General features: G+C 70.1%; 40 protein-coding genes and 5 pseudogenes (2 of these 45 cut by a window edge). 17 read left to right on the forward strand and 28 right to left on the reverse strand.

What is annotated here, in order from left to right:
- Positions 1-184 (forward strand): annotated as a pseudogene (locus ABT078_RS18870) (SpoIIE family protein phosphatase) (its annotated part extends 602 nt beyond the left edge of the window); the annotation flags it as partial.
- Positions 185-585: 401 nt separating this feature from the next.
- On the opposite strand, the gene ABT078_RS18875 reads toward ABT078_RS18870, so the two are convergent.
- From ABT078_RS18875 to ABT078_RS18900, 4 genes and pseudogenes are all read right to left on the reverse strand, one after another.
- The gene (locus tag ABT078_RS18875) at positions 586-855 is read right to left on the reverse strand and encodes a hypothetical protein (protein ID WP_351229047.1); all 270 of its coding nucleotides are present in this window, start codon (positions 853-855) and stop codon (positions 586-588) included.
- 1,351 nt (positions 856-2,206) lie between these two features.
- Positions 2,207-3,904 (reverse strand): annotated as a pseudogene (gene tap, locus ABT078_RS18890) (telomere-associated protein Tap); the annotation flags it as partial.
- Between the two features lie 185 nt (positions 3,905-4,089).
- A complete protein-coding gene (locus tag ABT078_RS18895; protein ID WP_351229049.1) occupies positions 4,090-5,715 on the reverse strand; it encodes an IS4 family transposase in 1,626 nt (541 codons plus the stop codon).
- 129 nt (positions 5,716-5,844) lie between these two features.
- A pseudogene (locus ABT078_RS18900) lies at positions 5,845-6,330 on the reverse strand (transposase); the annotation flags it as partial.
- Positions 6,331-6,578: 248 nt separating this feature from the next.
- Between ABT078_RS18900 and ABT078_RS18905 the strand changes: the two are divergent.
- The 6 genes from ABT078_RS18905 (at position 6,579) to ABT078_RS18930 (ending at position 13,307) form a co-directional block, all read left to right on the forward strand.
- Positions 6,579-8,066 (forward strand): ABC transporter substrate-binding protein, encoded by a 1,488-nt coding sequence (locus ABT078_RS18905; protein ID WP_351229051.1) that lies wholly within the window; start codon positions 6,579-6,581, stop codon positions 8,064-8,066.
- Entirely contained in the window at positions 8,063-9,808 is a 1,746-nt protein-coding gene (locus ABT078_RS18910) for an ABC transporter permease subunit (RefSeq protein ID WP_351229053.1), read from the forward strand. The genes ABT078_RS18905 and ABT078_RS18910 overlap by 4 nt, the downstream gene beginning before the upstream one ends.
- The gene (locus tag ABT078_RS18915; RefSeq protein WP_351229055.1) at positions 9,798-10,757 is read left to right on the forward strand and encodes an ABC transporter ATP-binding protein; all 960 of its coding nucleotides are present in this window, start codon (positions 9,798-9,800) and stop codon (positions 10,755-10,757) included. The genes ABT078_RS18910 and ABT078_RS18915 overlap by 11 nt, the downstream gene beginning before the upstream one ends.
- Positions 10,754-11,434, forward strand: coding sequence for an ATP-binding cassette domain-containing protein (locus ABT078_RS18920; protein ID WP_351229057.1), 681 nt, complete (start codon positions 10,754-10,756; stop codon positions 11,432-11,434). The genes ABT078_RS18915 and ABT078_RS18920 overlap by 4 nt, the downstream gene beginning before the upstream one ends.
- A gap of 520 nt (positions 11,435-11,954) precedes the next feature.
- The gene (gene rpmF / locus ABT078_RS18925; RefSeq protein WP_033300568.1) at positions 11,955-12,125 is read left to right on the forward strand and encodes a 50S ribosomal protein L32; all 171 of its coding nucleotides are present in this window, start codon (positions 11,955-11,957) and stop codon (positions 12,123-12,125) included.
- A 6-nt stretch (positions 12,126-12,131) separates the two neighbouring features.
- Positions 12,132-13,307, forward strand: coding sequence for a GTP-binding protein (locus ABT078_RS18930; RefSeq protein WP_351229060.1), 1,176 nt, complete (start codon positions 12,132-12,134; stop codon positions 13,305-13,307).
- Between the two features lie 128 nt (positions 13,308-13,435).
- On the opposite strand, the gene ABT078_RS18935 is transcribed toward ABT078_RS18930, so the two are convergent.
- Complete coding sequence (locus tag ABT078_RS18935) at positions 13,436-14,077, reverse strand: hypothetical protein (protein ID WP_351229137.1); 642 nt, start codon at positions 14,075-14,077, stop codon at positions 13,436-13,438.
- A 177-nt stretch (positions 14,078-14,254) separates the two neighbouring features.
- Positions 14,255-16,249 (reverse strand): heavy metal translocating P-type ATPase, encoded by a 1,995-nt coding sequence (locus ABT078_RS18945; protein WP_351229062.1) that lies wholly within the window; start codon positions 16,247-16,249, stop codon positions 14,255-14,257.
- A 94-nt stretch (positions 16,250-16,343) separates the two neighbouring features.
- Here ABT078_RS18945 and ABT078_RS18950 point away from each other — a divergent pair, with 94 nt between their 5' ends.
- The 7 genes and pseudogenes from ABT078_RS18950 to ABT078_RS18980 form a co-directional block, all read left to right on the forward strand.
- A complete protein-coding gene (locus tag ABT078_RS18950; RefSeq protein WP_351229064.1) occupies positions 16,344-16,733 on the forward strand; it encodes an ArsR/SmtB family transcription factor in 390 nt (129 codons plus the stop codon).
- A gap of 720 nt (positions 16,734-17,453) precedes the next feature.
- Positions 17,454-17,549 (forward strand): annotated as a pseudogene (locus ABT078_RS18955) (hypothetical protein); the annotation flags it as partial.
- Positions 17,550-17,596: 47 nt separating this feature from the next.
- Positions 17,597-18,229, forward strand: coding sequence for a beta-galactosidase trimerization domain-containing protein (locus tag ABT078_RS18960; RefSeq protein ID WP_351229066.1), 633 nt, complete (start codon positions 17,597-17,599; stop codon positions 18,227-18,229).
- 13 nt (positions 18,230-18,242) lie between these two features.
- Positions 18,243-20,378 (forward strand): alpha-galactosidase, encoded by a 2,136-nt coding sequence (locus tag ABT078_RS18965; protein ID WP_351229068.1) that lies wholly within the window; start codon positions 18,243-18,245, stop codon positions 20,376-20,378.
- A 41-nt stretch (positions 20,379-20,419) separates the two neighbouring features.
- Complete coding sequence (locus tag ABT078_RS18970; protein ID WP_351229070.1) at positions 20,420-21,937, forward strand: glycoside hydrolase family 43 protein; 1,518 nt, start codon at positions 20,420-20,422, stop codon at positions 21,935-21,937.
- 834 nt (positions 21,938-22,771) lie between these two features.
- Positions 22,772-23,788, forward strand: a complete 1,017-nt coding sequence (locus ABT078_RS18975; RefSeq protein WP_351229072.1) for a LacI family DNA-binding transcriptional regulator — start codon at positions 22,772-22,774, stop codon at positions 23,786-23,788.
- A 14-nt stretch (positions 23,789-23,802) separates the two neighbouring features.
- Positions 23,803-24,003 (forward strand): annotated as a pseudogene (locus tag ABT078_RS18980) (glycoside hydrolase family 31 family protein); the annotation flags it as partial.
- Positions 24,004-24,241: 238 nt separating this feature from the next.
- Here the strand turns inward: ABT078_RS18980 and ABT078_RS18985 are convergent.
- The 7 genes from ABT078_RS18985 to ABT078_RS19015 form a co-directional block, all read right to left on the reverse strand.
- Complete coding sequence (locus ABT078_RS18985; RefSeq protein WP_351229074.1) at positions 24,242-24,955, reverse strand: glycoside hydrolase family 12 protein; 714 nt, start codon at positions 24,953-24,955, stop codon at positions 24,242-24,244.
- Positions 24,956-24,990: 35 nt separating this feature from the next.
- Positions 24,991-27,174: a glycosyl hydrolase family 95 catalytic domain-containing protein gene (locus tag ABT078_RS18990; RefSeq protein WP_351229075.1), complete on the reverse strand. Its 2,184-nt coding sequence runs from the start codon at positions 27,172-27,174 to the stop codon at positions 24,991-24,993.
- Positions 27,171-29,165 (reverse strand): beta-galactosidase, encoded by a 1,995-nt coding sequence (locus tag ABT078_RS18995; RefSeq protein WP_351229077.1) that lies wholly within the window; start codon positions 29,163-29,165, stop codon positions 27,171-27,173. Before ABT078_RS18995 ends, ABT078_RS18990 begins: the two co-directional genes overlap by 4 nt.
- On the reverse strand, positions 29,165-31,393 hold the full coding sequence (locus ABT078_RS19000) for a 1,4-beta-glucanase (RefSeq protein WP_351229079.1): 2,229 nt from the start codon (positions 31,391-31,393) through the stop codon (positions 29,165-29,167). Before ABT078_RS19000 ends, ABT078_RS18995 begins: the two co-directional genes overlap by 1 nt.
- Positions 31,394-31,530: 137 nt before the next feature.
- Positions 31,531-32,457: a carbohydrate ABC transporter permease gene (locus tag ABT078_RS19005; protein ID WP_351229081.1), complete on the reverse strand. Its 927-nt coding sequence runs from the start codon at positions 32,455-32,457 to the stop codon at positions 31,531-31,533.
- Positions 32,454-33,533, reverse strand: a complete 1,080-nt coding sequence (locus ABT078_RS19010) for an ABC transporter permease (protein WP_351229083.1) — start codon at positions 33,531-33,533, stop codon at positions 32,454-32,456. The genes ABT078_RS19005 and ABT078_RS19010 overlap by 4 nt, the downstream gene beginning before the upstream one ends.
- A complete protein-coding gene (locus ABT078_RS19015; protein ID WP_351229085.1) occupies positions 33,533-35,212 on the reverse strand; it encodes an extracellular solute-binding protein in 1,680 nt (559 codons plus the stop codon). Before ABT078_RS19015 ends, ABT078_RS19010 begins: the two co-directional genes overlap by 1 nt.
- A gap of 436 nt (positions 35,213-35,648) precedes the next feature.
- On the opposite strand from ABT078_RS19015, the gene ABT078_RS19020 reads away from it, so the two are divergent.
- Positions 35,649-38,492, forward strand: coding sequence for a glycoside hydrolase family 3 C-terminal domain-containing protein (locus ABT078_RS19020; RefSeq protein WP_351229087.1), 2,844 nt, complete (start codon positions 35,649-35,651; stop codon positions 38,490-38,492).
- Between the two features lie 91 nt (positions 38,493-38,583).
- Here the strand turns inward: ABT078_RS19020 and ABT078_RS19025 are convergent, their stop codons facing one another.
- Positions 38,584-39,015: a hypothetical protein gene (locus ABT078_RS19025; protein WP_351229089.1), complete on the reverse strand. Its 432-nt coding sequence runs from the start codon at positions 39,013-39,015 to the stop codon at positions 38,584-38,586.
- Between the two features lie 299 nt (positions 39,016-39,314).
- On the opposite strand from ABT078_RS19025, the gene ABT078_RS19030 reads away from it, so the two are divergent.
- On the forward strand, positions 39,315-40,022 hold the full coding sequence (locus tag ABT078_RS19030; RefSeq protein ID WP_351229091.1) for a hypothetical protein: 708 nt from the start codon (positions 39,315-39,317) through the stop codon (positions 40,020-40,022).
- 277 nt (positions 40,023-40,299) lie between these two features.
- Here the strand turns inward: ABT078_RS19030 and ABT078_RS19035 are convergent, their stop codons facing one another.
- From ABT078_RS19035 to ABT078_RS19070, 8 genes are all read right to left on the reverse strand, one after another.
- Positions 40,300-41,220, reverse strand: a complete 921-nt coding sequence (locus tag ABT078_RS19035) for a VOC family protein (RefSeq protein ID WP_351229093.1) — start codon at positions 41,218-41,220, stop codon at positions 40,300-40,302.
- Positions 41,221-41,282: 62 nt separating this feature from the next.
- Entirely contained in the window at positions 41,283-42,158 is an 876-nt protein-coding gene (locus tag ABT078_RS19040) for a fumarylacetoacetate hydrolase family protein (protein ID WP_351229095.1), read from the reverse strand.
- Between the two features lie 454 nt (positions 42,159-42,612).
- Positions 42,613-43,224 carry a histidine kinase gene (locus ABT078_RS19045; RefSeq protein ID WP_351229097.1) on the reverse strand — a complete coding sequence of 204 codons (612 nt, stop codon included), beginning with the start codon at positions 43,222-43,224 and terminating at the stop codon, positions 42,613-42,615.
- Positions 43,225-43,568: 344 nt separating this feature from the next.
- On the reverse strand, positions 43,569-44,276 hold the full coding sequence (locus ABT078_RS19050; RefSeq protein ID WP_351229099.1) for a hypothetical protein: 708 nt from the start codon (positions 44,274-44,276) through the stop codon (positions 43,569-43,571).
- A 575-nt stretch (positions 44,277-44,851) separates the two neighbouring features.
- Entirely contained in the window at positions 44,852-46,162 is a 1,311-nt protein-coding gene (locus ABT078_RS19055; protein ID WP_351229101.1) for an MDR family MFS transporter, read from the reverse strand.
- Entirely contained in the window at positions 46,159-48,060 is a 1,902-nt protein-coding gene (locus tag ABT078_RS19060) for an ABC transporter permease subunit (protein WP_351229103.1), read from the reverse strand. The genes ABT078_RS19055 and ABT078_RS19060 overlap by 4 nt, the downstream gene beginning before the upstream one ends.
- Before the next feature lie 5 nt (positions 48,061-48,065).
- Positions 48,066-49,571: an ABC transporter substrate-binding protein gene (locus ABT078_RS19065; RefSeq protein ID WP_351229105.1), complete on the reverse strand. Its 1,506-nt coding sequence runs from the start codon at positions 49,569-49,571 to the stop codon at positions 48,066-48,068.
- An 86-nt stretch (positions 49,572-49,657) separates the two neighbouring features.
- Complete coding sequence (locus tag ABT078_RS19070; protein ID WP_351229107.1) at positions 49,658-50,194, reverse strand: GNAT family N-acetyltransferase; 537 nt, start codon at positions 50,192-50,194, stop codon at positions 49,658-49,660.
- A 712-nt stretch (positions 50,195-50,906) separates the two neighbouring features.
- Between ABT078_RS19070 and ABT078_RS19075 the strand changes: the two genes are divergently transcribed.
- On the forward strand, positions 50,907-51,449 hold the full coding sequence (locus ABT078_RS19075) for a hypothetical protein (RefSeq protein ID WP_351229109.1): 543 nt from the start codon (positions 50,907-50,909) through the stop codon (positions 51,447-51,449).
- A gap of 64 nt (positions 51,450-51,513) precedes the next feature.
- On the opposite strand, the gene ABT078_RS19080 is transcribed toward ABT078_RS19075, so the two are convergent.
- From ABT078_RS19080 to ABT078_RS19105, 6 genes are all read right to left on the reverse strand, one after another.
- Positions 51,514-52,191: a GTP cyclohydrolase II gene (locus ABT078_RS19080; RefSeq protein WP_351229111.1), complete on the reverse strand. Its 678-nt coding sequence runs from the start codon at positions 52,189-52,191 to the stop codon at positions 51,514-51,516.
- Between the two features lie 92 nt (positions 52,192-52,283).
- Complete coding sequence (locus tag ABT078_RS19085) at positions 52,284-53,330, reverse strand: zinc-binding dehydrogenase (RefSeq protein ID WP_351229113.1); 1,047 nt, start codon at positions 53,328-53,330, stop codon at positions 52,284-52,286.
- A 230-nt stretch (positions 53,331-53,560) separates the two neighbouring features.
- Positions 53,561-54,634, reverse strand: a complete 1,074-nt coding sequence (locus ABT078_RS19090) for a tetratricopeptide repeat protein (protein WP_351229114.1) — start codon at positions 54,632-54,634, stop codon at positions 53,561-53,563.
- Entirely contained in the window at positions 54,631-55,800 is a 1,170-nt protein-coding gene (locus ABT078_RS19095) for a DUF4331 family protein (RefSeq protein WP_351229116.1), read from the reverse strand. Before ABT078_RS19095 ends, ABT078_RS19090 begins: the two co-directional genes overlap by 4 nt.
- Before the next feature lie 35 nt (positions 55,801-55,835).
- Positions 55,836-57,164, reverse strand: a complete 1,329-nt coding sequence (locus ABT078_RS19100; protein WP_351229118.1) for a Dyp-type peroxidase — start codon at positions 57,162-57,164, stop codon at positions 55,836-55,838.
- Between the two features lie 90 nt (positions 57,165-57,254).
- On the reverse strand, positions 57,255-57,671 hold the 3' portion of the coding sequence (locus ABT078_RS19105) for a hypothetical protein (protein ID WP_351229120.1). 213 nt of this gene lie beyond the right edge of the window; the window shows 417 of its 630 coding nt (coding positions 214-630); its start codon lies off the right edge, out of view; the stop codon is at positions 57,255-57,257.

Below are 57,671 nucleotides of genomic sequence, written 5' to 3' on the forward strand. Positions count from 1 at the left end.
CCGTGCCCGTGTCTTCGACGAGGGCGGGCGCGGCCTGCTCCTGGCCGCCCAGCTCGCCGAGCACTGGGGAACGCGCCACGCCCGCCACGGCAAGACGGTCCGGGCCGAGCTGAACGAGAGGGAGTGTAATGAATCAGAGGTCACGCAGATAGGCGGCAGCAAGTACGCCAGCGCGGTTTCGTGATCTATCCGCTGGCTTCGTCGGCGGCCGTCGGTAGACCAGGATTCGCCCCTGTCCTACCTCCTGGTCGGCCAGCCCGCCCTCCGCCGCACGATGAAACTCGCGGTTCTGGCCGCCGCCCTCGAACAGCGAACGGGCCCTGCACTACACGATGCCGGGCATGACCGACCGAGACCGCCAGCTACATCAAGCACCACCTCGGCCTGGCTGGCCGAAGCCATCAACTGTTCACCGATGACGCGGTCACATTGATCCACACCACTTCGCGCGGCTTCCCTCGCGCGGTCAACACCTCTGTCTGCCATCCCTCGTCGCCACGTTCGCGACCGGCAAGTCACTCGTCGACGAGAAGGCCGCCCAGTCCGCCGTCAGGAGCCCTCGACTGACAGAGTTTCGGCATTTACTCACTCGGAAGAGGATCTCTCTTGCCTCGCCACATACACCCCCCGCAGCGCGCCGAGAAACCCGAATACAGCGCCGATCCAGGCGAGCCATAGCCATGCACCCCCAAAAACAGGGTCCTCCGTCACCAACAGGTAGCTGGCCGCCACCCAAAAGACGCAGCCGCCGATGTTCGCCCAAAACCGCACACGTGGACTGAAATTCACTTTCCGGCCCCCCACAGACACGACGGCGCTGCCGATGATGACCAGCACAGTAGACGAATCGATCACAGTGCTGCCTCCTCGGGGACGACAACAGCCGCAGAAACTCACTGAGACACCTCGCCCACGGTCGCCCCGCTGGGACCACACCAGCGGGGCGATTTCACTTCCGCTCATCGGCCCCTTGAATGCCGCACCCGTCGGCATTTGTAGCGTCGCCCAACACGCCACACCGATCGGCGTCGGACGACGGGCCCTGTCGGTTAGCACGTGGCTGCCATCGGGGAGCGCCAGCCGTTGGGCAAGCCATCCAGAGGCTCTGGGGCCGCCGTTCACGGCACCACCCTCTGTGACCGTGCGGACGTGAGCGAAGCCGTGCTGAAGGTAGTACTGCTGGAGCGGTTCGTACGTCGTCCATGCATCGAGTCGGAGCCAGGCGGCTCCAGAGCTATAGGCCCGGTCTCCCGCCCCGCTGAACAGTTGCCCTCCAAGTTCCCTACCGGCGTGGGATACGTTGGGCTTGTTTACGGACATCGAAGGTTCGGCGAACTGGAGCCCGCTCGCTCCTTCGTGGCCAGAAAGATCAGCGAGAACATGCCCAACGATCCGCGCGCCGAGCCCGCAAACGTCAACTCGCCAACCTGATCATCCGGCAGATATGGGGGACGCTGAGCGTCGTCCCGCTCAACTGCCCGCATACCGCTCCAGGGCTGCTTCCAGTTCGGGCTGGTTGAACCCGTTCAGGGTAGGCCAGCCGGTGTAGCTGGTGTCCGTCTAGTCGAATCGCAGTCGTGTCTGGCCCATGCCGTTGCGCCACTCGTACTCCACAGCGGGTTCACTGATGGCCGCCAGGTTCAGACCCAGGGACGCCAGGATGCGGCCGACCTCATGGTCGAAGACAACTCCGCGCGGCAGCGGGTAGGGCTGCGGCCGACGGTCGACGACGCGGGTGTGTCAACTTAACGGCTGATCTTGGTTGTTGAAGTGTCAGTTATTGCTCGGGGTCAGGCGGCCCTCGAAGGCGATCTGGAAGGCGTTGAGTGGGGCCTTCGTGCGCCGTGAGGCGCTGGTGATTCGAGTGGGGGTGAGAGACCAACCACCGTCGGGCCGTCGCAGCGGTTCGGCAGGAGCTGAGGACAGCCTGTCCCGGGAGGCGCCGGGTCGGGTGGGAGCGGTCCTGACAAAGCCGGGGTGCGGCAGAACTGCCAGATGCCGTAGGTCCGGTGAGCGGGTCGGAGAGGAGTACGCGAGGAACCGATGCCATAACGCCCCTCAACACTCGTACTGGCTCAAATCTGGTAGATATGGGCCAGGAACGGCGCGTACCCGCCCAATGAGGACGGGGAACTCCCGGGAATCGTGAAGCCGGTGACCGGGAGGCTGCGGGGAAGATCTGCGGCGTACTCGCAGCGAGGCCGTTGGGGCGAGCTTCAGCGCCGCCTGGACCACCCGGTCGGCGATTGTGGGAATGCCCAGCTTGCGGACCCTCCCGGAACCGCCGGGCTTCGGGATCACGCGCTCGCGCACCGGCAGCGGACGGAATGTCCCCGCCTTCAACGCGGTTCGCAGATCCTCCAGGAACCCGGGCACCCCGATACTCTCCTCGACCCAGGCGGCCGCCGTTGTCGGGGCGAATGTACGCCTCGATGGGTGACACGGTGTGGCCGAGCTCCACCGCGTAGGCCACGGTCGGGGTGGCGCACCACGCCGGGCCCCTCGGCCGCTCGCCCGTGGGTGTGAACGGCGACGGCAGGTGCTCGTCGAGGTCGATGTGGGAGAGGTCCACCAGCCACGAGCCCGGCATCTTGGGATCGAAGCCGGGCTTCCTCACGTGCACCGGGGCGCCCAGGCCGACCACGGTGCCGTTCGCGGCCGCAGCGAAGGCCATGTTCACATCGATGCCGACCACGAACCGCTTCGCGCACTCGGCGTCGGTCAGCGGCCGGGCCCAGTCGTACGCCTCCTCCACCAGGACCTCGTCCGGGGTCCGCTCATGAAAGCGCGGCAGGTGAGCGAGCAGCGGGTGCCCGTCCGGGGCCTCGCACGGGGCGCACTCCACCGCGTGTTTGCCGAGGGAGCCGGGGTTGTGCTCGCTGTGCCGCTGCCCCCTCTCGTCCGGCTCGCTCGCCCGCGTGGGCGGGTGCAGGGCCGTCATCAGCTCCAGGCCGTTCACGGCCGTGGAGCCGCGCGGGGTCAGCACCCGCTGTGCGTAGGTGCCCAGGAGCTGCGCCAACTCGGCCGGCGGCAACTGCGCCGCGTCGTGCCAGGAGCGGGTATCGAGGGCGCCCCAGCCCAGGATGCACAGCTGGACGCACGAGCGCCTGCCGCCTTCGGCGGGGCGGTAGATCCGGGCCCACGGACCGAACCCGCGTTTGGTCAGCTTCCAGGCGGCCCTGTCCAACTGCTTGAGGACCTTGTGCCCCTCGGGCAGCCGCCCCGCCCGGCGCTCCTCATCACCCAGCCGGGCAGGCAGGCCGAAGCGCACCGCGGCCGCCTCGGTAAGCACCAGGACCGGATCGGCGTCCTTGCCGTGGCGGCTGAGCCGGGGCGCACCAAGCTGCGCCTCGGTAAGCGTCCACTCCACCAAGGCCGCAACAGACTTGGCGGGCACGTCCAGCACCAGGCCCCGAGGCAGTACGCGACGACCCGCCCGCTGGCGTCGGCGTCGACGACCGCGAGCGGCCCCTGGGCGAAACGCGCCTCGGCGGCCGCGGTGGCGGGGCTGGGCTTCGGCGCCGTCCTCGTCGCGACCGGGCGGTCAGGCGCGGGCGGAAGCCCGGTGTCCGCGGGCCGGGCAGGGGGTGGAAGCGGAAGGTGGCGGGGTGCGCGGAGCGCTCGTCACGGCCTCGGGGGCCGTGGACTGCTGACGGGCTTGCGCGGGGGCGGGTGTACGCGGCACAGGCGCCGCGACGCCGTTAGGGGTCGCGGCCACCGCCGTTTCCGGCGCGGGTTCGACGGAGGGGGCGGGGAAACGGGAGGCGAGGCCTTCCAGGAGGCGCGCGTAGGCGGCACGCTTCGGCGGCCGGCACTCCGTCCTGCCCGACTCCCAATTGCTGACCGACTCACGCCGAGCCTTAAGGACTGAAGCTTCCCCTTGATCGTGGACACCTGGAGACTGGGACGTGAGAGCCCAGAGGAAGCAGTGCCAGACACCTCACGATGCCAACGCGTCAAGCCGCAGCCGCGAGTTCGGTGGGGAAGGCGGTGTGTTCGTCGAACAGCTTGCGGTGCTGGAGGCAGTGATTGAGCTGGCCGATCATGCGGTTGAAGCAATGCCACGAAGTTAACGCCGCGGACGCCGAGTCAAGGGCGTCGGCTGTCGGTGGGCAGCTGAGGCGGTAGGCAATCGGGAGCGAGCCGGTAGGTCGCGTTTGCGATCTTTTCGAGGAGACCTTCCCGCGTCCAGCGGCCCAGCTGGACGCAGAAGCTGTCGTAGTGGCTGAAATCGAGGGCCGTGGCCAGCTCGCGCGCGTGCCAGGAACGATGAGGAGCGGTTCGCATGTGCTGGAGGACTTGGTTGCGTTGACCACTGCGGCCTTTTGCTGCTGATGATGAGGGCTCGGTGTGGACCTCGACGGCGAGGCTGCTGACGTTCTGGCTGGTCAGGGGGTGCTCACTGGTTGGGTTCGCCGGATAGCGCGAGGTTGGGCACTTCACCTTGCGGGCACTGATGCGTGAGCGCCGGGGCGGCAGCAGAGCGCATAGGACCGCGGAGGAAATGCCGCTGGCGGTGCGATTGGACGGGGTCGGCAGGACGTGGTCTGCGCGGATCAGCTGGTCACGGGCAGCTTGAAGGGCGACGGTGAAGCTGGCCCGGTCCGGGTCGGTACCGGGGACGGACTCGACGGCGTCGGCCATCGCCATGCGCAGGGCCTGGTAAAGGGTGAGCAGAGCCCACACTTCCTGCTCGAGTCCGCGCGGTTCTTGGGAACGCAGGACTCGCCCGGTCAGCAGGGTGTGCCGCAGCGAGTAGAAGGCGGACTCGATCTCCCAGCGCTCGTGATAGAGGCGGACCAGGGCCTCGGCGGGGTCGTGCCGATGGTCGGTGAGGGTGGTCGCGAGCCGGTAGCGGCCTGTGATGCGCTGTCCGCCGCTGGTGGTGATGGTGATGTCGGCCTCGATGACGCGGACGCGCAGGTCGTGGAAGCGAGTGAGGTAGGAGCCGTCGGGGAGAACCGCCAGCACCGCGGGGCGCCGGTGGGCACACAACCGCACCAGGAACTGGGAGCCGGTGCCGGCGACGGCGCGAAGGAAGTCGTCGCCGTCGAAGGCTCGATCTGCCAGCAGGAGCATCTGCGGGGTCAGCCGGGGCAGCAGCTGGGTCGCCTGGACGGTCTCGCCGTTCTCGGACGGGCCGAAGACCGCGCCGAGCAGGCCGCGAGTCCCGGTCTCGCATAGCACGGTCAGCCTCAGGGACGGGTAGCCGGACATGCCCCAGTGGTGCCGGACCTTGCCCAGCAGGGCCCGGACGCGCGGCAGATCCGGCGCCTTGAGGGAGCTGCAGCCGTCGAACGCCACGGTCCGCCAGCGCCGGTAGCGGACGCCGGGCGTGGATGGCCGTGCCAGCGGCACCGCCAGAACGTCGAACAGCATGCGCAACGGTTCTGGCCCCAGACGTCGGCGCAGCTGTCGCAGGGCTGCTTCCGAAGGAGTGCGCAGGTCGATGCCCGTCAGGCCAGCTACGAGCTTGTCCCAGACACGCCGGTATCCCAGAGCCGGGAACAGTCCCAGGGCCAGGACGAAGTAGATGCCGACTCGGGACGGAAGCGTACGCACACGGGCCTGAACCGTCCTGGTCTCCTCGAGCACATCATCGACGAGCTCGAACGGTATGTGCTCCGTCAGCCCACCGAGGTGACCAGGGGCGAAGGCGCCCGCGGCAACGGTCGTAGTGCGCGTCACGGTGCAGGTGGCAAACTGGCTCGACAACGGGATCCCCTGATCAGGAACGTCTTGGTCGACTTCCTCCTACCAGGGGATCCCGCCCTGCACGGCCAGAACCACCCATCTTGGACTCGCCCTTGACTCGGCGTCCGCGGTGTTAACTTCGTGGCATTGGCGGTTGAAGAGGTTCCTCTGGGCGGCTGCGTGCCAGTCGCCGTGCTCGCGTCGTCGCCGGTAGTGGGTGTTAGCGCCAGCGGACGCTCGGAGTGAGGCGAATGCCCAGAGGTATCCGGCGTGGTTGAGCCGGTCGTTCTTCACCCAACGGCGGGTGATGCTGGATTTCTTGCCGGAGGCCCTGGTGATGGGCGAGGCCCCGGCGTACGCCTTCAGACCACGGGCGTCGGCGAAGCGGGTGCGGTCGTCCCCGATCTCAGCCAGGATCCGGGCGGCGAGCTGGATGCCGAGCCCCGGGAAGCTCAGCAGAATCTCGGCGTCCGGGTGGTGAGGGAAAGCCTCTTCCACCGCTTCGGCGAGCTGGTCGGCTGCCGTGCAGGCAGCCTCCAGCTGGATGAGGAGAGCGAGCATCTGCTTGCCAAGGGCTTCCTCGACCAGCGGCGGCTGGTGGGCCCAGGCTGCGCGGAAGACGTCACGCATCCGGTCAGCCGGGGAACGACGCACCGCGCCCCTGACCAGACCGCGACTCCAGTTGTCTCCAAGCACTACCAGCTGGCCTCGACGTGACCACGGCGAGGACCGCCTGCTGCTGTAAGCCGTCTCTAAAGGCGGCACACCTGCGAGCCGTCGCCTCTTGGCCCAGCACACCCAGACCTCGTACCTGAAAATGATTATCATCATGCTACGGTCGTCGCACACTCAACCTTTGACCTGTCCCTTACCCGGAGTGACTCATGCGCGTCCCGTCCCGTCTCCTGCTTATCCCGGCGGTCCTCGCCGCCTCCGCCCTGCTCACCGGCTGCTTCGCGTCCACGGAGGCCACCGGCACCGGCCCGGGCGAGCGCCTCCGCGTCGCGATGATGCAGCCGCCGCGCTCGGGCCTGTCTCCGCTCTCCGACGACGCGTTCAAGCTGTCCCGTTGGTCCACGGCGGAAACGCTCGTGAGACTGAACGCGGACGGCGACGCCGAGCCCGCGCTGGCCACCGCGTGGAAGCAGTCCGGCCGGAGCTGGACCTTCACCCTCCGCGAGGGCGTCACGTTCCACGACGGCACCAGGCTGACCGCCGAGGCCGTCGTCCGCTCCCTCACCACTGCCGCTGGTGCCTCCCCCAAGCCCCGCATACTCGACGGCGTCGAGCTGACCGTGAAGAAGAGGGACGCCGACACCGTGGTCGTCACCACCCACGAGGAGGACCCCTTGGTCCCGCAACGGCTCAGCTCCCCGCAGTTGTCGATCCTCGCAGCGAAGGCGTACAGAGGGGAAACGGTGAATCCGGTCGGTGCCGGCACCGGCCCCTTCGAACTGACCAAGGTCAATGGCACTTCCTCCGCCGCCCTCGAGCGCTACGACGACTACTGGGGCGGCAAGGCCAAGGCTCCCGGCATCGACGTGACGTTCGTGCCCGACGGCACTGCCCGCGCCGCCGCCCTGCGCAGCGGCGAGGCCGACATCGTCGAGGCGGTGCCCGTCTCGCAGGCCGCGCTGCTGGAAGAGGACCTGATCACCGAGGTCCCGATGCCGCGTACCAACACGCTGTACCTCAACACGGAGAAGGGTGCCTTCAAGGACCCGGCGCTGCGGGCGGCGGCTCGGGAGGCGATCGATGCCGAGTCGATCGTGAAGGGCGTGTACGAGGGGAGGGCCGACGTGGCCGAGGGGCTGCTCGGGCCCGCTCTGCCGTGGGCGTCCGACCTGCGCGAGCCAGCGCGCCGTGCGAAGTCCGGTGATCCGGCGGGCAAGAGCATCACCATCGGTACGTTTACCGACCGGGCCGAACTGCCCGAGGTGGCCGCCGCGCTGCAGCAGCAGCTGAAGAGAGCGGGGTTTCAGGTGAAGCTGGAGGTCCGCGAGTACGCCAATATCGAGTCCGACGCCTTGGCGGGCGCGTTCGACGCGTTCATCCTCTCCCGGGCCACCGTCCTCGATTCCGGCGATCCGGCCGCGTACCTGTACAGCGACTTCGCCTCCGACGGTTCGTTCAACATCCCCCAGCTCGCCGATCCGGCTGTGGACGAGGCCCTGGACAAGGCGGGCGCGACGCCGACCGGTGATGCCCGCCGCCGAGCCGTCGTCGACGCCGAGGCCGCCGTGCTCGCCACGGACGCGGCCGTGCCGATGCTCCACGAGCGCGTGATCCAGGGCGATGCCGCCGACGTGGTCGGCGCGGCCCACGACCCGCGCGAGCGGGAACTGGTCACGCTTGACACCCACGTCAGGTGAGGCCGACCACAGCGGGGGCGACCCGCGCCTTCTCCCTCGCCGCCGCGCTGGCCGCTGTCGGCCTGCTGCCCTGGCTCTCCGGCCGGGATCCGGCCCTGACCGTGCTGCGTGCCCGGTCCGCCGAACAGGAGCCGACCGAGGAGGCGCTGTCCGCGATCCGCCGGGACCTCGGCCTGGACGCCGGTCCGCTCTCCCTGCTCGGTGACTGGGCCACCGGGCTGCTGCGCGGCGACCTCGGCACCTCCTGGGTGTCGGGGACGGACGTCCTGCCGTCCGTCGTCTCCGGGCTTCAGGTGTCGCTGGGCCTGATGGCCGCCGCGCTGGCCGTGGCGGTGCTGTTGGCTGTGGCCCTGGTGGCGCCCGTACTGGTGCGGGGGCGGAGGTCGGCAGGGGCGTTCGCCGCCATGGCCGCCGCCGTGCCGGAGTTCCTCCTGGCCACCGTGGCGCTGCTGGTGTGCGGAGTGTGGCTGGGGTGGCTGCCGACGTCCGGCTGGCAGGGGCCCGAGTACCTGCTCCTGCCCGCACTCGCGCTCGGTGTCCCTGCGGGCGGCCTGCTCGGGCGGCTCGTCGCGGACGCGCTGCCCGCCGTACTGGACGAACGATGGGTGGAACTGTGGCAGGGAGCGGGAGTGAGCCGGACCCGTGTCTCGGTCGCCGCGCTGCGTCGCGTACTGCCGCCGCTGGTACCGCAGTTCGGGATGGTCGCCGTCGGCCTGACGGGCGGCGCGGTCGCGGTGGAAACCGTCTTCGCGGTGCCCGGCATCGGACGTACCGCGCTGGGCGCGGCCAAGGCGCAGGACCTGCCGCTACTCCAGGGGGCCGTCTTCGCCCTGCTCGCCCTGGGCCTGGTCACCGGCGCGCTGGCCGCCCTCGTACGACGCCGGCTGCTGGGCCCCGCCCTGCGTGACGCCGGGCTCTCGCTGCCGCCGGCCCGCCCGGTCCCGGCGCACCCGGCGATCCCGGCCACCCTCGGAGCCCTGCTGCTGACCGCGATCGGCTGGGGCCTGCTCCGCGACCCGTACGCGGTCGACACCACGGCTCGGCTGGCCCCGCCCTCCTGGTCGAACCCGATGGGCACCGACGGGCTCGGCCGCGACGTGCTGGCCCGGCTCGGCCACGGGGCCGCCTCCACGGTCGGCACGGCGGCGGCCGTGTGCCTGCTGAGCCTGGTGGTCGCCCTGGCCCTCGGCTTCCTGCCCGGCATCGCGGCGGGCGCGGCGGACATCGCCAACGCGCTGCCGCCGGTGATCGTCGGCATCCTGGTCGCGGCGGCAGCCGGCCCCGGTACCGGCGGAGCGGCCCTCGCGGTCGCGCTGATCTCCTGGCCGCCCCTGGCGGCGCATGCGGCGGCGCTGGTGCAGGAGGTACGGGCGTCGGCGTTCCTGACCGCCCAACGCGCTATAGGCGCACCGCCGCTGTGGATTCTCACCCGGCACGTCCTGCCGTCCGTCGCCGCCCCGGTCGCCCGCCACGCCCTGCTGCGGCTGCCCGGCATCGCCCTCGCCCTGGCCTCCCTGGGATTCCTCGGCCTCGGCGCCCAGCCGCCCGCCCCCGAGTGGGGCCTACTCCTCGACGAGTCCCGCGCCTACGTGGAACGCGCCCCCTGGGCGGCCCTCGCCCCGGCCGCCGCACTGGCCCTGCTGGCGGGACTGGCCGTGTCGGGCGCGGCATACGCGCAGGACCGGGGAGGCCGGCGCACGACCGGCCGCACTGTACGGAAGGAGACCGCCCATGCAGTCTGAAGCACTGCTGTCGGTGCGTGACCTGCGGATCGCGTTCGGCGAGGTCGAGGCGGTGCGGGGACTGACCTTCGACGTCCGCCCGCGCGAGGTGTTCGCCCTCGTCGGGGAGTCTGGCGCGGGCAAGTCCCTCACCGCCCGGGCATTGCTCGGCATGGTGCCGCGCGGCGCGACCGTCGGCGGCAGCGTGCGATTGCGGGACTCCGCCGATCTCGTCGCCGAACGCGGGCGCCGGATCACCCTCGTCCCCCAGGACGCCCTGTCCGCCCTCTCCCCCGTCCACGCTGTCGGCGACCAGCTCGCCGCCGCCGTACGGTCGGTACGGCGCCTGTCCCGCAGGGAGGCGCGCGCCCGGGCCGTGGCGGCACTGGACCGGGTAGGCATCCCGGACGCCGCGCGCCGGGCACGGGCCTACCCCCATGAGTACTCGGGCGGCATGCGGCAGCGCGCGGTGATCGCCATGGCAACGGTCAACGAGCCCGACGTCGTCGTCGCAGACGAGCCGACCACCGCGCTGGACGAGGAACGCCGCGAGCAGGTGCTGCGGGTGCTCGCCGAGCAGCGGGAAGCGGTCGGCGCCGCACTGGTCCTCGTCACCCACGACCTGGACGTCGTACGGGCCCACGCGGACCGCGTGCTGGTGATGTACGCGGGGCGGGCGGCCGAACTCGGCCCGGCCCGGCAGGTCCTGGGCCGTCCGCGCGCCCCGTACACGGCGGGCCTGCTGGCCTCGCTCCCGCAGGACGGCCCCCGGCGCCGCCGGCTGCCGGTGCTCCGCGGCACGCCGCCCGCGCCGGACGCCCTCGGGCCGGGCTGTGCCTTCGCGCCGCGCTGCCCGCTGGCGACGGACCCGTGCCGCGAGCGCGAACCCGAACCAGGGACCGTGGACGGACGCCTGGTCGCCTGCCATCACGCCGCCGACGTGCCCGACCCTCTCCGGGAGTTCGTGTGAACCACCCCCTCCTGGACGTCCGCGACCTCGTCGTCCGCTACGGCCCGGTGGCCGCCGTGGACCATGTGTCGTTCGCACTGGACGCTGGTGAGACCCTCGCCCTCAACGGCCCCTCCGGGTGCGGCAAGTCCTCCACGGCCCTCGCGGTGCTCCAGCTACGCAGGCCTGACGCCGGGAAGGTCCGCTTCGAGGGGCGGGAGCTGACACCCCTGACGGAACGCGAACTGCGCCCGCTGCGCCCGCGCATGCAGCCGGTCTTCCAGGACCCCTACGGCTCTCTCAGCCCCCGCCACCGCATCTCCGACGCAGTGGCCGAGCCACTGAAGGTGCACGGCAGGTGGAACCCGTCCGAGGGACCCGCCCGCGTGGCCGAGCTGCTCGAGCGGGTCGGCCTCGACCCGTCGTGCGGGGACCGGCGACCGCACGAACTCTCCGGCGGCCAGTGTCAGCGGGCCGGAATCGCCCGCGCCCTCGCCTCCGGACCGCGGCTGCTCGTCCTCGACGAACCCGTGTCGGCACTCGACGCCTCCGTGCGGGCCGGCGTGCTGAACCTGCTCGCCGACCTCCAGGACGAGCTGGGCCTCGGTTACCTGTTCATCTGCCACGACCAGGCGGTCGTACGGCACTTCGCAGACCGGGTGGTCGAGATGCGGGACGGACGCATCGTCCACTCCTGACAACTGGGATGACGCCCACTGGACGGACGGCGGCGAATGGGTTCTCCTGGGCGCCGACAACACGCTGCGCCGCGTTCCCCCTCCCTCGTCGGGTAGGCCCCTGCACCATGCAGGCCACATGATGATGCGCCGCTGGGACGCCGGTACCGATGGCGGCCCCACGGGGTGCTGAAGGGGCGCACAAGTTGGCGCGCCCCTGTCGGCGTACGCAACACGGTCAGCCGGCCAACGGAAGCGGCATCGCCCGCACCACCGGTGTCGCAGGCCAGCCACGACGGCCGAACACCGCCCAGCGCAGGCCACAAGGTGCAGGAAGGGCAGGTGCCGCTGCGTTCCATCAACTCGCGATCCAGCCCCGGCCAGGTACGCAGCAGCGACTGAAGCAGCGAGGCCGGAGCGTGAAATGAACGAGGGGGCGAAATACCGGACGGAGAGGCGGCATCATGCCATGCGAGCCAATTGGTATTGACTATCGTTTTCATATAGTCTTTGGTGCCGACGATAAGAAATGGTGGTCTCCATGGCAGTTCCGAAGCGGAAGATGTCTCGCAGCAACACCCGTCACCGCCGCGCCCAGTGGAAGGCCACGACGCCTCAGCTCGTGCCCGTCACGGTCGACGGCTCCGTCTACCAGGTGCCGCAGCGGCTAGTGAAAGCGTACGAGCGCGGCCTCCTGCACCCCGAGGACTGATCCTTCATGGCGCAGGACCTGCTGCCCGTCACCGTGCTCTCGGGCTTTCTGGGAGCCGGCAAGACCACGCTGCTCAACCATGTCCTCGGCAACCGCGAGGGCCTGCGAGTCGCGGTGATCGTCAACGACATGAGCGAAATCAACATCGATTCGGCGCTGGTGCGCGGGGGCGAGGCGGCACTCTCACGCACCGAGGAACGCCTGGTCGAGATGACCAACGGATGCATCTGCTGCACCCTGCGCGACGACCTGCTCGAGGAAGTGGACCGGCTCGCCCGTGAAGGGCGCTACGACTACCTGCTGATCGAGTCCAGCGGCATCTCGGAACCGATGCCGGTGGCGGCCACCTTCTCCTTCCCGCGCGACGACGGGGCGACACTGCGCGACCTCGCCCGGCTCGACACGATGGTCACCGTGGTCGACGCGGCCAACTTCCTGCCGGAACTGGCCGGGGGTGACGGCCTCGCCGAGCGCGGACTCGACCAGTACGAGGACGACGAGCGCACGGTCAGCGACCTGCTCATGGATCAGATCGAGTTCGCCGACGTCATCGTGCTTAACAAGCTGGACCTCGTGGACGAGCGAGAGCGTGAGCAGCTCAACGCCGCGCTCCACCGCCTAAACCCGGTGGCCCGGATCGTGCCCGCCAGCCGTGGGCGCGTGGAACTGTCCGAGGTTCTTGGTACCGGCCTCTTCGACCTGGAACGGGCCCAGCAGGCTCCCGGATGGGTGCGGGAGCTGAACGGGGACCACATGCCGGAGACCGAGGAGTACGGAATCTCCAGCACGGTCTTCCGCTCGGACCGCCCCTTCCATCCCGACCGCCTGTGGACGTTCGTAACTGACGGGCTCGACAGCGGCCGGTACGGACAGGTTCTGCGCTCCAAGGGCTTCTTCTGGCTGTCCAGTCGGCCGAACGTGACCGGTCTCTGGTCGCAGGCGGGCTCCGTGGCCCGCTTCGAGCCGTCCGGCGCACGTGACTCCAGGACCACGCAGGGTCAGGAACTGGTCTTCATCGGTACGGATCTGCGCGCGGAGACCCTCCACGAAGCCCTGTCCGAATGCCTGATGTCCGAGGGTGAGGCGCGGCCCGCGGCCGATCACTTCCCCGAGTGGGACACGTACGGGATCGACGACGCGTGTGAGCACGAGCACCCGGACACCGTGGCGTCCCACCTCTGAACTGCGGGCCGGACGGTGGTCGTAGCCACGGCATCGTCCGGTCCGGTCCGTACCCGCATGCAGGCGGGCCCCGTCGACCAGGACATCGGTCGACGGGGTCCATTCCCGCGCGGCTCCAGGGCCTCCCTTCACCCGGGGGTCGTTTGCCGTGCAGCCGCCTCGGCCTGCGTGAGCGGGGCCGTGCGGTCCCAGCCGTTCCACAGGCGAACGGCCTGGTGTACGCAACCGATTTCGGCCATGAACGGCGCCGGGTCGACAGCCACCAGGACCGGAGCCGCTGCGTAGTGGTCCCCGAGGGAGGTCGCACCGCTGCGGGTGCGCCACAACTCCACGAGGAAGGGCAGGATGTCCAGGTTTCCCGGGAGAGCGAGAATCACGTGGCCGCTCCCTACGGTCCGGCGGAGCGACAGCAGGTCCTGGCGAAGGATCACGGCTGGGCTCCCGGTGGCAGCGTTGGGAGCGATCGACTCGATACGCGGATCGTCTCCGGAAGGGAAGCGCTGGACCGAGGGACGCTCCTCGTTCCGTCCGTGGACCGACACCGCCAGGGCGACTGCGTCCGGCGACAGCCGCAACCCGAGCAGCGGGTCGGGGGCCGCGGCCCATGCACCCCTGCCCTGCGCCAGCTCATGGTCGGTCAGCAAGACCTCGTCGAGGGCGACTCTGATGGCATGCTCATCGAGATCCACTCCGGTGAGGACAATCTCGTTGCGCCGCTCCCCGTAATAGTCGTGCCAGAACCACGACGCGAGGGTGCGCCTCGCTCGCACGCGTCCAGGCAGTCGGTTCGCCGGACCATCGCGACTCCGGCCAGCTGGGTGCGCAGGTCGGTGAGCTGGGCTTCGTGGTCGAGGCGCGGCACCTTGGCCGGACCCAGCAGCCGCGGCAGACGGTGACCGTGGGCCGGGCCGCCTCCGACGTGGGGGCGGCCTTCTTGGTGCGGCGGCTCACCGTACGTTCTTTGCGGCGCGGTTCCAGGCGGTGTCGCGCAGCAGACGGAGGCCGTTGAGGCCGACGATGACGGTCGAGCCCTCGTGGCCGAGAACTCCGAGCGGCAGCGGCAGGTGGCCCACCAGGTCCCAGATGACCAGGCCGGAGATGAACACTGCGGCGATGACCAGGTTCTGCACCACCAGGCGGCGGGCCGCCCGCGAAAGGCTCACGACCGTGGGGACGGTGGCGAGTTCGTCGCGGACGATGACGGCGTCGGCGGTCTCCAGGGCGAGGTCGGAGCCCGCGTGGCCCATGGCGATGCCGGTGTGGGCGGCGGCCAGGGCGGGGGCGTCGTTGACGCCGTCGCCGATGACCAGCACCTTGCGCCCTCGGGCCTCCAGGCGCCGTACGGCTTCGACCTTGTCCTGGGGCAGGAGGCCGGCGTGGACCTCGTCGCCGGTGATGCCGACCTCGGCGGCCAGGCGGGCGGCGGCGCGCGGGTTGTCGCCGGTCACCAGCATCGGGGTGTTGCCGGTCAGGGTGGTCAGGGCGGCGACGGTCGCGGCGGCGTCGGGACGCAGCCGGTCGGCGATGCCCAGCACGCCGACCGGGGAGCCGTCACGCAGGACCACGACGGCCGTGCGGCCGCCGTCCTCCAGGTCGGCCGCGACCTCGGCGGCGCGGGCCGAGCCGGTGTCGTTGCCGTCGAGGAGGCGAGCGGGGGCGCCGACCGCAACCGTGTGGCCGTTGACGGTGGCGGTGACACCGACGCCGGGAGTGGAGGTGAAGTCCCGCATGTCGGCGATGGCCAGGCCGCGGGTGCGGGCGGCGTCGACGACGGCGCGGGCCAGGGGGTGTTCGCTGGGGTGCTCGGCGGCGGCCGCCAGTGCCAGCAGGGTGTCCTTGTCCAGTCCGGGGCCTTCCAGGGGCAGGGTGCGGATGTCGGTGACGCGGGGGGTGCCCTCGGTGAGGGTGCCGGTCTTGTCGAGTGCGACCGCGTCGACCTGCCCGAGTCGCTCCATGACGACAGCGGACTTCACCAGGACGCCGTGGCGTCCGGCGTTGGCGATGGCCGAGAGCAGCGGCGGCATCGTCGCCAGGACCACCGCGCACGGCGAGGCCACGATCATGAAGGTCATCGCCCGCAGCAGTGAGCCGGCGAGGTCCGCACCGAACGCGAGAGGGACCGCGAAGACGGCCAGGGTCGCGAAGACCATGCCTAGGCTGTAGCGCTGCTCGACCTTCTCGATGAACAGCTGGGTGGGCGCCTTGGTCTCGGAAGCCTCCTCGACCATGGCCACGATCCGGGCGATCACCGAGTCGGAGGCGTCCCGCTCGACCTTGACCCGCAGGGCGCCGGTCCCGTTCAGGGTGCCGGCGAAGACCTCGTCCCCGGTCTCCTTCGCGACCGGCAGCGGCTCGCCGGTGATGGTGGCCTGGTCGACCTCGCTGGCGCCCTCCAGCACCCGGCCGTCCGCGCCGACCCGCTCACCGGGCCGGACCAGGATGACGTCGCCAATCACCACGTCCTCGGTCGCGACGCTCTCCTCGCTCCCGTCATCGGCCAGCCGGGTCGCGGTGGCCGGGGCGAGGTCGAGCAGACCGCGGACCGCGTCCTGGGTGCGGGCGGTCGCCAGGGCTTCCAGGGCACCGGAGGTGGCGAAGATGACGATCAGCAGCGCGCCGTCCATCACCTGCCCGATCATGGCCGCGCCGATCGCGGCAACGATCATCAGCAGATCGACATCCAGGGTCTTCTCCCGCAGCGCGGTCAGCCCGGCCCAGGCCGGCTCCCAGCCACCCGTGACGTAGGCGGCGGCGTAGAGGGGGCCCCACGCCCAGGCGGGTGCGCCGGTCAGCTGGAGCGGCAGCGCGATCAGGAACAGCACCAGCGCCGCGGCGGCCCAGCGCGCCTCGGCCAGGGCGAACACCCGGGTACGGCGCTTCGGCGCCGTCCGGGAGGCGGCCGGAGCTGCCCGTTCGGGCCGCTGGAGCAGGTCAGAAGGCATGACAAAACAACCCTTCAGGGCGGAAGACGGCAACGCGTCCACCGTACAGGAACATCTGAACAGGTCTTCAAGTGTCACCGGTAGGATGGGCGGCATGGGTCACGGAGCCGACGACAAGAACCACGCCACCCCCCGCGAGCGCCTGGACGCGGCGGGAGCCACCGACGTCGCCGCCACCCTTCAGGCCCTGGCGACCCCTTCACGGCTGTACATCCTGGCCCGCCTCCAGGAAGGCCCCTGCGCGGTCGGCGACCTCGCCGAGGCCGTGGGCATGGAAGCCTCCGCCTGTTCCCACCAGCTCCGCCTGCTGCGCAATCTCGGACTCGTCACCGGAGAACGCCGTGGCCGTTCCATCGTCTACGCCCTCTACGACAACCACGTCGCCGAGCTTTTGGAACAGGCCCTCTTCCACGTCGAGCACCTGCGGCTCGGCCTGCGCGACGCCCCCGCGGCCGAAGCAGTATCGACCGCGGTCCGGCGGTAGGCGGTCACGTTCCGCGACTCTCACAAATGACCATCTGTGAGAGTTCCGCGACAGGCCCCGGAGTGATCACGTTTCCGTAGGTCGTCGTTCGCAAAAGCCCCCTCAAAACCCGCACGTTGTGCGACGGGGTTCTGAGTAGGGTCGGGGACTGGCGCGGTGGCTGACGCTCCGTTTCCAGTCCCCGCCGCTTCAAACCGTGCATGCGGTTCTCCCGCACACGGCTTTCCGACATCGTTCACCGACAGGCATGCGCCGTCGCCCAGCGTACGTTTCCGGTAAGGCGGTAGACCCCGAGCCGGGTGATCCACGCGTACGTGTAACGCGTGACCCAGTTCCGGCCCGCTCTGCCGTGTTTCCGGCTGGTGAAGATCGCCAGCCGTTCGTGGACATAGCTATCGATCACGTTGAACTTCCGCCCAGAGTGCCGAAAGCACAGGTCACGACAGACACGGAGGGAACTCCGCCGCTCCGCGGCTCCGCTCCAAGGACCCATTCCTCCCCGGCCATGAAGGCCGGGGCCTCCTGGGAGAAATCAGGTGAAGTCGACAGCACGACCATTGTCGAAGCGCATCGACGCTGGAACTTCCCTCTGCTGAGCTGTCAATGGCCAGGAACAAACAAACTCTCTTTGTCCATGCTCCTTGTTTCGCTCGAAACACGTCGTTACCTTCGCCTTTCAGGTGAAGCGCTTCGACACTCCAAAGGGAAAGGGCCGCCGCCATGAGTCACGAGTTGCGCCGGAGGAGGGACGCTACGACTTCATCCGACGCCCACCTGGACCGACTGCACGCGAACGGGGTGGCCGTCGACCTCGCCACCCCGACCGCCTCGCCGCCGCCCTGGTTCACCCCGACGCGCTGCCGGTGCCTCACCCACGGCAGCCGGGACACCTACTACCTTGCCGCCCCGCCTACCGCGACGCTTCCCGTCGCATCGCCTCAGGGCGGTGGGACCCTGCTGGTCGACCATGCGGCCGGGTTCGTCGACGACCGCCTCCCACCCTCGGCGGCTACCCCGCCCAGCCGCTGCGCGAGGCGCTGGGTGTCCGGGTCGAGGAGTACCGCCCGTTGCGGCGCAGCGAGCGGATCGTTCTGTCCGACGGCACGCACAGCACCACCTGGAGCGAGTCCCTTCGCTCCGAGGGCACCGAGACGCTCGCCACCTATACCCACGGCATGCTCGCGGGCAGCCCGCCCTCACCGGCACTGCTTCGGCACCGGATAGGGCTGTTACCTCTCCACCCCCTCGACGACACCGACTGCCGCGCCCTGGTCGGCCGGCTGCGGAAGGAGGCCGGCGTCCAACCGGACGTACCAGATCTGCCGACCGGTGTCGAAGCCGTCACCCGCCGCGCACCCGACGACCGCCACCGGCACGTCCTGATCAACCATCGTGCCGACGCCGTGCCACTGCCGGACCCGGCCCACGACCTGCTCACCGCCACCACCGCACACGAACTGCCGCCCGGCGGCTGTGCGGTGCTGCGCACTCGCTGACACGGAAGGCACCATGACCACGAAACAGCGGACCTTCTCTTGGGGCCACCGTGCCCTGGAAGTCGGCATCGCTCTCGGCGACGAGGACACGGTCCGTCTGACGCGCCTCGGCCTGCCCGGCGAGACGGCCGGCGGTCCCCGCACGCCGCTGCCCCTGGTGGAGGTGACGGCCGCGGGTCACGGCCGCGGCTGGTCGGGCAGCCGCCTCATCGACACGGCGACCGGGGGGCGGCTCCGCCACCGCGGACACAGCGCGGTGCGCTCGGGTGACTGGCATCTGCTGACCATCGAACTCCACGATCCCGAGACGGGGTTGCTGGCCGAGGTGGTCTATCGGTCACCGGAGGGCGTGCCCGCGCTCCGCAGCGAGGTGACCCTGCGCAACGAGGGTGATTGCACGCTGCATCTGGAGTCTGTCAGCAGTCTCGTAGCGGGCTGCCTGACTACGGAAGGTCCGGCCGCCATCGACGCCGCGGACCTGCTATGGGCGGAGAACGACTGGCTGGCCGAGTGCCGTTGGCAGCGCAGGCCCATGCGCCTGACCTCGCCCGTCCTCAGCGGATGGGTCCTCTACACCAACGGCAAGGGAGGCTTCGCCCAGACCGGGCAAGGCACCTGGTCCAGCTGCGGACGCCTGCCCATGGGCGGACTGACCGACCGCCGCTCGGGCCGGACCTGGGTGTGGCAGATCGATCACAACGGCGGCGGCTGGCGCTGGGAGTGCGGCGAACGTGACGACGCCGCGTATCTCGCGCTCTTCGGCCCCAGTGACACCCACCACGGCTGGCGCCACGCCCTGAAGCCCGGCGGCGCCTTCCGCACGGTACCCGCCGCGCTCGCCTTCGGCGCCGACGGCGGACCAGATGCAGCCTTCGCCGCGCTGACCCGCTACCGCCGAGCGACGCGCCGCCCGCACGCCGACCACCGGCGCCTACCCGTCATCTTCAACGACTACATGAACTGCCTGATGGGAGACCCCACCACCGACAGACTCCTGCCACTGATCGACGCGGCGGCCGACGCCGGCGCGGAGTACTTCGTGATCGACGCAGGCTGGTACGACGACGGTGACGGCGGCTGGTGGACCTCGGTGGGCGCCTGGGAACCGGCAGCCTCCCATTTCCCCGGAGAACGGGGCCTCCACGAGGTGCTGGACCGCATCCGCGAACGCGGCATGGTCCCCGGTCTGTGGCTGGAGCCGGAAGTGGTCGGTGTGCACAGCCCCATGACCAAGTCGCTGCCCGAGGAGGCGTTCTTCCGCCGCGACGGCGTGCGCGTCACCCAGGTGGGCCGGCACCACCTGGACCTGCGTCACCCTGCAGCTCGCGCCCACCTCGACCACGTGGTGGACCGCCTGGTCGGCGAATGGGGTGTCGGCTATCTCAAACTCGACCACAACATCGACCCCGGCTCCGCCACCAGCAGCCACCCTGGCGAGGCGCCCGCGGCCGGGCTGCTCGGCCACAACCGCGCCCACCTCGACTGGCTCGACGGCATCCTCGACCGCCACCCTCACCTGGTGGTGGAGAACTGCTCCTCCGGCGGTATGCGGTGGGACCACGCCCTGCTCTCGCGGCTGCAGTTGCAGTCCACCAGCGACCAGCAGGACATGCGGCTCTACGCGCCCATCGCGGCTTCCGCACCCACTGCCGTCACCCCGGAGCAGGGCGCCGTATGGGCCTACCCGCAGCCGGAGGACTCCCTCGACGAGGTGGCTTTCACGATGACCAACGCACTCCTCGGCCGCATCCACCTCTCCGGCCGTATCCCGGAACTGCGGCCCGAAGCCCGCGCCCTCGTCCACGAGGCCGTCGCCGCGTACAAGACCATCCGCGCCGACCTGCCGCAGGCCGTGCCCTCCTGGCCGCTCGGCCTGCCGGCCTGGGACGACCCGTGGCTTGCCCTGGCCCTGCAGACCCCCGCCACCACCTACGTCGCCGCCTGGCGCCGCCTCGGTGCCGAAGCCGCCACGACCTTCCGAATACCCCACCTGCGGGGGAGCGCGGCCCGTGTCGATGTGCTCTATCCCTCCGTCAGTCGGGGCGCCCCTGTCTGGAACGCGGGCCCGGCCGAGCTGACGCTGACGCTGCCCACCGCGCCGTCCGCCGTACTGCTCCGCATCGCCCCCATCGTGCCGGACGCTTCATGAGCCGCCGGCACAACGCCTCATCCGACGAAAGGACAGAGCGGGTGCCCCACCAGCACCAGGCGGACAGCACGTTCGCCAACCCCGTGATCCCCGGCTTCTACCCCGACCCCAGCATCTGCCGGGTCGGCGACGACTACTACCTCGCGTGCTCCAGCTTCGAGTACTTCCCCGGCGTCCCCCTCTTCCACAGCCGCGACCTGGTCCACTGGACACAGATCGGCAACGCCCTCGACCGGCCGAGCCAACTGTGCCTGCCCGCGGATCTGCCGTCCTCCGCGGGGATCTACGCCCCCACCCTGCGCCATCACGACGGCCGCTTCTGGCTGATCGTCACCGATGTGAGAGAGGGCGGCGGCAACCTGATCGTCACGGCCACCGACCCCGCCGGACCGTGGTCGGATCCCGTCCGGGCCCCGGGGGTGCCCGGCATCGATCCCGACCTGGCCTGGGACGAGGACGGCACGTGCTGGTGCACGGTCGCCGGGGTGTCGCAGGTCCGTATCGACCCGTCCACCGGGGAGACGTACGGGACACCGCACAGGCTCTGGTCCGGCACGCCCGGTGCCAAGGCCCCGGAGGCGCCGCACCTGTACCGGATCGGCGGCTACTGGTACCTGCTCATGGCCGAAGGCGGCACCGAGCGCGGCCACGGTGTCTCGATCGCCCGCGGGCGTAGGCCCACCGGACCGTTCGAGCCGTGCCCGGCCAATCCGATCCTCACCCACCGAAGCACCGACCACCCCATCCAGAACACCGGCCACGCCGACCTCGTGCAGGCCCCCGACGACTCCTGGTGGATGGTGCTGCTCGGCGTACGGCCACGCGGCGGCACCCCGGGCTGGCACGTCCTCGGCCGCGAAACGTTCCTCGCACCCGTGACCTGGGCGGACGGCTGGCCGGTCGTCGGCGAGGTGCCACTGGAGGCGCCCGCTCCCGGATGGCCGCTCCTCCCCGGCCCCGTCGAGGCTTCCCGGGACGACTTCGACCTCAACGAAGTGCGACCGTCCTGGATCTCCCCCCGTGACCGCCCCGCCGAGCACTACAGCACCAAGGAGCGCTCCGGATGGCTGACGCTCCGGGCTCGCGGCGGCTCCCTGGACGAACGGGACGTCGTGTTCGCCGGCCGACGCCAGCAGCACTTGTCGTGCCGGGGGCGCACCCTGGTCGACCCCGCATCGGGACGCGGCGGCCTCGCCGTCCGCCTCGACGAGCGGCACCACTACGAGATCGAGGCATCCGCCACGGACGTCCGGGTGATCGCGCGCGTCGGCTCGTTGCGCACCGTCGTGGCCTCCAAGCCCCTGCCCACCGGGCCGACGGTGGTCCTCGGCATCAACATCACCGAACCGCCGGCTGCGCACGACGCGCGCACCGGACCCGACGTCATCTCCCTCGGCATCGGGGAACCGGACGGCACGTTCACCGAGCTCGCGACGCTCGACGGCCGCTATCTGTCGACCGAAGTGGCCGGCGGCTTCACCGGCCGGGTCATCGGCATGTACGCCGCCGAAGGCACCGTCCACTTCGACTGGTTCGGCTACGAAGCGCTCGCACCATGAGGCGGCTCTTGCCCTCTTCCGGACCACCGATCGCGGCCACGGCCGCCTGACCGATCGGTCCTGAGCCCGGTTGCCGGGATCCGTCCACCGGATCCCGACAACCGGGCGACCACGCGGAAGCAATCGCACACCACGAGTGTCCTCCCCGGCACACCAACCACGTTCCGAAGGTGAAGGTGTGGGCGGCGTACAGGCCCATGCCCTCGAAGGAGGCGAGCACGTCCGCGACGTAGGCGGCGTGCGTGCGCTGGCTGCGGACCACGTTCCCTTGAGCATGGTGTGCGGCACTCGGCGCTCCTCAAGGTCGGCTCCCTGCCTGCTTTTCGCAGGTCAAGGGCGTTTCCTCACTGTACGACGGCATGCCTTGGAGGCAGCGGCCGACCACTGGCGTGGTACAGGAGCTGACCGATGGCTGACTTGCCTGACGGTGTGCCAGTCGGACCCCACGTGCACGCCGTCCGGTAGTTCCGGGGTGTGCCGCAGCGCCCGGTCGCGCCGGATTGGGCCGGGCGGACCGGGTGCGCGTGCCCGCTTCGAGCGGGGCCGCGCGCGCCGGAAGGTTGACGCGCCGTCTCCCCGCGTGTCGCCCGGTGTCCCACTGGCCCCCTCCTGCCAGTGCCCGCGTTGCGGCGAACCGGCGACCCGAGGCCCTGGTGTTACCCCGTCGACGACTCATGTCGAAGCGCTTCAACGAGCTATGGACACCCCCGCGCCGTGAGGCTACTGTCGGATCACCTCAACCCTTATTACCCGCAGCAGGCCTTCGCGAAGTCCTTTCGAGAGCAACGTCGAAGCATAGTCGAAGCGCTTCACATCACGCTTGGAGAGAGCTGGATGGTCACCCTTGCCGAGGTTGCCCAGCACGCCGGAGTCTCGGCCAGCACGGTGAGCTATGTCCTCAGCGGCAAGCGGTCCATCTCCGCGGACACCCGACAGCGGGTCGAGCGGAGCATCGCGGAGCTCGGCTACCATCCCAACGCAGGGGCCCGGGCCCTGGCCAGCAGCCGGTCGAACATCATCGCACTGATGATTCCGCTGCGCACCGACATGTATATGCCCGTGATGATGCAGATCGCCATCGCGGTGGCGACCACGGCCCGCGCGCACGGATACGACGTGCTGCTGCTCACCGGCGAGGAAGGACCGGACGCGGTCCGACGCGTCACCGGCAGCGGGCTCGCCGAGGCGATGATCGTGATGGACGTCGAACTCCACGACGAGCGGCTGCCGTTGCTGCGCAGCACCGACCAGCCGTCGGTGCTCATCGGACTGCCTGCCGACACGTCCGGTCTCACCTGCGTCGACCTCGACTTCACCGCGACCGGCGCTCTGTGCGTCGAACACCTGGCCACGTTCGGCCACCGTGACATCGCTGTCGTCGGCGAAGCCCCCGCGGTGTACGAGCGGCACACGGGCTTCGCGGAGCGCACCCTGGACGGCGTGCACTCCCGCTCCCGCGAGCTCGGGGTGCGTGTGCTGCACCGGCCCTGCCAGGGCGGCTACGACGCGATGTCCGTGACCCTGGCCCGGATCTTCGACGAGCGCCCGGCAACTACGGGGTTCGTCGTGCAGAACGAGTCCGCGGTCGAGCCGCTGCTCGCGCTGCTGCGTCAGCAGGGCCGAGCGGTCCCCGAGGACGTGTCGGTGGTCGCGATCTGCCCGGACGAGCTCGCCACACAGGCCTCGCTACGTCTCACCTCGGTGGCCATCCCCGCCCAGGAGATGGGCCGGCGCGCCGTGGAACTCCTGGTCGCCAAGCTCAAGGGCTGTGACATGGACGAGGTTGTGCTGCTCCCGCCGGAACTGACCGTGCGGGCCAGTTCCGGCCCGGCCCGGGCGGGCGAGAGCTGAGCCGCGGTGCTCCTTTCGGGCCGGATCTGCTGGTCGCCCCGGTTCTGGAGTCCGGCGCGAGGACGTGGATGACGTATCTCCCGGCAGGTGCCCCGTGGACCGACGCGTGGACCGGTGAGGCGTACGAGGGCGGCGAGGTCGTCACCGTCGACGCACCGCTGGACCGCATCCCGCTGTTCCTGCGGGACGGAGCCTCGCTGCCGATCGCCGAGTAGCGGCGGCGGCGCGCCAGTCGGGGGACGACGACCTCGGCCGCCGGGGAAGTCCCGGTGGCCGAGGTCGTCCTGGATCAGCTCGCGCGCCAGCCGGTAATGGCGACCGACGCGGTTCGGCTTCCGGCCGCTGCTCTCCGCCTTGGACTTCTTCGAGGTTGAGGGCGTTGGGGGCGGCTGCGGGCCGGCTGCGGCGGGTCCGGGCCGGCCCCCGAGGTGCGGAACCGGCCCGGACGGCCGGTCAGCTGCTGCTGACCGTCAGGTTGTCGGTGCGGAAGTCCATACCGCCGGACGAGGAGGTGATCTCGTAGCCGAACTGCACGTCACCGATGGTCTCGTCGCCCATCCAGTGCTTAGTGTCCTTGATCCACCTCAGGATGGGGAGGATGTCGACGCTGCCGGAGCTGGAGTTGGACGTGCGCAGGAACGAGAAGACCTCGTTGGCGCCGTTGTTGCCCTTGTAGACGTTCCATGTGTGGCCGCCGAGGGTGACGTTGGCCTGCCAGGTGCCGAGCGGGCCGACTGCCCCGGTGTAGTTCACCCAGAGCATGATCTCGTAGTCGTGGTCGGTGTCCCAGATGTCGTACGACGTGTTGTACGCGCCGGACCACGGGACGGTGACGTTGTAGTTGCTGGTGAGCGAGCGCAGCGAGGTGATCGACTTGTTGATCACCTTCTTGGAGTTGGGGTAGGACTTGATGCCGCCGGTGTTGGGGTGGTCTGCCCAGACGCCCCAGTTGGTGCCGGAGTTGGCCCAGATGAGCTGGCTGCCGGCGCCGGAGCCCCAGATGTTGTTGTAGAGCGTGTAGCCGCCCAGGTTGGTGTTGCCCCACTGGTCCCAGGAGTACCAGACGGCGGCGTGGGCGGGTGCGGAGGCGAGGCCGATGGTGGCGCCGAGCGCGAGGGCCGGGGCCAGTAGGGCCTTGGTGACCTTGCCAAGCCTGCGTCTTGCCATGGTGTCCCTTCCATGGGTGGGGGGAATTGCGGGGATTACCGCGCCTCCAGACGGAGGACGCGGCCTTCTCCGGCGACGAGGTCGAGCGGCCGGGTGCCGGAGAAAGTCCGAAGGTCGACGCGGAGGGTGCGGCTCGGTCTCAACACGGCGGTGACGCTGTCGGGCGTCCAGCTGAGGTCGAGCTCGGCCCCGAACCGGGTGCGCACCCCGCGGAGTTGGCCTGTGGGGAGGGCGGCCGGCAGCGCGGGGAGGAGGACGAGGCGGTCGGGCGTCGACTGGACGAGCATCTCGATCAGTACGGCGGGCAGGGCATGGGCGGCGTCGGCGTTGTAGACGTCGCGCTTCGGGTAGTGCGCGCTCATCAAGGAGGCGTGGTAGAAGTCGCCGTTCAGGACATACGTGAGCGCCCGCGCGACCCGCTCGCCGTCCCGGAGCCGGGCCGCGATCAGAGCGCGGTGGAGGTGGCCGTGCGCGGAGTCGTTCTCGGCGCCGCGCAGTGCGAGGGCCCGGTGGGCCGCCTCGGCCAGGTCGGGGGTGTCGTACGGGTTGATCTCGTCGAGCGGCCAGACGCCGTAGAGGTGGCTGAGGTGGCGGTGGTCGTAGCTGTCCTGCACGCCCGGCCAGGCCCATTCGGCGAGGGCGCCGTCGGCGTTGACGCGGTGCGGTGGGAGGCGGTCGGCCAGGGCGCGCCAGCGGTCGGCGTGCTCCGGGTGGTGGTCGGCGGCCGTGCGCAGGGCGTGCCGAGCCGCCGAGAGGTCCATGGCCGCGTTGATCGCGCCCCAGCTCGCGTTCGCGGGCCGGTTCTCCGGCGAGTAGGAAGGGACGACGACCAGGTGGCCGTCGGCATCCCTCCGGGTGAGGAAGTCCTCGTAGAAGAGGGCGACTTCGGCGAGCGCGGCGGCGGTGCGCGGGTCGCGCTCACCGCGCGTCTCGTCGTGGTCGACGAGGGGTTTGAGCAACCAGTCGGCGCCGGCGGTCCACAGATGCAGGGGGTATTCGCGGGAGAAGTGGTACGTGTACCCGGACTCGCCGTCGGTGTGAGTGGGCGCGACGACGCCGCGGGCCCCGAAGATCGCGCGGGCGTTGTCCCGCCAGTGCGGAAGCTGCCGGTGGATCAGGGCGGCGTGGGCCTCGGTGACCTCGGGGAGCGCGGCGGCAGCGGCGGACGCCGTCTGGAGGTTGAGGTTGGCGTTCGTGGTGAACGCGCCGGACCATGCGGTGTTCCAGTCGCCGGTCCACAGGCCGGTCAGGCGGGGCGGGAGCAGACCGGAGGCGGACAGGAGGTGGTAGCGGCCGGCGGCGAAAAGGCGTTCGAGGAGGGCCGGGCTCTGGGGGCGTCGGAGCAGCTCGGAGCCGGGGAGGGCGCGATCGGCCGGGTCGGCGGCGAGGTCGAGGGTGACGCGCTGGTAAGCGGTGCGGTGCAGGGGCAGGTGGCGGTCGAGGAGGTCGTCGTACCCGGCGAGCAGATCGCGCAGGGCGCGGCCCTCCGTGACGACGTCCAACTCACCGGTGTGCCGGCGCACCCGGGTCAGCAGCAGGACGGCTTGGGCGCCCTCGATGTGCACGCCGGGGGGCTCGAGCGTCGTCCTGCCGCCCGTGACGGCGACCAAGGTGATGCCGGTGTAGGCGCGGTCGCTGTCCGGGTAGCGGGCGCGCAGGCTGAGCAGTGCGCCCTCGGGCACGAGGACGGTTCCATGGCCGACGCCCAGCGCGGCGGGGACGCCGGGGAGCTGGTGATCCAGGGAGACGTCGAGGGTGAGGGCCGGGGCGGTGACGTGCTGCACGATCACGTCGTCGGCGCGGGAGACGAAGACGCGGCTGCTGAATTCGCCGCGGGCCGCCCGCACGACGCCGGTGGCGAAGTCGACGTCGCGCCGGTAGCCGTGTCTGTCGCCGGACGGCCGCCGCAGCCGCACCTGGAAGGCGGGATGGAACGGCTGCACCCATTGGAACGGGCGGCCGTCGGTGAAGCCCTCGGCGGCGGCCGGGTCGCCGCCGAGCAACCGGGTCTGAAGGACGGGGAGTTCGGTGGCGAGCTGCGGTGGCCGGGCGTGTTCGCCGCCGTTGGGCCGGACGAGGGTGTGATGGGTGACGATCACACGGTCGTCGTTCGGATCCCCGAACACAAGGGCGCCGTGGTGGCCGTTGCCGGTCGGGAAAGCGTCCTCCCAGCGGGCGGCGGGGGCGGGCTCCCAGGTTCCGTGGACGGGCCCGGTCATGGTGCGGCCTCCAGTACGGCGACTCCGTAACGGCCCAGCTGCACGCCGTCGGTGACGTGCGCTCCCGTCAGCAGGTCGCGGTGGCGGCCGGGTACCGGGACGGTGACGGCGTCGCGCCCATGGTTGAGCAGGAACAGCAGCCCTCCCCGGCGTACGGCCTCCACGCGCGCCGGGAGTCCGGTGAGGGTCGGTCCTGCGCCCGCGTCGGCGGCGATGCCGGCGAGCAGCGTGCGCAGGGCGTGCGGCTCGGGGAGGGTGGAGACGTACCAGGCACGGCCGTTGCGCAGGACGGCGGGGAGACCGTCGAGTTCGCCGCCCTTGTAGGGGGTCGTCTCCGTGATGCCCTCCGCGGCCTCGATCTCCTCGGACCACACGGTGCCGTGGAAGCCCTCGATGTCGACCGTCTCGCCCGCGTCCAGCGGCCACCACTCGTGCAGGACACGGATCCCGAACAGCCCACGCAGCCGGGCGTCCATGCCGCCGGGGCGTACGCGGTCGTCCTCGTCGGCGGTGCCGGTCTGGAAGCCGGCGACGAGGGTTCCGCCGTTCTCGACGTAGGAGGTCAGGTTGTCGATCGCCGCGTCCGTCATCACGTACAGCTGCGGGACGACGACCAGCTTGTACGCCGACAGGTCGTGCTCGGGGTGCGCGAAGTCGGCGGTGATGTGCGCCTCCCACAGGGCGCGGTGCCAGGCGCGGACGATCTGCGGGTAGTCGACTTCGCAGGAGAGCCGCCCGTCCTGCTGGCTCGCCCACCAGGCGTTCCAGTCGAGGAGTACGGCGACTTCGGGTGCGTCCACCTTCGTGCCCGGCACCTTCTCGCCCAACAGGGCGAGTTCGGCGCCGATTCGCTTGACCTCCTGGAAGGTACGGCCGTGCTCCCCCGCATGACTGACCATGCCGGAGTGGAACTTCTCCGAGCCCTGCCGGGACTGCCGCCACTGGAAGTAGCAGACGGCGTCGGCGCCGCGCGCCACTGCCTGCAGGGACCAGAGCCGGTTGAGGCCAGCGGGCTTGGGGGAGTTGACCCCGCGCCAGTTGACCGACCCGGCCGCCTGCTCCATGAGCATCCAGGGGCCGCCGCGGGCCTGCGAGCGGGTCATGTCGTGGAGCAGCGCCCCGTACTGACCGCCGAAGGGGTCGTGCGGGTCCGGGTAGCTGTCGACCGAGACCACGTCCTCCTGCTCGGCCCAGGTCCAGGCGTCCTGGCCCTGCCAGAACGGCATGAAGTTGGTCGTCACCGGGATGTGCGGGGTGTGCCGGGCGACGATGTCGCGTTCGGCGAGGTAGCACTCCAGGAGCATGTCGGAGGTGAACCGCTTGAAGTCCAGGACCTGAGTGGGGTTCTTCATGTAGTGCGCGCGGCGCGGCGGCAGGATTTCCTGCCAGTCGCCGTAGCCCTGGCTCCAGAAGGCGGTTCCCCAGGCCTCGTTGAGGGCGCCGAGCGCGCCGTACTTGTCCTGGAGCCAGCGGCGGAAGGCGGCCGCGGACTCGTCGCCCCAGTCGTAGGTGCAGTACTCGTTGTTGATGTGCCACATGGTGAGCGCGGGGTGGCCGGCGTAGCGGGCGGCGAGGTCCTCGGCGATGGCGGCGGCGTAGCGCCGGTAGGTTGCGCTGGAATGCGAGAAGTGCTGACGGGAGCCCCACCACTCGGTGCGGCCGTCCTCGTCCCGCGGGAGGGTGTCGGGGTGGAGACGGCCCATCCACGGGGGCGGCGAGGCGGTGGGGGTGGCGAGGACGACGCCGATGCCGCCCGCGTGCATCAGGTCCATGAGCCGGTCGAGCCAGCCGAATTCCCGTGCCCCAGGACGGGGTTCGAGCTTCGCCCAGGCGAACACGCCGAGGGTGACGGAGTTGACGCCGGCGTCCTTCATGAGGCGGACGTCCTCGTGCCAGGTCTCCTCGGGCCACTGCTCGGGGTTGTAGTCGCCGCCGAAGAGGAGACGGCCGCGGGCGGCGTCGGCGAGGGAGGGCTTGTCGGTCGCTGCCATCAGATGAGCTCCCCGCACTGGATCCCGCGCCCGTTGGTGGCCAGGTACACCCGCCCGTACACGCGCGGGTCGCCGATGATGACCTCGCCGGTCCAGCCCCACTGGTGGGCGTCGTCGTTGATCCGCACCCAGGTCCTGGCCTCGTCGTCGGAGCGGTACACGGCGGTGATGTTCTCGGTGGCGCCGACCTGGTAGATCGCCGGGTAGTCGGCGCCGTCGGCGGCCTTGCCGAAGCCGAGGGTGTACGAGGCCCAGCAACTGTCGACCTTTGTGAAGGTGACGCCGCCGTCGGTGGACCGGTGGAGCCCGTTCCACTTGACACTCAGCCATAGGTCGCCGGACCGCCCCGGCGCCGCGACCAGCTTGAACTGGCTGTCGCCGGAGGGCAGACCGGTCGTACGGGCCGTGAAGGAAAGGCCACTGTCAGTGCTGGCGTACAGCGTTCCCGTGTCGGAGTCGTACGCGTAGAAGAGCGCCGGGTCGGCCGGGTCGGCGACCGGAGTGGCGCCCTTCGGGAAGGAGGAGACCTCGGACCAGGTCGCGCCGTTGTCGGCGGAGCGATGTGCCGCGTGCTTCGTGCCGTCCCAGTGCACGAAGGACCACAGCAGCACGCTGCCGTCGGTGTTGGTGGCGACCGGCCCCGGTGCGCTCTTGGCGATGTCGGGCTGGGCCTTGAAGGGCGCCCAGGTCTGCCCGCCGTCGTTCGAGTAGGCACCGTTGCCGTGATCGCCCCAGCCGGTGCGCGCGACGTACGCCGGCCTGCCCGCGGCCTGCGCGAGTCCCGTCGCCGACCCGAACACGGGGTTCGTCGCCATGCCGCGCGACGGAGACGCCGTGAGCCGCTCGTGGTACATCACGCCGATGTCCCGCGAACCGCTGAGCAGGTGCGCTTCCCCGACCGGGGGCGAGACCAGCTGGACCACGGACGCCTCCTCCAGGCCGCGGATCTGCGGGGCCCAGTTCTTCAGGTCCCGCGTGCCGTAGAGGGTGGCGCCGGTCCCGTGGACGATGTGCTTCGAGTCGTACGGGTCTACGGCGAGCGCCTGGATCCACCAGCCGAACTTGGGCTGGTCTGCACCCCACTTGAGGAAAGGAGTCTCGGACACGTCGAGGACAGCGGAGTCCTTGAGGGAGCTCCAGGTGCGCCCGCCGTCTGTGGACCGGTAGAGCGTGTCGACGGCGGCCCACCGGTTGTTCGTGGACACGGCGACGGTGCCGGGGCAGCGGGCGTCGACGGCGACGCCGCCGTAGCCGAAGCTGTCGGTGGAGCCGTCGGGAGTGGTCCCGCCCGGCTTCACCGGCGTGACATCGGTCCACTTGCCGTTGCTGGTGGCCAACTTGTGCACGCTGCCGTCGGACTGGCCGTTGGGCCCGGGTGCATTGGCGTACGTCACATACAGCGCCCCGGTGTCACGGTCGTAGGCGGCGCGGATCGGGACCTTGGCGGAGGTGCCGGTGGGTTGACCGGGGACGGGGCGCCAGGTTTTGCCGTCGGTGGTGCGGTAGAGGTTGACGGAGCCTGTGGTGCCGTCGGCGTCACCCCAGCCGGCGTAGACGGCCCGCCCGGCGGCGACGAGGAGGGTGACACCCTGTCCGGAGGGGCTGGGGTTCGCGGGGAATCCGGTGGCGGGCACCCAGGAGGCGCCCCGGTCGGTGGACTTGAGCAGTCCGTCGTGCCGGGTGCCGAGCCACAGCGTGTCACTGTCCCGCGGATCCACGAGCAGCCGCTCGCCGGTCCCCCGGCCGTCCTCGTTGGCGCCGAGCTTCACGGTGAGGTCGGTGCGGGTCCAGGTGGCGCCGCGGTCCTCGGAACGGAGGACGGCTCCGTTGCCGGCCCAGGGCTGGGAGTAGGTGCCGAGGGCGAGGTAGAGGCGGTCGGGGTACGCGGGGTCGACGGCCATCGCCTCCGCCCCGAGGAGGTTCCAGTCGTCCCAGCCGAGGTGATCGGTGAGCGGGGTCCAGCGCGCGGCGCCGTCGTCCCACCGGTAGGCACCCCCGATGTCCGTGCGCGCATAGGCGAGGCCGCGCACGGAGGGGTGGAAGAGGACGCCGGTGATGAATCCGGTGCCGCCGATGACGGCGTTGCGCCAGCGGTAGGCGGGCGCGGACGTGGCCGTGGCCGTGGGCTCCGCGGCTGCTGCGCGCCCCGGGAGGGACGGGACGGCAGCGAGCGCGGCGGTGGCGGTCCCGGCGAGGACGGCTCGTCTGCTCAGGCGGGTCGTGCTCATGGCTTACCTCGACTTTGCGCGAGAGGGGACGTGGGAAACCAGGGGTACGGGGCTGTATCGATATGCGGCTCCGCCGCGTGGGCGCGACCGGCCACGGACAACCCGCAGCCGGGAGCCGACCGCGGCCTCCACGGGCTTCAGCCCTTGACGGCGCCCGTGAGCATGCCCTTCTTGAAGTGCCGCTGGACGAGGGGGGATGCGATCGCGACGGGGATCAGGGCAAGGACCACGACCGCCATCTGCAGCCCCAGGGCGGAGAGTTGACCGGTGCGGACCGCCTGCTGGAGGCCGGTCGGCGCCTCGGTGTTCTTCTGGACCAGTTGGATGAGCACGTTCTGCAGCGGCATCATCTGCTGGTCGGTGAGGTAGATCGAGGCGTTGAACCAGGCGCTCCAGTACCCGACCGCGTAGAACAGGGAGATGACGGCCAGCACCGCCCGCGACAGCGGCATGATGATGGTCAGCAGGATGCGCAGGTCGCCGGCCCCGTCGATGCGGGCGGACTCGGTGAGTTCGGGGGAGATCCCCATGAAGAAGGCCCGCAGGACGAGGATGTTGAAGACACTGACCGCGCTGGGCAGGATCAGGGACAGATAGGTGTCGGTGAGGCCGAGCGACTGCACCAGAAGGTACGTCGGGATGAGGCCGGCCCCGAAGAACATGGTCGCCATCATGGTCATCAGCAGGAACCGGTGGCCCAGACTGCCCGGCCGGGACAGGCCGTAGGCCGCGAGCACCGACACCGTCATCGAGAACAGTGTGCCGAAGAGCGTGACGCCGACCGAGACCATGATAGCCCGGCTGACCTGGCCGCCGCTGAGCAGCTCCGTGTAGTTGACGAAGGTGATGCCCTGGGGGATCACGACGAGGCCGCCGACCCGGTCGATCACGGGTTTGGGAGAGAGGCTGGTGACGATCACGATCCACAGCGGACCGAGCACTCCCAGGCAGCAGAGCGCGAGGAGGCCGCCTTTCGCGGTGAGTCCGGTCCTGCTGGGCTGCTCCTCCCACACGGGGCGGGCGGGAGCCTTGAGGCTGCGGATGAGCTGCGTGTTGAGGCTCACTTCTGGTACACCCCCTGCTCGCCGAGCAGGTGCGCGAACTTGTTCGCGCCCACGACGAGGCACACTCCGATGACTCCCTTGACGAGGCCGACCGCGGCCGCGTAGCTGAAGTCGCCGTTCTGGATACCCATGTTCCACACGTATGTGTCGAGGACCTCGCTGGCCCCCACGCCGACCGCGTCCCGCTGGAGCAGGAACTGCTCGAATCCGACGCTCAGCGCGTCGCCCACCCGCAGGACCAGCAGCAGCGCGATCACCGGGCGTAGCGCGGGCAGCGTCACGTGCCACATGCGCCGCCAGCGCCCCGCACCGTCCATGGCGGCGGCCTCGTACAGATCGGTGCTCACCGCGGCCAGCGCGGCGAGGAAGACGATGATCCCCCAGCCGGCGTCCTTCCATACGGCCTGCGCGGTGACCAGGTACTTGAAGAGGCTCGCGTCGGTCATCAGGTCGAAGCCGCTCCACCCATGGTCCTCGAGGGTCTGCGCGATGATGCCCGCGCCGCCGAAGACCTGCTGGAACACGGTGACCACGAGGACCCACGAGAAGAAGTGCGGCAGATACATGATCGCCTGCGCCACGGCCCGGACCCGGGGCCGGATCACGCTGTTGATGAGCAGCGCGAGGGCGATGGGGATCGGGAAGAACAGCACCAGTTGGAGCACGAACAGGACGATCGTGTTCTGCGCGGCGTCCCAGAACAGCGGGTCGTCGATCATCCGCGAGAACTGCTCCACCCCGACCCAGGGGCTGTGGAAGATCGCCGTGATGCCGTTGCTGGAGACGTACGGGTCGTAGTCCTGGAAGGCGACGACGTTGCCGAGCAGCGGGACGTAGTTGAAGAGCAGGAGCAGAACGATGACGGGCAACGTCATCAGGATGAGCGTGCGGTCGCGGCGCAGCCGGATCCGCAAGGGGACCTTGCCCGCCTTGCTCGCCTTGCCCGCCTTGCCCGCCTTGCCCGCCTTGCGCGGCACCCGGTCCTTCGCCACCGCGGTGGCGACCGCGGCCATCGGTTCCTCGATGGCCGCGGGGGAACGAGTCCCGTCGGGCCTGCTCCCGGCCGTGAGAGACATCAGTTGCCGCTGCCGTTCTTGTCGAGAAGCTGCTTGTACCAGTCACGCAGCTTGTCGCCGCCGGAGGACTTCCAGGTGGAGATAGCTGCCTGCACGTCGGACAGCTTCTTGTTGCCGCGCACGTAGTCGATCTCCAGCTGCTCGAACTGACTGGAGAGGTTCGCGTAGCGGGACGGCTCCACGATGTTCATGCCGTACGTGGACGTCTTCTTTATGAAGGCGCCCATCCGCTGCTGCCACTCGACCTGCTTGCGGGCGATGTCCGGGAAGTCGGGGTGGGCGTAGTAGGCGGCCGGTGCGGCCAGCATCACCCAGGCGTTGATCACCTCGGTGTTGCCCTGGTCGGTCTTGACCGGGACACCGTCCTTGACCGTGTAGTGGGTGCCCTCGACGCCGTAGTCGACGAGCATCCGCTCCTTGGTGCCGTAGGGCGCGGCCGAGAAGTTGGCGGCGGCCAGCGCGTTCTCCACGGTCCTCTTCGAGGCGCCCTTGCGGATCAGCGACCAGATGGTGGCGGGCTGGGAAGCGTACAGGGTCGGGTCACCGCCGTCGGCGCCGAAGATGTCCATACCGTCGATCTCGAAGTCCGGGTTGGACTGGGCCTGTTCGGCGGTCTTGCCGTACCAGTGGGAGACGTCGTTGTTGAAGACCAGGATTTGCCCGGCGGTGAACCGCTGGCCCGCGTCGCCCGAGCGCGCCTTGTCGTCGGGATGGACTACGCCCGCGTCGAACAGCTTGCGGGTCCACTCCAGGGCCTCGAGGTACTCGGGCTGCTCGATGCGGTACGTCAGCTTGCCGTCGGCCCCGATGTTCCAGCCGAGCGTCCCGGAAGGGCGGACGCCGAAGATGCCGGCGGAGGTCCAGGACATGTCGCCGCAGGCGTAGACCTTGGCCTTGGCGCTGGTGACGTCCTTGGCCCAGCTGATGAACTCTTCGGGCGACTTGGGTACGGCGTAGCCCTTCTTGTCGAAGATGTCCTTGCGGTAGTAGGGCACGATGAAGTTCGCGGTGGCGGAGGGCATCGGTATGCCGCGCAGCGCGCCGCCGAAGATGCCCATGCGCCAGGCGTCGGAGGGGATCGCGGCCAGGTTCGGGTACTTCTTCACCTTGTCGCCGGCCAGGTAGGGGCCGAGCTCCATGAACTTCGCGGTGACCGCGTTCGAGATCTTGCCGACCAGTTCCCAATTGGGCACGACCACCATGTCGGGTATGGAGCTGGAGGCGAGGACGGCGCCGAGCTTCTGGCCGTAGGTGTTGCCGTCCTGGTTCTGCCAGGTGATCTTGGTGCCCGCCGCGGCGTCGAGTGCTGTGTAGTAGGCGCATCCGGGCTTCGGCGGGGCACCCCAGAACGGGGACATGACCTTGAGGGGGGCGCCGGTGCCGAGCTTGTCCGGGACCGAGGTGGAGAGGGCCGAGAGGTCGACCTTGCCGGTGTATCCGGCCGCCGAACCGTTCTTCGACGGAAGGTCCGGCTTGGCGTGCGTGCTGGCGACGTACGTCGGGAGCAGCTTGTCCGCGGCCTTGCCCGACGTGGTCCCCTCGCGCGAGCCGCTGTCCGAATCGCTGCAGGCGGCGAGGAGCGGCACCCCACCGGCCACCGCTGCAGCGGCGACCGCCGTGGAGGCGAGGAAGCTTCTCCGGCTCGGGGCGGAGGAGGCGGAAGCGGCGTTCGGCGTCATTGCGTCAACCCTTCGTGGCGCACCAGGACACCCGGCGGTGGGGCCGTCGGCTGCGGTGTCTTGAGTGGAACTGGCTGAGCCGAAGCGGTTCCCTTCGGTCCTCGGGGGACTGCGCCGGGACAACAGCGCCGCCGGCGGCAGGTCCCCCAGTCGAAGCGCTTCGATGTTGCTGCGAGGTTAAGTGAACCAAGGGAGGCACACAAGAGTCGGTTTCCATGTTCCTCATCCCTTCGGGGATCCGTGCCCGTCGCCCATAAGACCCATTGCCTGCCGAGTTGTTGCCGTGACATGTCTTGACACTCACCACTCCACGACCAGAGCATCGAAGCGCTTCAACACATCCGCCCTGGCCCGGCCGCCCGTACCCCCAGCTCCCCCACCACCGTCAACGCCGCTCACCGCGCTCCACCGCGCTCTACCGCAAGGGGATTCCCACGTGACCGCACATCCGCCGCCCTTCCGCGATCCGCATCTGCCGTTCGACGAGCGCGTGGACGATCTGCTGGCTCGGCTCACACTCGACGAGCGGATCGCGATGCTGCACCAGTTCGCCCCCGCCGTGGAGCGGCTGGACGTCGCCGCGTTCCGCACCGGGCAGGAGGCGTTGCACGGCGTGGCCTGGATGGGTCCGGCGACCGTGTTCCCGCAGGCGGTGGGGTTGGGCGCGACCTGGAACGACGACCTCGTACGCAGGGTCGGCGAGGCGGTGTCCACCGAGGCGCGCGCCATGCGCGCCCGTGATGACCGGGTCGGACTTAACGTCTGGTCCCCCACGGTGAATCTGCTGCGCCATCCCCTGTGGGGCCGGGGCGAGGAAGGCTACTCCGAGGACCCGAAGCTGACTTCGGCCATCGCGACCGCCTACACCCGTGGCCTGCGCGGCGATCACCCCACGTACTGGCGCACCGCCCCCGTGCTCAAGCACTGGCTCGCCCACAACAACGAGACGGACCGCGACACTTCGTCCTCGTCGGTCCGCCCGCGCGTGCTGCACGAGTACGACCTGCGCGCCTTCCGCGAGACGGTCGAGGCAGGTGCGGTCGCCGGGGTGATGCCCGCGTACAACCTGGTCAACGGCCGCCCCAACCACGTGTCGCCGTACCTGCGTGAGCATCTGCGCGCCTGGACGGAACGCGAGCTGCTGGTCTGTTCGGACGCAGGCGCGCCGTCCAACCTGGTCGACTCCGAGCACTACTTCGACACGCACGAAGAGGCGATCGCGGCGGCGCTGGCGGCCGGAGTGGACAGCTTCACCGACTACGGCACGGACAGTTCGACGATCGTGGCGCGGGTGCGTGGCGCGCTGGAGCGCGGACTGCTGTCCGCGGCCGACATCGACACGGCGGTACGCCGCCAGCTGTCGGTCCGTTTCTCGCTCGGCGAGTTCGATCCGGGGCTCGACCCGTACGCCGGCACCAAGGACTTCGACACCCCGGCCCACCGCGCCCTCGCCCAGGAGGCCGCCGAGCAGGCAGTCGTCCTGCTCAAGAACGACGGCCTGCTGCCCCTGCCCGCCGGCGCCCGGGTCGCCGTGGTCGGCCTGCTCGCCGACGAGTGCAAGCTCGACTGGTACAGCGGCACGCTGCTGCACCGCTCGACCCCTTTGCAGGGCCTGTGCGAGCGGTTCGGCGCCGACCGCGTGACCTTCGCGGAAGGCGTGGACCGCGTACGCCTGAGGACCTCGTCCGGTACGTACCTGGCGGTCCCCGAGGCCGCAGGGACGGCCGACGAGGTACGCGGCGCGGAGGGCGCCCTGGACCCGGCGCTGCTCGCGGGTCGCACGGACCTGCCGCCGCTGACCGCCGACGCCACCGGGACCGAACTCTCGCTGATCGACTGGGGCGACGGCGTGCTCACGCTGCGCGCCGCCGGCAGCCGCTATCTCTCGGTCGCCGAGGACGGTTTCGTCCGCGCCGCCGCCGACCAGCCCGGCGGCTGGATCGTCCAGGAGACGTTCCGCCTCGAATCGCACGAGACCCACGACAGCGGCCACCTCCTCAAGCACATCGGCACGGGCCGGTACGTCTCTGTCGCCGCCGACGGCGTGAAGGTCGCCGCGGATGACCCCGCGGACGCGGAAGTCTTCGACGTGATGGTCACCGAGCGCGGCGAGGAAGAGGTGAGCCGCGCGGCGGACGCGGCGGACGTGGTGATCGTGGTCGCGGGCAACGACCCGCACATCAACGGCCGCGAGACCGAGGACCGCACGACCCTGCGCCTCCCCACCCACCAGGAGCGCCTGCTCCGCGCCGCCCGCGCCGCGAACCCGCGCACGGCGCTCACCCTCGTCTCCGCCTACCCGTACGCCGTCGGTCACGAGGACCTCCCGGCCCTGCTGTGGTCCGCGCACGGCGGCCAGGCGGCGGGCACGGCACTCGCCCGCGTGCTGGCCGGCGACGTCTCCCCGGCCGGTCGGCTGCCGCAGACCTGGTACGCCTCGGACGACGACCTGCCGGACCTCCTGGACTACGACGTGATCGGCGGCCGCCAGACGTATCTGTACTTCGAGGGCACCCCGCTCTTCCCCTTCGGCCACGGCTTGTCGTATACGTCCTTTGCGTACGGGAACCTTGCGGTTCGCCGTGACGGAGAACTGCTCCGCATCTCCTTCACCGTCACCAACACGGGTGACGTCCCCGCCGATGAGGTCGCCCAGCTCTACACCCGGGCCGTCGATCCCGCGATCCCCCGCCCGCGCCGCCAACTGGCCGCGTACCGCCGCGTCCACCTGACGCCCGGCGCCTCGGCGGAACTGAGCTTCGAACTCCCCGTCGCGGGACTCGGGTTCTGGGATGTCGCCCACAGCCACTGGTGGGTCGAGCCGGGCCCGTACGAACTGCTGGCGGGGGCGTCCAGCGCGGATATCCGGCTGCGCGAGACCCTCCGGATCGACGGCCCCGCGGCGGGCCCGCGCCCCGTCGTCGAGCGCGGGCTGGAGGCCGCCGACTACGACGACCACCTCGCCACCACCATCGTCGACCGCAGCAGGACGTCGGGCGACGCGGTGACACCGGCGGACGGCAAGGTGGGCGAACTCGTCTTTCGCCGCTGCGACTTCGGCGACGGTGTCACGGGCGTGTCCGTCGAGGCGGCCGGCGCGGGCACGGTCGAGCTGAGCCTGCCCGGGGGACCGGTCCTCGCCTCGCTCGACGTCACTGTGACCGGCGGCCCGTACGAGTACACCACCGTCCGCGCCGAGTTCGCGGCCACCGGCGTGCGGGACCTGCGGATCGGGCTGCGCGGCCCCTTGCGGCTCGCACATGTCGGCTTCTCCGGCTGAGGTTTTGGAAGGGGCCCGGCACCGGACGCACTCGCGGTGTGTCGGTGCCGGGTGCCCACCTTGTAGGTGCCAGAATCCACATCCATGCTGGTCAGCACGTGTGCGAGTACCCTTGCGGGTCCTGCCAGTCGGCGATGACATTGACGGCATCGCTCGTTGATTGCTGGCCGGATCGGGCCGGCTCCAAGATGGTCCGGTGCTGCTGCGACTGCCCTACCTGGCTCTGACGAGCGTGTTCACCTTGATACGAACTGCTGCCGATGGGCGATCGCGACACGGATGCTGAGAACTTGGCGTTGCGCCACCAACTGGCCGTGCTGCAGCGGCAGATCGACAAGCCGCAGCTCACCTGGCAGCACAGGCCCCACCGGCCGTAGCTCGCCTCGGCGAACTGGGCCTCGAAAACCGGTTCCAGGACCAGTTTCGCGGCCGTCATCACCACCCGGTCCGCCACGGTGGGAATCGACAGCGGCCGCCACTCCCCCGGCCGCCCCGGTTTGGGAATCCGGACCCGCCGCAGCACTGACGGACGATACGTATACGTCCGCAGTCTCTGCGCCAGGTCCTGGAGGAACGCATCCACCCCCGAGGCCGCCACCGCGTCGACATTTCCGGTGTTTGGCGTCCCTCGTGCCCGCCAGGCACCGTGACATCAGCATGATCATGGACCACTTGACCATGGCTTCGTGGTGCTTGGGTAACCGTTCGTAAGGCGCCAGATCTACGCGCACGCAAGGCACTTGAACAGGGGTCGAATCTTCCGCTTCGGTATGAGTACCCGTACTCATGACCCGTGTCAGGGGGCGACTGCACGATGATGTCATGCACCGAATAGCACACACCGCAGCCGCCCTCGCTCTGGGCGCGCTCACCCTCACCGCCTGCTCCAGCACCCCCCCGGCTACCACGATCGACACGGACAATGTCGCCTCCGTCCCCGAGGGCGAGGACGCCGACAAGCTGCAGCTTGACTTCATGAAGCTGTCCCTCAAGATCACCGACGGCTGCCCGCCGCTGTACGGCACCAAGGCCGGCAAGACCCTCGGCCCCAGCGACGTCCCCACCGTCCCCCAAGGCCCCTCCAGCAAGCCCACCGGCAAGCCTGGCGACCGCGTCCCCCTGCCCGCCGACCCCGACCCCGCCGACCCGCCCGCCACCGACGACCCCGTGCCGCCCATGCCTGACGGGAACCTCCTGGAGCCGGTTACGCTCACCAAGCCCGAGACCTGCTACGCGGACAAGTTCGCCGCGCACGTCACCACCGCCCTCAAGGGCACGGGCGAGAACGCCGCCGAGGTGCGAGCCGCACTCAAGCGCGCCGGATACCCCGACGAGCGGATCGTGGACATGAAGCCCGAAGGCGGCTCCCCTCGCGTGCGGATCGACCTGCGCGAACAGGACACCCGCGTCGCCCTCCAAGTCGTGCACGTCGACACCAGCGGCACCGTCGTGGAAAAGTTCGGCGCACAGCCCACAGCGCCCCTCAAGGACGTCCGGTACACCCCGGAGCTGACCGAACCCCTGAGCTGAGACCCCGCGAACGAACAGATCGTCGGGGACGGATGGGAATCGGCGAAGTGACGTGCACGGCCAGGACCTCTTGGTAGCAACTGCGGTGTCGAAGCTCAGTCGCGCCAAGAGGTCCCACCATGCCGTTCTACCCCGCTGCTGCTCCCGCTGTCGCCCCGAAGGGGCAACTGGATGGTCGTGGTCAGCCCGACCGGAGCGGCGCCGACGACAGCACGTCGTATGCATCCGCGGCGCGACCTTGTGCAGAGGTGCGCATGACCTGTTCCGTTCCTTTCATTCAGCTGCCGTCGTGCGCGCCGGTCATCATTGCGGCGAGGTCGTCGGGGCGGATGAAGGACGGCGGCACGGGCGGGCCCCAGCTGTACAGGGCGCTGGCGCCCTCCCATGTCTCGGGGGTCCACAGCTGGTCGTCCACGATGCAGTCCATGTCGGAGTAGTACTCGGAGAAGTTGCCAGCCGGGTCCTTGAGGTACCAGAAGAAGTTCGCCCCCAGGTGATGGCGGCCCAGACCCCACACATGGCGCTCGGGGTGGCCTTCCAGCATCCGGGTGGCGCCGCGTCCGACCTCGTCCACGTCGTCCACCTGCCAGGAGGTGTGGTGGAGGAAGGAGATGGGGGCCTTTTGGACGAGGACGTTGTGGTGGTCGGTGGAGCAGCGCAGGAACGCCGCGCCCGGTACCAGGTCGCTGACCTTGAAGCCGAGCCCTTCGGTGAAGAAGCGCTGGGAAGCCTCCTGGTCGGTGGAGCCCAGGACGACGTGTCCCAGGCGGCGGACGCGCACCGGCCCCTCACGCAGCACGCCGGGGGCGCGCACGCCTGCCCGCTCGACCCGCCCGGGGCCGTTGTACGGCACTGGGGCGGCCGGGGATTGCACGATGCGCGGCTGCACCTCGACGGTCACCGTCACCTCGGTGCCCGGGTCGACCGCGCGCAGGCGGTGGGAGTCCCGGACGAACGGCTTCTCCAGCCGGTTCAGTGCGGAGGCGATCCGGCTCAGGTCGTCGGGGTCGTCGGCGCTCAGGGTGAGCTCCTCCAGGCGGCGTCGTGCCGCGTGAATGATCTTGAGCTGTTCGCCGCCGTCGGCAGTGGCGAAACGGCCGTCGCCGAGCTCCGTCAGCCCGAAATCGGCGTAGTAGGCGGAGGTGGTGGCCACATCGGGAACGCCAATGGTGATGTGTGCCACGCGGTGCAGGGCCATGGCAGTCTCCTCAAGAAGCTTCAGTGGGCGGTGATGTACGCAGCAGGTTTAAGGGCCGCGCGTCAGGCGGCCTGCGGGCCTTCGGGGTAGCTGGGGCCGGCAATCAGCGGATTGCGCAGTTCACCGATGCCTTCGATCCAGCTGCGCAGTTCCTCACCAGGGGCGAGGAAGCGGCGCGGGTTCCGGGCTCCGCCCACGCCGGCCGGTGTGCCGGTGAAGACCAGGTCGCCGGGCAGCAGCGGGCAGATCGCGGAAATCCAGGCGATCTGCTGGGACACCGAGAAGATCATCTGGGAGGTGCGCGAGTCCTGCATGGTCTCGTCGTCCAGCGCGCAGCCGAGTGCGAGGTCGTCGGGGGCGTCGAACTCGTCCGGGGTGACCAGCACCGGCCCGGTCGGGCTGAAGCCGGGGAACGACTTGCCCAGCGAGAACTGGGGCGCCGGCCCCTGCAATTGGACGCCGCGCTCTGAGAGGTCCTGGCCGAGCGTGAGACCGGCCACGTGCTGCCACGCGTCCGGGACGGCGACCTGGTACGCCTCGCGACCGATCACCGCGACAAGTTCGACCTCCCAGTCCACCAGGTCACTCGGCAGCGCGATCGTGTCGTAGGGCCCGGTCAGGGACGTGGGGTACTTGGTGAAGACAGCGGGACGCTCCGGTACGGCGGTTGCCGACTCCGTCACGTGGTCGGCGTAGTTCAAGGCGACGGCGAAGACCTGCCGCGGGCGCGGAACCGGCGCGCCCAGCTGCCGCTCTTCCAAAGGCGTCCGCTGGTGGCCGGTCGCGGCCGCGGACCGGGCCCAGTCGCGGAACTCGGCCCAGCGGTCGAAGACTGCCTGCGGGTCCGAGGAGAACAGCCCGTCGCTGGCCTTCTCGACGTCCACCACACCGTCGTCGAGGACGAGCACCAGACGGTCGTTGAAATTGGCTGTGCGCACGGCACAACACCTCCATGAGAAAAGATGAAAAGGGTGATCAGCCGGGCAGCCGTTCTCGCTCTGCTCGGGGTTGTGGGGCGTGTGGTCGGCCGAGGTCCCGCGAAGTCAGGGCTCGGCCCGGCGCCAGGACAATCGCAGCCGCGATTCCTGCGGCCTGGAAGCTGTCAGCTCCAGCCGTCCAGGACTGAGCCGGCATCGCCACACCAGGGTCGTCCCACCCCCGGTGCGTAGTGACTGGCCTGGACAAGGTGCAGGACAGGGCCCTCGCGCTCCCAGCGGCCGGCATACGCCACGGTCCGGCCCACTGCCTCCCGGACGTGGGAGGCAACCGGGGCCGCATCGGTACGGGACACCGGTCAGGCACCGACTGGTGTCGCAACGCGGCAATCATCCGAACCGCAACAGGGTCTGGGCCCGCGGCCTGGGCCCTGCCTGTGATGAGGTGTGAGGCGAGTCAGGCGGCGGGGCGGCGGAGCCGCTGCTTGAGCGCCTTCCCGCGCGCCTCCATCGTGGCTTCCAACTGGGCCTTCTTCAGCTCCCGGCGCGCCTTGGCGGCATCGCGTTCCGCCGCCGACTCCGCCTCGCGGACCGCCTTGACCTCGGCTCGCACCCGCTCCGCCGGCCTGCGCTCAAGCACCGCACCGAATCGCATGGCGAACACGTCGATCGCTGCCGTGTCGCGCTCGGCGACCTCGGCAACCAGCACCGTGCTGCCCGCGCTGACCTCGTCGGCCACCAGGGCCACCAGGCCGGAACCCTCCGTCGCCCGCCGCCAGTCGGCGCCGCCGCCCACCAGGGCGCCGGTGCCCCAGCCCAGCACCACGCCAAGCGGTCCGCCCAGCAGGCCCACCACCGAACCGACCAGCCCGCCGACCAGGGTGCCCTCTCCCGCCCTGGTGTCCACGCCCTCCGGAATCCGCACCGTTCCGTCCTCCTGGCGCTCGACGAGCATCGCGCCCCGGACCTCCACGGTCGAGCCGCCCAGCCGCTGCAGCTCACTGAGCGCCTGGTAGGCGGAGGCCTGCTCGGTGAAGCGGAAGACGACGATGTTCTCGGTCCTGTCCATTGCCACTCCTCAACTGCTCATAGGTCCTGTAATCGGCGGGAGCCCCGTCTGTGAGACAGCATGTATCGGAGATACCCTATGAGTCAAGTCGTCTCATAGATGTCGAGTGACGTCGTCGGGCCCGCCGCCGCAGAGGCAAGGAAGCAGGCGTTGGCTGAGCCAGGCCAAGGGGGACCCCGACGCAGCGGGGCGGTCCTGGCAGAGCTCCTGGGCGCGGCCCTGGGGCGGTCAGCCACGCGCCGCGGTCGCCGAACGCTCCAGTCGCCACAGCCTGACCCGCTCCGACGGCAGCGGGCGGGCGCCGACACATTCGCCACGGCGAAGCCCGGGACCGTCTTCCCGCTCTAGAGATTCGTGCCGGTGTTGCCGTCGTCGTTCGAAGAGTCTCGCCCCTTGGTCTCGCCCTTGGCGGAAGGGCCCTTCTCCTGCCCCTCCAACAGCTCCAGGAGCGCAGCGTCTGCCTTTTTCTGGTCTTCCTTCGTCAGTTCGAGAGGCGCGTTGTTGTAGACGGTGTACCGGTCCGGATAGATGATGTTGGTGGTCCTCAAGGTGAACGTCAGAAGCAAGCGCCAACCCTTGCGGTGGCCAACCCTCACTTGGATTCGGACCTTGTAGTCACGGGCCTCCGGAACAAACCCAGAAAACGGTGCCTCGAACTCGATGAAGCGTTGTTGCGCTTCTCTGCCAGCCACAACGAATCCGGCCGGCAGCTTCCGCTCCTCGTCCGGCCCGGGCTGGAGACGGGATGGTGAAGCCGTCCACAGGAGTGGCAGATGAGAGGCGGGCTCATCGGGGAAGCTCAGCATGAGATCCTGCACGACTATCGGCTTGGCACCGGTGTTGTGAAGGACGAGCGGGAGCCGCAGGCGAACCACGGAGCCGTGGCAGATCGCTGCAAAGGAATGAGGCTCCCACGTCTCCAGGCGCCCCTGTCTGGCGTTGAGCCACCAGAATGAGGCGACGGTGAAGACCAATGCACTGACCGACACAACGCTGGCAGCAGAAAGCGACGAGGACGCATTCTGAACAGCAGCGGCCATCAGCGGAAGCACAAATTCAGTGTGCCAGCCCCAGGGTGGGCACGCTAATAGGCCTCGGTGACGATGGGCCCTTGAGTGGCCCAGCCTCTCGATGCGTGGCAGCTGGGCCACCTTCATCCTTCGGCAAGGAAGGGCGCCGGCAAAGCATCCAAGTCGATGTGCCCGGGCTCGGCCTCCCTGGGCACCACGGCCTCCGTTTCCCGCAGGAAAGTCTTGATTTCCTGCGTACAGGCTTTGAGCAAGGCCTTACCAGGTGGCGGCTTGAGAAGGATGTACGAGTCGCAGCGGTCATGCTGTCGGCAGGCCATGTGCGAAGCCGGTGATGTTGCCGACGCTGCCTCGGGCTGCCCGGATGGCCACAGTCACCGCGAGGAGCGACATCAGGTGAGGAGCAGCGCGGCCACGTACGACAGCAGCGTGGGGGCTGCGTGCCCGGCTGCATCGTCGCCGGTGGCCGGGGCCGACAGTTCCTTGCGCAGCTCGGTGAGCTCCCGGCGGTGTTCGTGGCCGACGACGCCCTGGGCAGCCTGAGTGTCCTTCAGGCGGCGAAGGGCACCGCTGGCCGGTAACCGGCCGTGACGCCGTAATCATGCCGGGTCCGCTCCTTCCGCCCGCTCGGCTCTTTCCGGGTGGTGGGGCAGCAGGGCCACCGTCAGGGCTGGTACGGCGGCGAGGACCAGCCAGGGCACGGCGGCCGGGAGGCCCAGGTCGAGCAGCGACCCGATGGCTGAGCTGCCGATGAGGACGATCAGGCCGGAGACCGAGGACAGCGCGCCGGTGTAGAGGCCGATGCGGCCGTCATCGGCGAGGTCGGACACCCAGGCGCGGGCGGCCGGGACGACCAGCATCTGACCGAGAGTGAGCAGCACGACGTAACCGGCGGCGGGCAGGAGCCCGGTGACGCCCGTCCAGTCGGCCGGGCGCGCGGCGGCGACGACCGCGAAACCGGCCGCGACGAGCAGCAGCCCCGCGGCCATGGAACGGCGCAGGTCGAGCCAGTCGCCCGCCCAGCGAGTGACCGGGAGTTGGGCGAAGACGACCAGCAGGGAGGACAGCGCGAACAGCCAGGGCAGGGGGGCCTGGGAGCCTGCCGCGCGCTGCACCTCGTCCGGAAGGGTCAGGTAGAGCTGGTTGTAGCCAAGCAGGTAGCTGCCGTATGCGCAGCACAGGGCGAGGAAGCGGCGGTTGCGCAGCAGCGCGCGGACCCCGCCCCGCTGCCGGGTGCGGACCCGGCCGGGGATGTGCTGCGGCATCAGGCACGCGTGCCCGGCCAGCACGAGGACGAAGACGGCTGCCCCGGCGAGGCAGGCGGTGCGGAAGTCCACGGCGAGCAGCAGGCCGCCGAGCAGCGGGCCGACGAACGCGCCGGCCTGGCCCGCTGCGGAGAACAGGGCCAGGACGCGGGTGCGGGCGCCGTGGCCCCCTTGCTCCCAGACCACTGCTTGCCGGGCCACTTCGGACTCCACCGCCGGGGAGAACAGTGCGGCGGCGAAGCCGATGGCCAGCACCGCGCCGATCACCGCCCATGTCTGCTCCGCATGTCCCAGCCAGGCGAACCCGGCGATCCGCAGCACACAGCCGGCCAGGACGACCGGGCGTACCCCGTAGCGGTCCACGAGCCAGCCGCCGACGACGAAGAGGCCCTGCTGGCTGAAGGTGCGCAGGCCGAGGACGAACCCGACCAGCCAGCCCGCCATGCCGATCGCGGTGCCGAGATGCTCAGCGAGGAAGGGCAGGACGGCGTAGAAGCCGATGTTGAAGGCGAGCTGCGTCAGGATCAGCAGCCGCAGCAGCGGTGACAGGTGCTTCCAGATGCGCTCGCGTGGGGACTTCGGTGCCCGCGACTTCGGTGTCTGGACCGTTCGGCGGGTCAGGACACGGGAAGTGAGGTCCGTCATGGGGTTTCTGCCCGGGAGATCGGTGAGGCGGATACGGGGTACAGGCGTGTTTCCGGGCCCGCCGACTCCGGCGCGGGCGGGACTTGCTCGGCGGGGGCGCCGGGTCGAGCCCCGGGCCGCTTCCGTAGCCGGGGCATGCGCATGCCGCCCGCCGCCGTCACGGCGAGTGCGCCGAGCAGGGCGAGGGCGGCGGCCGGGGCGAGGATCGCCCAGGGGGCGCGTTCGGCGTACGGCTGGTTCTCGGCGAGGAGCAGGCCCCACTCGGGGGAGGGCGGCTGGGCGCCCAGGCCGAGGAAGCCGAGGGCGGCCAGGGACAGGGCGATGCCGGGCAGTCGGAGCAGGGCGTGGCGGACAACGGGTGGCAGGACGGCCGGGAGCAGGTGGTGGGTGAGCAAATACCACTCTCCGGCGCCCAGGGCGCGGGTGGCGGTCAGGTGGGTAGTGGCGCGTTCTTGCTGGAGGAGGGCGGAGGTGTGGGTGGCCAGCGGGGACCAGGCGACGGCGGCTACGGCGATCGTGGGGGTCCACGGTCCGCTGTCGGCGAGGCTGGTGACGAGGAGGCCCGCCAGGACGGGCGGTACGGCGTTGACTGTGTCCACCACCGGGCCGGACAGCCGGGGCAGTAGGCCCAGCAGCACGCCCATGACCAGGGCGGCGGCGCTCACCGCGAGGGCGATGCTGAGGGTGTTCAGGGCGCCGTGGGCGACGCGCGCCAGGAGGTCGCGGCCGAGGGCGTCGGTGCCGAACGGGTGCGACCAGGAGGGGGCCTGGAGGCGGGCGACGGTGTCCAGCGCGAGCGGGTCGCGTGGTAGGCCGTAGCCGATGACGGCGAGAAGCAGCGCCCCGTACAGCAGGGGCAGGATGCCGCGCGCGGGCGGGGCGGGCGGGTTCAGGGAGTGCAGGGCGCCGTCGCGTAGCGCGGGCCCGATCAGCAGGCGGGCCGCGCCCCGGGCCAGGGCGCCGGCGGCTGCCGCGAGCAGGGCGAGGGCGAGTGTGCCGGTTTGGAGGACAGGCAGGTCCTGTGCGAGGGCGGCGCGCAGGGTGAGCCGGCCGAGGCCAGGGATGTCGAAGATCTGCTCCACGGCGACGGCTCCGCCGGTCAGGCCGACCACGAACAGGCCCAGGTTGGGCAGCAGTCCGGGCACGCAGCGCCGCAGTGCCTTGCGGGCCACGGACTTGGGCGGTATGCCACGGGCGGCGCTGGCCAGCGTCCACGGCTCGGCGAACACGGCGGGTAGCAGGTCGTCGAGCATACGCCCGAGGACCGCGCCGACGGGCAGGCCAAGGCCGAGGGAGGGCAGGATCATCCACTGCGGCCCGTACCAGCCGAGGGCGGGCAGCCACCCGAGTTGCACGCCGATGACCGAGGCCAGCGCGGAGGCGACGAGGAACTCGGGAAGCGCGGCCAGTACCGCCGACCCTGTGCCGCCCGGCCCCTGTTCGCCGAGCCGGCGCCGCGAGCCCAGCCACAGCGTGCGGGCGCACACGGCCACGGCCGTGCACACGGTCACGGTGAGGGCCCCGGCCATCAGCAGCAGAGAGACTCCGAGGGCCTGCACGGCGGACGGCAGCACCTCGCTGCCGGAGACCCAGGACCGGCCCGCATCCCCGTGCAGAAGCCCGCCGAGCCAGCCACCGAGCAGCCGCAGCGGACCGTCGTCCAGGCCGAGTTCGCCTCGTACGGCCCGCAGCACCTCAGGGGTTGGATCTCTCTCAGCTGACCGTGCCTTCAGCACGGTCAGCGCGGGATCGGTGCGCGACAGCCATGGCAGCAGGCCGATCCCGCACACCAGGGCGGCAGCGAGCGCGGCTCGCCACAGCAGCGTGAGGCCACCGCCCCGCGCGAGAGCGCGCAGGGCGACGGGCAGGGCGGAGTGGCCGCCGGGACGGCCGGACATGCGGTTCAGCGCCGGGTCCCTGTTCCGATGAACTTCCGCTCGTACGGGTCGAGCAGCGTGCCCTTCACCGGCGCGCCGATGCCGGTGACCACGTTCAGGTGGACGAGGGGGATCACCGCGTCGGTGCGGAGGATCGCCGCCTCCGCCTTCATGGCGGCGCCCTGCCGCTTGGCGGTGTCGGAGACGGCCTGGGCCTCGGCGGCGGCCTTGTCGACGTTCTTGTCGCACAGCAGCGACAGGTTGTAGGTGCCGTCGCAGGTGTAGTCGCTGGTCAGGACGGAAACGGGATCGCCGGTGTCCAGCATCATGTTGCGGGCGGCGACGGCGGCGTCGAACTTCCCGGCCAGCAGGTCGGCTTCCAGACGTGCGTAATCTCGCACCTCCAGTTTCACCTTGAACCCGGCCTTCTGAAGATGCTGTTGCAGCACCTGCGCCACCTCGGCGAGCTCGGGACGGCTGGTGTAAGTGGCGATGGTGATGCTCTCGCCGTCGGGGTCGGTGGCCGTCGCCCGGCCAGTCGGCTCGACCTGCTTGCCAGCCGCCCAGGTCAGGACGGGGCCGTAGATGCCCTGGCCGGGTTCGGCATACCCCTCGTACACGTCCTTGGCGATGACCGCGGTGTCGATCGCCTTGCGTGCGGCGGCCCGCAGGCCGGCGTCGGTGAAGACGCCGGACTTGGTGTTGAGGTGCAGGCTGACGTTGCGGGGTGTGTTCGTCTCGTGGACGGTGTCCTTGTCCAGGGAGGCGATCTGCGCGACGGGGATCGCCTCGGCGATGTCCGTCTGGCCGGTGCGCAGGGCATTGGCGCGGGCGGTGCCGTCCGCGATGAACCTCGCGTCGACACCGGAGGCTCGGGCGCGACCGCCCCAGTAGTCGTCGAAGCGGTCCAGGGTGGCCGCCGTATCGCCGGTGATCTTTGTGAGTTCGAAAGGGCCGGTGGCGGTGCCGACCGGGTTCACGGCGCCCTTCTTCCCGTACGCCTTCGGGGAGAACACTGCCAGGCTCGGGTTCGACAGCCGCAGCGGCAGCACCGGGTCGGCCTCGCCGGTGCCGACCCGGACCTGCTCCTCGCCCACCGCCTCGGCGGTCAGCTTCACGCCTGACAGCGCGGCGGGCGCCGGCTCGGCCGCGGCGGCGTGGGTGAGGGCGGAGGCGACGGCCTTCGCGGTGACCCCGGTGTCGTCCTGGAACTGTGCCTGCCGCAGCGTGAACAGCCAACTCTTGCCACCCTTCTCGCTGTTCCACGACTCGGCGAGCGCAGGGACCGCGGTGCCGTTGGCGTCCAGCCGGGTCAGCCCTTCGGCAACACCCAGCCGGGACAGGTGGAAGGCGTCGTAGCCGTACGGGGAGAAGTTCTGTGTCGGCGGGAAGGCCAGCGCCACACGCAGGCGTCCGCCCTCGGCTGAGCCGGACGAATCCGCGGACGACGAGCCGCCGCCGGAGGCGAAGCAGCTGGAGAGCAGCGGGGTGAGCAGCAGGCCGGCCATCAGCCGACGGCGGGGAGTTCTCATGGTTCGCGTTCTTGTCTTTCGGTGTGTCGATCAAGGGAGCATCTGCGCCAGTAAGTGATTATCATTTTCATTTGAAGGCTTGGCTGTCAAGTCGTCGGGATCTCGAAGTGGACGACCCCGGTACCGCCGCAGAGCACTTCGTCGCGCTCGTCGCACACAACCTTCCCCAGCGACCGCCACAGGTCCATCGCGCCGGGCGAGTCCGGATGCGTGTGCAGGTAGACCGACCGGTAACCGCCGTCGGCCTTCGCGAATGCCAGCAGCTCGGCCACCAGCCGCCGGGCCAGCCCGCGCCGCCGGTGCTCGGGCCGCACGTACACCCGCCGCAGCTGCGCAGTCTCGCCCGACGGGTAACGCTCCGCCAGCCAACGGGGATTCGGCGGATGGGCAGGACCACGCGCGTCCAGGGCGGCCGTGGCAGCCACCGTCCCGCTCCGCTCATCTATGGCCACCAGCAGCGTGTGCCGGGGCGGGGCTAGGTAGAAGCGCTCCGGATCGATGATGTCGCCGTGCCAGCGGGGCACATACCCGGTGCCGAAGTCCCGGTAGACGGTGTCGAGCATCACTGCCCGAGCCCCATCGAGGTCGTCTGTGGTCGCGGCCCTGATGCAATAATTAGGCATCTGCAAATGCTATGCAACTATGCCCATCGGCGTGACTGGAGCCGCCCTGCGCACGGAAGGGTCCGCCACGCGGGGGCAGGTCCCGCGCCCGATGGGCTCGGGGGGTCGTGGTTGTAGTCGCTCGCCTCGTCGCGGTCCCCACCATGACGCCAGCCGCGGCGGCCGTCACACCGGTAGCTGACGCCGTGATCCCAAGCGGTAGTCGTCGCAGACCCAGCGCTGGTAGTCATTACGGTCCCACTGGTCGCCCAGCGGTGGTCGTTGACCTCGACGCTGACGGTCGGGCGCTGGGCGTGGTCGGACGCTGACGGCCCCTTCTCCTTCCCGCACGTCGGTCGGCTCTGACTGCGTCAACCGGCGCGCGAGAGGTTGCCGATGCGGCGACACCCTGGGGTTCCGAGGTTCCATACATCACCAGAACTCCTGTCCACTAATACCATACGCTGTACGGAAAGTCGAGGAGTGCTACGAACAGGGGAGAGACTTACCTGTCGCTCGTGATGACGCCGCCGCGGTGCCAGAACCCGGGCTTCATGCCGGGCGACGCTCCGCACGGCGCACTGGGTCGCCCGACCGAGACCCGCGTGATAGTGGCCAGTTGAGATTCCCCACCGACGCCCAGTTAGTGGGGAGTTATCGGGCCGTCGCGATCACGGCCAGTGAACGACTCGCGGACTGTCTCACTTGCCCCCGGCTGACAGACTCTTCGACCATGGCGAACAGCGGACTGTGGATCGGCGTCCTCACCGCGCTAACCGCGCTCGGAGCCAGCTACATCACCGCGCGGGCGGCCTTGCACGCGGCGCTGGCCCGAGCCCGAACAACCACACAGGCAGGGGCCCTTCGTGAGCAGCGGGACCGGCGCCGATCCCGCTATCGGGAGATGATGGGCTGCGCGCACGCGTTCTCAGCGGTCACCTGGCAGATTGATGACGTCGACGCGGCACGCGACCGTGAGACCAAGGATCGGCTCCTGAAACAGATGTACGAGCGCATCGGCCCGGCCATCGGGGACATGAACAGGGCAATGCATGAGGTCCGGCTCGACGGCCCCGCCGAAGTTTCCGCCGCGGCGGACCACGTGCGGGATATGGCGCGGCGCGTGCAGCCGCTACTCAAAGCGCTCATCGGTGACGACAGCCCCGAGCGGCGGGTCGAGTACGACGCTGCCTACAGGGAATTCCGGGCAGCGTACGTCACGTTCATCGGCTTGGCGCGAGGAGCGCTGGAGGTCAAGGACGAGGACGCAGAGTGACGCCTGGTCACGCGTGGCATCGCGGTGACGACAGGCTGGGCCACGAGGTGATAGGCATCGGCCGTCAGCCCGCCGTCAGTTCCGTCAGCGGCAGTGTGTGCTGAGTGCGGACCACCTTGGTACGGAGGTAGTGGGCGTTGTGGGCCGTGGTGAAGACGCCCGTGGGAACGTGCTGGGTCACAGTAAGGCCCAGGGTGCGCAGCTGGGCCGCCTTGTCCGGGTTGTTGGACAGCAGGTCCAGCTCGGAGATGCCGAGAGCGGCGAGCATCTGCGCGGCGGCGGTGTAGTCGCGGGCGTCCTCGGGGAGGCCGAGGGCCGTGTTGGCCTCGTATGTGTCGAGGCCCTGGTCCTGGAGGGCGTAGGCGTCGAGCTTGTTGTAGAGGCCGATGCCGCGGCCCTCCTGGCGGAGGTAGAGCAGAATGCCACCGCGGTCGGCGATGCGCTCGACCGCCTCGCGCAGCTGGGGGCCGCAGTCGCAGCGGGCCGAGCCGAGGACGTCGCTGGTCAGGCACTCGGAGTGCAGGCGCACCAGCGGGGGCCGGTCGGCGGCGGGTTCGCCGAGGATGACGGCCACGTGTTCCTGGCCGTCGGCGAGGTGGTGGAAGGTGGCGAGGTCGGCGGTCACCGTATAGCCATCACCGAAGCGGAGCGGGACCGTCACGCGGGTGCGCACCGCGGCTGCCGGCAGGCCGGTCGGATTGCTGCTGTCACAGGGTGCGGTGGCGTTGCGTGAGTCGCGCATGTCGGCTGTTTCTCCGCGGTGGCGGTTGCGGGTGTTCGTCGCGCGACGGGCCGGCACCGTTGCCGGGGCGGCCCACGCGCTCGGTCGAGTCGTCAGGGAACGAGAATGAGGCGGATCGGATCGCCGATCTTGTTCTCCAGGCGGTGGATCGCCTCGGGGGCGTCAGACAGGGAGATGTGGTCGGTGATAGACGGGGCCAGGTCGAGACGGCCGCTGCCGGCCAGCCGGATCAGCTCGTAGACGTGGTCGAACGAGGATCCGTAGTGTCCGTACACCTTCTTGTTCTTCAGGTTGAAGGTCATCTTCTCCGAGATCTTCAGCGGCTCCATGGTGATACCCACCAGGACGAGCGAACCGTGGTCACCGAGGAGGGGCGACGCCTGCTCCCGGACCCGGGGAACGCCCGCGAAGTCGAAGGCGTAGTCCAGGCCCAGGCCGTCGGTGGCCCGCAGCACGGCTTCGGCGAAACCGGGATCGGTCGGGTCGAGCGCGATATCGGCGCCGAACGCGAGGGCTCGCGCACGCGCATTGGGCAGCGGGTCGACGGCGATGATCGGCGTTGCACCCATCATGCGGGCCAGCCGGACAGCGTGGGCGCCTACCCCGCCGACTCCCCAGATGCCCACGGCCTGGGCGGAACGCACCTGCACGGTCTCGACCAGGGCCGCGTACGAGGTGGAGACGGCGTCCGGGATGATCGCCGCCTGGTCGAAGGGCAGTGCGTCGGGGATGGGGACGACGGTGTCCTCACGGGCGATCGTGTACTGGGACCAGCCACCGTCGTAGTCGACGCCGCGGCCGCGGAACGACGTGCACGTGCCGCCCCTGACGCAGGTGGCGCACTCGCGGCAGGGCTGTCCGGCCTGCAGGGCGACCCGTGTGCCGACGGTCAGGTCCCGCTTGAGGCCGGGTCCCAGGGAATGGATGACACCGGAGATCTCGTGCCCGAGGGTGAGCACGTTGGAGTTCAGGTGCAGCGGCGAGATGCTTCCGTCGATGAGGTGGAGGTCGGAGAGGCACACGCCCGCCGCCTTCACCTCGATCAGCACTTCGCCCGGTCCGGGTACGGGGACCGGAATCTCCTCCAAGACGAACTTCTTCGTGTCCAGGTGGACGCGTCCTGCCAGCATGGTGTCCATCGTTGTGTGCTTTCTCGAGTGGTGGTTGCGGGTTCAATAGGCTGTGGGAGTCCGTGGGACCACAGAGGGGTGAGGGACGCTGCGAAGGGTCGAGAGACGGGGCACCGGCCGGTGAGAGGCCGGGCCACGTTTGCCCCTGGCGGGCTGGTGCGGGGTCGGCCGAACGGCATGCCGGTACGTCCGGCCGACCCCCGTCGGTGCCCCATATCGCCGGCATAGCCGCTCGGCGGCTATAGGGCAGCCTCTGCAACCTGGTCCTGCGCGAGGACAGCTCGCTGGAACAGGGCATGTGCACGGGCCGTCTGACGGAATGTGAGGTTCTGTAGGGCCAGTTCGAGCCCCCTGCCGGCATCGGCCCCCACGGTGAGCCAGAAGTCGGCCGCGTGGTCGGCGTAAGCCTCCGGGTGGCGCACCACCAGATCGTCGTAACCCGCCACCGCGCGCTCGCGCCACTGTTTCGCCTCGTGGACGCGGCCGCCTGCGTGCAACGCGGCCGCGAGGTGGCTGGCGTACTCGGGGTCGTCGCTGGTCCGGGTGAGGGGACGCAGGAGGGCGACGGCGGCCGGAGGATCTCCGCGCAGCAGCTCGACCTCGGCCAGGTGGCCCAGTGCCGGCGCGTAGTCGGGCACCCGGCGCCGGGCGGCCTCGTAGCACGAGCGGGCCGCATCGAGGTCGCCCTCGCGGTGCCACATCACACCGCGTCGGAAGTCCAGCTGGGCGAGTGGGAACGGCGAGGTCCCCCGATAGTGGCGCCTCGCATCGCCGAACAGCTGCTCTGCCTCGGTGACCTCCCCGCGCTCGGCCTGAAGTACGGCGAGCGCGCCGAGCGTCGTGAAGTCGCTCTGCCGCTTCGCCGCTTTGCGGATCAGGGCCATGGCATCCGCGTAGCAGCCGAGGGCCTGCAAGACGACGGCGCGTTCCGCGTCCAGTGCGGCCTCGTCCGCGCCGCTGCGGCCCGCTGCGCCGAGGTCGGCAACGGCCTCGGCGAAGCGGTGCAGGGTCGCCCGCGTCCTGGCGCGGGCGAGCAGGGCCGTGCCGTCCTCGGGTGCAACGTGCACGAGCCGCTCAGCGAGCTCCGCGGCCCGTTCGTAGTCGGCGACGCGGCCCAGGATGTGGCCTCGGAGGTTGAGGAGGTCGATCAGACTCGCCCCTTGCGCCACCGCCAACGGAGCCGCCGGCCCCTCCCCCGTACCCGCACGGCTGAGCCGTACGGCCAGGCCGTCGATCTGCCCGTGCAGATTCGTTACGGCGATGGTGCCACTCGTCGTAACCGGCTCGCACTCCTGTGGAGACGCCCCGGTCATGCCGCTGCCTCCCCGGGAGGGGCCAGCGCGGCCAGGCGGGCCCCCAGGTCCGGCGGTGTCGGGTTGGGAGCGTTCAGGTAGGGGAAGCTGCGGGTGGCCAGCTGAGTCGGCTGGTCGACGCCGTCACTGATGCGCTCACCGTCGATGCCGCCCACCAGCAGCGTGAAGAGGGTGTCCACGATGTCGTCGTTCAGCGACCGGCCACCGCAGGTCGTGTGCGGGCGGCCCGCGAGCAGGGCCGTCTCGATCTCGAAACAGCCGTCCTCGGAGAAAGGCTTGGACAGGTCGACGACGAGGAAGTCCGCCAGCAGCAGCTCGGTCAGCGGGTGAGCACCCTGCTCGTCCAGCGGCCAAGCGGTCTTGCCGTCCAGGCCGTCGTAGAAGGCCAGGTTGGCATTGAGCCGTGCGCGGTAGGTGCCCGCATAGTCGGGCCGCATGCTGAAGGCGTCCTCCTCGTTGAAGAGGTCGCGGATCTCCAGATCGCTGTTGACGGTGTCGAACTTCTTGGGCGACATGACCACGTTCTTGATTTCCGGCCGGCCCATGCGCTCCAGCCGGAACGGCCGTCCAGCGGAAGTCAGCGTTTCGCCGACGACCGCCACCAGCGAGCCGGCGGCCGGGCCGAGCACCGCGGCGTCGACTTCAAGCACGATGCTCAGCACGTTCAGGCCCTGCAGAACGTTGCTGGCATCAGACCTGAAGCCCAGCGTCCCCGTCGCCTCGGTGACCATCACGCCCACGAAGTCGATGAAGAACGGGTCGAGCCGCGACCCGGCGAAGATCTTCAGTCCCTCGGCCTCGGTGGGCACCTCGTTGCCGACCTGGAAGGCGACCTTCCGGCCGTCGGGCGCCTGGCACGTGCCCATCTGCACCAGGGTGTCCGTGCCGTCGACCTTCTGGGGTGCATCGAAGGTGAAATCGAAGACGTACTCGTCCGCGCCGACATTGAATGCCGCAGCCGCGCCCTCGCTCACGGATGTGATCGGCCGGACGCGGAAGCGGTGAGTGATCGCGTCGGAGAACAGGGCCGTAGGGGCCGAGGCCGGGAGCACGTTGAGGACGAGCACCAGCTTCCCCGGCCGCTCCGGGCTCGGGAAGGCGTACACGTCGCAGATGTCGGACGCAGGGTCGGCGATGGCACGCGGCCCGGAGAAGTGGTCAGCCATGAGAAACGCTCCTTGTCGTGTTCTTGTGGGGGATGTCAGGTGTCGAGGTCGGCGATCCAGCGCAGCGCCGACAGTCCGGGCATGAAGCAGTACTCGCCGCCCCTGTTGACGACGAACGGCGGCAGGCCCTTGAAGCGGCGGCGGATCGGTTTGCGCGGGACGGTGAATCCGCCGTCGTCGTTCACGCCGATCAGCGGGTCCTTCTCCGCGGGCGCCCCGATGAACTTGCCGTCGTTCACCCACTGTCGCTGGACGAACTCGAACTGCCGGTCCAGGTGCGCTCCGACAAAGGCGAACATGATGCCGCGGTCGGTGCCGTCGTCCTGCAGCACTCCCTTGGGCAGCGGCGGGCCATAGGTCGTACCGCGCCGGATCATGCGGTGCAGACGCACCTCGCCGGTGACGACCGCGTCCCGCGGGTTCATCCGCCGGGCGTGGGCGCCCACCGGGCACTTGAGGCCCTCCGGGTCGTCGCCGTACATGAACGCGTTGTTGCGCTTGGGATCGGCACCGAGTTCCGGGTCGTCCTTGTCCGGCGTCAGCGTCAGCGGGGCACCACTGGGCCAGCGACCGACGAACTTGGCCGCCAGCAGTTCCTCGTCGGCGGGGTCTTTGGCACGGTCGCGGAGGTACTGACGGAAGTCGGCAACTCGCGTGTGCAGCTTGCGGAAGGCCACGTACGTTCCGTTGCGCCCGAGCACCTCGGGCTGCGGAACGGGTGCGATGCCGTGGGTCTCGTCCTTGTATCCGAGAACGAACTCGCCGGCCCTGAGGGGCGCTTCGTACGGATTGGTGCCGGGGATCCCCGTGCCCTCGATCGCCGGCTGGCCGATGCCGTCCCGGAAGCCGAACGGTTCCTTCTCGTCCGGTCCGACGTGCACGTCCTGCTGCCAGATGGCAACGACGCCGGGCAGATCGCGCAGGGCGTCGCGGGCCAGGAGGAGGACCGTCTCCAGGCGGGCCGTATCCGGGGCGAGTCCGGCCAGGATGAGGTGCACGTCGTTTGAACCGAGCGGGCCCTCCCAGTTCTCCGGCGCGCTTTCCCCGACGTCCCCGATGTACTCCGCCCGCGCGGCCATGCCCTCCCGGAATTCCTCCGGGAAGGTGGCCAGCGACTCCTCGGGCACCCCCAAGGCTTTGAGGCCCTGGAAGCTGAGTGCCACGGCGAGCGAGACCTGACGCTCGGGGTCGAACGAGGCGACCGAGTCGAGGACAGGGGTGAGCCGCCGCAGCAGCTCGCGCCCCTGCCGCCGGTCGTCGATGCGCAAGGCCAGGTAGAAGCCCGCGTAGGGCGTCGGCCGTGGCTGGAGAGCAGCGGCCTGGATGTCGCCGAGCTCTAGGGCGCTGCCCTTCTCGATGCTCATGATGCCTTCCAGAACTGTCTTGCGTGGACGGAGTCGTCACGCGGGTCGTGGAGGGGGCGGGGGTGGTGCCCCCTCCGGGGTGTGTGGTGGTCAGCTGGCGGCCTGGGCGAGCAGCGGCTGGAGGGCCGGGTGCTGGAGGGCCTCCTCGGCGGCGGGGTCGTCCAGGACCTCCTGGAAGGCGGCGTTGATCCGCTCGGCCTTGGTGATCTCCGACATCGTCAGGAAGCTGACCGGGTTCCAGTAGGCGGCTGCCTTCTGCTGCCCGTCCTGCAGGATCTGCCTCATGCCGGCCATGTTCGCGAGGATGTGCTCCTCGAAGCCCTCGCGCGTCTTGTCGCCCGTGAGCGACTCAAGGCCGCCGGACTCCTCGATCCACGGGGCGATCTTGGTGTCCCACTCGATGGTGTGCTGCATCCAGTCCACGAAGTGCTCGAAGCCGACGGTCAGGAACGCGTCGTCGATGTAGGGGGCCCACTCGGTCTCGAAGGTGGTGGCCCACAGCAGCTC

It is taken from the genome of Streptomyces sp. NPDC002133 (assembly GCF_040296405.1).
Classification (GTDB): domain Bacteria; phylum Actinomycetota; class Actinomycetes; order Streptomycetales; family Streptomycetaceae; genus Streptomyces.

Excerpts from the sequence above, each read along its gene's own strand:
- ABT078_RS18950 (WP_351229064.1), top strand. The coding sequence starts at position 16,344 with ATGGGTCACGGAGCCGACGACAAGAACCACGCCACCCCCCGCGAGCGC.
- ABT078_RS19070 (WP_351229107.1), bottom strand. The coding sequence starts at position 50,194 with ATGCCTAATTATTGCATCAGGGCCGCGACCACAGACGACCTCGATGGG.
- ABT078_RS19095 (WP_351229116.1), bottom strand. The coding sequence starts at position 55,800 with ATGGCTGACCACTTCTCCGGGCCGCGTGCCATCGCCGACCCTGCGTCC.
- ABT078_RS19085 (WP_351229113.1), bottom strand. The coding sequence starts at position 53,330 with ATGGACACCATGCTGGCAGGACGCGTCCACCTGGACACGAAGAAGTTC.
- ABT078_RS19000 (WP_351229079.1), bottom strand. The coding sequence starts at position 31,393 with ATGAGCACGACCCGCCTGAGCAGACGAGCCGTCCTCGCCGGGACCGCC.
- ABT078_RS18945 (WP_351229062.1), bottom strand. The coding sequence starts at position 16,249 with ATGCCTTCTGACCTGCTCCAGCGGCCCGAACGGGCAGCTCCGGCCGCC.
- ABT078_RS18995 (WP_351229077.1), bottom strand. The coding sequence starts at position 29,165 with ATGGCAGCGACCGACAAGCCCTCCCTCGCCGACGCCGCCCGCGGCCGT.
- ABT078_RS18965 (WP_351229068.1), top strand. The coding sequence starts at position 18,243 with ATGACCACGAAACAGCGGACCTTCTCTTGGGGCCACCGTGCCCTGGAA.
- ABT078_RS19055 (WP_351229101.1), bottom strand. The coding sequence starts at position 46,162 with ATGACGGACCTCACTTCCCGTGTCCTGACCCGCCGAACGGTCCAGACA.
- ABT078_RS18915 (WP_351229055.1), top strand. The coding sequence starts at position 9,798 with ATGCAGTCTGAAGCACTGCTGTCGGTGCGTGACCTGCGGATCGCGTTC.
- rpmF (WP_033300568.1), top strand. The coding sequence starts at position 11,955 with ATGGCAGTTCCGAAGCGGAAGATGTCTCGCAGCAACACCCGTCACCGC.
- ABT078_RS19100 (WP_351229118.1), bottom strand. The coding sequence starts at position 57,164 with ATGAGCATCGAGAAGGGCAGCGCCCTAGAGCTCGGCGACATCCAGGCC.
- ABT078_RS19065 (WP_351229105.1), bottom strand. The coding sequence starts at position 49,571 with ATGAGAACTCCCCGCCGTCGGCTGATGGCCGGCCTGCTGCTCACCCCG.
- ABT078_RS19090 (WP_351229114.1), bottom strand. The coding sequence starts at position 54,634 with ATGACCGGGGCGTCTCCACAGGAGTGCGAGCCGGTTACGACGAGTGGC.
- ABT078_RS19080 (WP_351229111.1), bottom strand. The coding sequence starts at position 52,191 with ATGCGCGACTCACGCAACGCCACCGCACCCTGTGACAGCAGCAATCCG.
- ABT078_RS19060 (WP_351229103.1), bottom strand. The coding sequence starts at position 48,060 with ATGTCCGGCCGTCCCGGCGGCCACTCCGCCCTGCCCGTCGCCCTGCGC.
- ABT078_RS18990 (WP_351229075.1), bottom strand. The coding sequence starts at position 27,174 with ATGACCGGGCCCGTCCACGGAACCTGGGAGCCCGCCCCCGCCGCCCGC.
- ABT078_RS19035 (WP_351229093.1), bottom strand. The coding sequence starts at position 41,220 with ATGGCCCTGCACCGCGTGGCACACATCACCATTGGCGTTCCCGATGTG.
- ABT078_RS18975 (WP_351229072.1), top strand. The coding sequence starts at position 22,772 with ATGGTCACCCTTGCCGAGGTTGCCCAGCACGCCGGAGTCTCGGCCAGC.
- ABT078_RS19045 (WP_351229097.1), bottom strand. The coding sequence starts at position 43,224 with ATGGACAGGACCGAGAACATCGTCGTCTTCCGCTTCACCGAGCAGGCC.
- ABT078_RS18930 (WP_351229060.1), top strand. The coding sequence starts at position 12,132 with ATGGCGCAGGACCTGCTGCCCGTCACCGTGCTCTCGGGCTTTCTGGGA.
- ABT078_RS19015 (WP_351229085.1), bottom strand. The coding sequence starts at position 35,212 with ATGACGCCGAACGCCGCTTCCGCCTCCTCCGCCCCGAGCCGGAGAAGC.
- ABT078_RS19075 (WP_351229109.1), top strand. The coding sequence starts at position 50,907 with ATGGCGAACAGCGGACTGTGGATCGGCGTCCTCACCGCGCTAACCGCG.
- ABT078_RS19030 (WP_351229091.1), top strand. The coding sequence starts at position 39,315 with ATGCACCGAATAGCACACACCGCAGCCGCCCTCGCTCTGGGCGCGCTC.
- ABT078_RS19010 (WP_351229083.1), bottom strand. The coding sequence starts at position 33,533 with ATGTCTCTCACGGCCGGGAGCAGGCCCGACGGGACTCGTTCCCCCGCG.
- ABT078_RS18985 (WP_351229074.1), bottom strand. The coding sequence starts at position 24,955 with ATGGCAAGACGCAGGCTTGGCAAGGTCACCAAGGCCCTACTGGCCCCG.
- ABT078_RS18905 (WP_351229051.1), top strand. The coding sequence starts at position 6,579 with ATGCGCGTCCCGTCCCGTCTCCTGCTTATCCCGGCGGTCCTCGCCGCC.